This is a genomic window from Micromonospora rhizosphaerae (assembly GCF_900091465.1).
GTDB classification, from domain to species: domain Bacteria; phylum Actinomycetota; class Actinomycetes; order Mycobacteriales; family Micromonosporaceae; genus Micromonospora; species Micromonospora rhizosphaerae.
This window is the reverse complement of the sequence record NZ_FMHV01000002.1, coordinates 7,005,604-7,061,504: the sequence shown is the minus strand read 5'-3', so window position 1 is coordinate 7,061,504 and position 55,901 is coordinate 7,005,604. Positions and strand designations below refer to the sequence as shown.

Sequence of the window (55,901 nt, the reverse complement as noted above, 5' to 3'; positions counted from 1 at the left end):
TCACCTCGACCACGTCACCGTGCACCAGGTCGGCCCGGAACAGCCGTCCGGCCAGCGGGAACACCGCCACCCGGCCAGGCGCGTCCAGGGCGTACGAGCCGATGCCGGCGGCGCTGAGCCGCAGCCGCTCGCGCAGCGCCCGCTCGCCGGGGGAGAGCGCGCCGGGATCGGCGTCCCCGCCGAGCAGCACCGCCGGGTCCGCGACCAGCCGTTCCTCGCCGGCGGCGACGTCCAGCAGCCAGAGCGCGTCGGCGGGATCCTCCGGACCGGCCGAGCGCAGGAAGATCACCCGGGAGCCGTCGTCAGCGACGGAGACGGCGCGCGGCGCCCCGTGGCTGAACCGACGGGTACGGGCGGCCAGCTCGGGAAAGTCCACAGCTCGGATCGTAGAACCGCGTTCGGCGTGATGTGGCCGACCTGCGCGGACGCGTCAGACTCGGCGCGGCAGGACCGCCGGTTAGAGTGACGTTCGTGACGACCCTGCCCGACCGACGCCTTCTGCTGGTCCACGCGCACCCCGACGACGAGTCCATCGGCACCGGCTCGACGATGGCGCACTACGCCGCCACCGGCGCCCACGTCACGCTGGTGACCTGCACGGTCGGCGAGGAGGGCGAGATCCACGTGCCGCAGCTGGCCGAGCTCGCGGCGGCCAAGGCCGACCAGCTCGGCGGGTACCGGATCGGCGAGCTGGCCACCGCGTGCGCCGCGCTCGGCGTCACCGATCACCGCTTCCTCGGCGGCGCCGGCCGCTACCGCGACTCCGGGATGATGGGGCTCGCCAGCAACGAGCACCCCCGCGCCTTCTGGCAGGCCGACCTCGACGAGGCCGCCGGCTATCTGGTGGCGATCATGCAGGAGGTACGCCCGCAGGTCATGATCACGTACGACGCCAACGGCTTCTACGGGCATCCGGACCACATCCAGGCGCACCGGGTCGCGATGCGGGCCGTGGAGCTGGCCGCCGTCGAGGGGATCGCCCCGGCCAAGGTCTACTGGACGGCCATGCCGCGCAGCGTGCTGGAGGCCGGCCTGGACGCCTTCACCGAGTCGTCGGACAACCCCTTCGCCGGCATCGACAGCGTGGACGACCTGCCCTTCGGCACGCCGGACCCGGAGATCGCCGCCCGGATCGACGCCACCGAGCAGCACGCCGCCAAGGAGGCGGCGATGCGGGCGCACGCCACCCAGATCCCGGCCACCTCCTGGCTGTACTCGATCGCGGGGAACTTCGGCGCCGAGTTCATGGGCGTGGAGTACTTCACCCTGGCGCTCGGAAAGAAGGGTCCGGGCCGCGGCCCGTACGGCTGGGAGGACGACCTCTTCGCGGGCCTGGACCTGGACGGGCGGGACCGGTTCCCGGTCGCGGCGGCCGGCCTCCGGTGACCCTGCCCGCCGCGCCGATGTCGGTCGTGCCCGAGGAGGAGACTGCTCCGCCGTCACGGCGGCCGGGGCCGGCGCTCGACCTCGCCCTGCGGGTGGCCGGGGGCGTGATCGCCGTGGTCGGCGGGGCGCTCTCGGGGGTGCTCGAGTTGCTGCTGGCCACCGTCCGGGTCGGCGGGCAGCTGATCGGGGTGTCGGTGCTGGTGGCGATCGGCGCGGGGATCGCGCTGAGCTGGTTCGCCCGCGAGGCGGTGGGTCGGCGGTGGGCGGTGGTGCTGCCCGCCCTGCCGTGGTTCGTGCTGATGGCGGTGGCCTCGGTCCGGACCAGCGAGGGGGACCTGCTCATCTCCGGCGACAACTGGGTCGGCCTGGCGATGATCGTGGCGGGCGCGATGACCTTCGCGGTGATGGGCTTCCGGCAGATCCTCGCGCCGCCAACCGGACGCGAAGGGTGATGACGGCACACAGCTTCCGGTGGTAGATATTCGTGCCAGGAGTCCCGCCGCTAGGGCGGGCGGTACGGCGGGAGACGTGCGATGAGGGAGCGGTGGCGCGCGATCGGCGTGCTCGCGGGGGCACTGTTCGCGGTCAACGTGGCGGCCCGGCTGGTCATCGAGTTCGGCTTCGACGGTGACGACACCGCCGCCGATCGGGTCTCGCTGGTGATGTTCCTGGCGATCGGGGTGATCCTTGCGGTGGTGGCGTTCCGCTGGGGCCGGGGCCGGCCGCTGGGTCGTTTGGCGGCCGACATGGGCGCCGCGGTGGCGGTGGCGTTGCTGCTGACCGTGTTCGTCGCCCCGCTGCTGGTCGGCAACAACCCGTTCGCCGGTGGCGCCGGCCTCTTCTTCGCCCAGATCTGGCTCTACCTGGCCGCCACCGCCGCGGGCGTGCTGGTCGGCTACCTCATCCTCACCGCGCTCGGCCTCGACCACCGCTCCCAGCAGCTCAAGCGGTACGCCCAGCTCAAGGCGGCCAAGCCCCGCCGGGTCGTCCGCCGCTGACTTCCGATCCGCTCCGCGGCGGCGGCGCACGGGGAGGGCCCACTCCTGCTCGCCGACGGTGGCCGCCCTGCTGGTGGGCAGCGGGGGAGCCGCACTCCTGCTCGGCGACGGCCGCACTGCTGGTCGGCTCCTGCTCGGCGACGGCCGCATTGCTGGCGGCTGTCGCACTGCTGCTCGGCGACGGCCGCACTGCTGGTCGGCGACGGGGCTCCTCCGGCGGCACCCGCCGGACCGCCGGCGCTCTTGGCGGCGGGTCGCGCTCCTGGTCGGCGGCGCGGTGGCAGTCCTGGTCGGCGGGGCGTGTAGCCGGCGTTGATGCCTGGGCCGGTCCGGATGCAGGTGCCTGTCCTTCGCTGACTTCCTTTGGAGCTGCCCCGTCGGTGCGCCCGCCTGCTTCGGCACGTGCCCCGTTTGTGCGGGCAGCTCCAAAGCACGTGCCGGCCTGTCCCATGCCCGCCAGAGGTCGACTGAAGGTCGCCGACGTGGCGGTATCGGAGCCGGTTTGATGCCGCCATGTGGGCGACCAGGGGTGGATCACACTGCCGGCCAATGCGCGGGCCGGGCCGATGCGCGGCGGCGGGGCACTGGCCGGGCGACACGGCGGGGGACAGTGGCCGGGCGGCGCGCCGGGGCAGCGGTCGGACGGCGGGGCGCCCCCGGCTTAGGTGGGCGGGGCGACCCCGGGTCAGGTGGGCGGGGCGACCCGGGTCAGGTAGGTGTGGTGGGTGGTGAAGCCGAGGCCCTGGTAGAGGGCCACGGCGGGGGTGTTGCGCTGCTCGACCTGGAGGAAGGCATGCGTGGCCCCGGTCGCCGCGCCCCAGTCGATCAGTGACCGGATCACCCGGCTGGCCAGGCCCTGCCGGCGGGCCTCGGGGAGCACCTCGATCAGGGTGAGGCCGAGCCAGCGCCCCTGCCCGGTGACGGTGCCCCGGCCCACGGCGACCAGCGTGCCGCCGGCGTACACCTCGGCGAAGCGGACCTGGTCCACGGCGGTGAGCACGTGCCGGACGGCGTCCGGCAGGCCGCCCTTGCGGCCGGCGGCGACGGCCAGCCAGGCGTCCGACGGGGCGGCCGTCAGCTCGACCGGCGGCAGGTCGGCGCGGCCGGACGCGGCCGGGGGCAGCGCGGCGAGCGCGACGGTCTGCACCAGCACCGGCGGCCGGGCGGCCCAGCCGCGCGCGTCCAGCTCGGCGCCGACCGGCGTGGCCAGCGGCAGCGGCGTGTTGACCATGGCCGGCTGCCCGTGGTCGGCGTACCAACGCTCGACGGCGTCCACGGCGGCGGGCAGCGGGCGGTCCGGGTCGCCGACCGGCAGCGCCGAGTTGGCCCGGCCGGTCCAGCCGGCGGCGCTGCGCAGGCGCCAGTCACCGAGCCGGCCGCGGACCGGCGCGGGCCAGGCCTCGTCGGCGGCCAGCTCCAGGGCGACCACCGCGGCGGCGGTCGGGCGGCGAGCCGCCGGGACCCGCTTGGCCCGGTGCACCTCCGTGACCGGGACCTGCAACCGGCCCTGCCTGGTGGCCAGAGTGATGTGGGTCTCGCTCAGCTCGACCAGCTCGCCGAGAGCGTCGGAGAAGAGCGGCCGGCCCTCGCGAATCCCCACAATCCGGCGTACCACGATCCGGTGTCCCACGTCCTGCTGTCGGAGCACGATTCACCCCCTCCCCGGCGAGATACTAGGCTCTAACCGTCGCGGGTGATCGTGACGAGTCTTGCGGAGGAGAAGACCGGTGACCTACATCATCGCCGAGCCGTGCGTGGATGTGCTCGACAAGGCATGCATCGAGGAGTGCCCGGTCGACTGCATCTACGAGGGCAATCGGATGCTCTACATCCACCCCGACGAGTGCGTCGACTGTGGTGCCTGTGAGCCGGTCTGCCCGGTTGAAGCGATCTTCTACGAGGACGACGTCCCGGAGCAGTGGAAGGACTACACCGGGGCCAACTACGAGTTCTTCGAGGACCTGGGCTCGCCCGGCGGCGCCTCCAAGGTCGGCAAGGTGGACAAGGACGCGACGTTCGTCGCGGCCCAGCCGCCGCGCGGAGAGGGCCACTGAACCGGCCCGCGCCGGTTTCGTCGCGGCTGCCCGATTTCACCTGGGACACCCTGGACGCCGCGGCCGAGACGGCTGCGGCGCACCCGGACGGTCTGATCAACCTCTCGATGGGCACGCCGGTCGACCCGGTGCCCCCGGTGATCCGGCAGGCGCTCGCCGACGCGTCGAACGCCCCCGGCTACCCGCTGACCGCCGGCACCCCCGTGCTGCGGGAGGCCATCGCCGCCTGGGTCGCCCGGGCCTGCGGCGCGGGCGTCAACGGCCTCGGCGTGCTGCCGACGATCGGTTCCAAGGAGCTGGTCGCCTGGCTGCCCACCCTGCTCGGCATCGGCCCAGGTGACGTGGTGGTGGTGCCGTCGGTCGCCTACCCCACCTACGAGGACGGGGCCCGGCTGGTCGGCGCCACCACCGTCCGCACCGACTCGCTGACCGCGGTCGGCCCCACCTCCCGGGTACGCCTGGTCTGGGTGAACTCGCCCGGCAATCCGACCGGCCGGGTGCTGCCCGCCACGCACCTGCGCAAGGTGGTGGACTGGGCCCGCGAGCGCGGCGCGGTGGTCGCCAGTGACGAGTGCTACCTGCCGCTGGGCTGGGAGGCCGAGCCGGTCTCGGTGCTCTCGCCGGAGGTCTGCGGCGGGTCGTACGACTCGGTGCTGGCGGTGCACTCGCTCTCCAAGCGCTCCAACCTGGCCGGCTACCGGGCCGGCTTCGTCGCGGGCGACCCGGCGCTGGTGGCCGAGCTGCTCAAGATCCGCAAGCACGCCGGCATGATCGTGCCGGCCCCGGTCCAGGCGGCGATGGTGGCCGCGCTGGGCGACCAGGCGCACGCCGACGCCCAGCGGGAGCGCTACCGGGCCCGCCGTGAGCAGTTGCACGCGGCCTTCACCGGGGCGGGCTTCACCGTCGAGCACTCCGAGGCCGGGCTCTACCTCTGGATGACCCGCGACGAGGACTGCTGGGAGACCGTTGACTGGCTGGCCCGCCGGGGCATCCTGGTTGCCGCCGGGGTCTTCTACGGCCCGGCCGGCTCCCGGCACGTCCGGGTGGCGCTGACCGAGTCCGACGAGCAGGTAGCCGCCGTCGCTGCCCGGCTCGCCCAGCCCTGACGGGGCTGCGGCGGCCCAGACCCGATCGGGTCGGCGGACCAGGCCTGATCGGGGGCGGCGGACCAGGCCTGACCAAGCGAGGGCGGCCGGCGGCCCGACGCCGACCGCGCCGAGCGCGACGATCAGCGGCAGCAGCAGCTTGCCGGTGACCACCCCGCTGGTGTGGCTGAACAGCCAGGCGCCGAGCGCCCCTTCCGTCGCCACGGGTCCGCCCAGGGGTGACCCGGGCCGGGCGATATCCTCGGCCCGGACCGGGTTGGGGGCGGATCGCCCCGTACCGAACAACAAACGCCGAGGTGGGCCGATGGTGGGCAGGGCCGGCGGGCAGGCGCGGGCGGCGGTGGTCGGCACGGGCCTGATCGGCGGCTCGGTGCTGCTCCGGCTGCGCGACGCCGGGCTCGACGTCGCCGGCTGGGACCCGGATCCGACGACCCGGCGGTACGCCCGCGAACAGGGCGTGGCCTGCCCGGACGCCGTCGAGGAGGCGGTCGCGGGCCGGGACGTGGTCTTCCTCTGCGGCCCACTGCCCACCCTCCCGGAGACGCTGTCAAGGGTCGCCGGCGCCACTGACGATGGGTGCGTGCTCACCGACGTGGGCAGCACGAAGGCGGAGGTGGCCGCGTCGGCCGCCGCCCAGGGGCTCGGACACCGGTTCGTCCCCGGCCATCCGATGGCCGGCGCCGACCGGGCCGGCGTCGCGTCGGCCACCCCGGCGCTGCTCGACGGGGCCGCCTGGGTGCTCTGTCCGGGCCCGACGGGGATGATGGCGTTCCGCCGGCTCGCCGCGCTGATCATCGACGTCTTCCGCGCCCGGGTGGTGCCCATGTCGGCGCCGGAGCACGACGCGGTGGCGGCGCTCAGCTCACACGTGCCGCACCTGCTGGCCGGCGCGCTCGCCGGGGCGGTGCAGCGGGCCGCGCTGCGCGACGCGGTGCTCGCCCTCGCCGCCGGTAGCTTCTCCGACGGCACCCGAGTGGCCGGCGGCCCGCCCGAGCGGACCGCGAACATGCTGCTCGGCAACCGGGGACAGGTGCTGTCCGAGCTGGCCGCGGTCCGCTCCTTCCTCGACGGGCTGACCGACGCGCTGCGGGACGGTGACGCCACGACGCTCACCGCCCACCTCGGCGAGGCGCGGACGGCCCGCCTCGCGTTGCACGGTCGCGCGTTCAGCACCCATCACCGGCAGTTCCCCGCCACCGTCGACCACGAGGGGGAGCTGGCGTACCTGCGGGAGCTGGGAGCGGCGGGCGGTCACCTGACGGGCTGCCGAGTCGACGGCGGCGGGGTCACCTACACCGGACACCTGCCGATGGTCGCCGAGGCTGCCTGACCGGTGGCCCGGGCGGCACCGTCGCCGTCCGGATCGGCGCACTACTAGGGTGAGGGGCATGGCGGACGGTCCGATCGTGGCGGTTCTCGGCTGATGCCCGCGGCGCAGGTCCTCCCCTTCGACGAACTGGCCGACCGGGCGCGGGCCCTGGCCGTCGCAGGCCCACGCCAGCTGCTCGGCATCGCCGGCGCCCCCGGGGCGGGCAAATCCACCCTGGCCGAGCGGATCGTCGCCGCGGTCGGCCCGGCCGCCCGGCTGGTGCCGATGGACGGCTTCCACCTCGCCCAGTCCGAGCTGGTGCGGCTCGGCCGGGACGGGCGGAAGGGCGCCCCGGACACCTTCGACGCCAACGGCTTCGTCTCGACGCTGCGGCGACTGCGCCGGCTGGAACCGACCTCGGTCTGGGCGCCGGCGTTCCGCCGGGATCTGGAGGAGCCGATCGCCGGGGCGATCGAGGTGCCGCCCGAGGTCCGGCTGGTGGTGACCGAGGGCAACTACCTCCTGCTGCGGAACGATCCGTGGGAGGAGGTGCGCACCCTGCTGCACGAGGTCTGGTTCCTCGACCTCGACGCCGAGCTGCGGGTGCGCCGGCTGACCGCCCGGCACGAGGCGTTCGGGAAGCCGCCGGAGCAGGCGCGAGCCTGGGCGCTGGGCAGCGACGAGGTCAACGCCACGCTGGTCTCCGGCACCGCCGCCCACGCCGACCTGGTGGTACGCCTGGTCGAGCCTCCGCCGGCCTGACGGGTCGGGCCGGCTCGCGTACGGGTTTGCTCGACCCGACCCTCAGTCGTTGACGTGCAGGGCGACGTTCAGCTCGATGCCCTTGCCGGTGCGCGGCCTCGCCTCCAGCGCGCCGGTCACCGAGTTGCGCCAGAAGAGCAGGCCCTTCACGCCGGAGAGCTCGCGGGCCTTGACCACCCGGCCGTCCGGCAGGGTGATCTTCGAGGCGGCGGTGACGTAGCAGCCCGCCTCGACCACGCAGTCGTCGCCGAGCGAGATGCCCACCCCGGCGTTCGCGCCGATCAGGCTCCGCTCGCCGATGCTGATCTTCTCGGTGCCGCCACCGGAGAGGGTGCCCATGATGGAGGCGCCGCCGCCGATGTCGGAGCCGTCACCGACCAGCACGCCCTGGACGATCCGCCCCTCGACCATCGAGGTGCCGAGCGTGCCCGCGTTGAAGTTCACGAAGCCCTCGTGCATCACGGTGGTACCGGGGGCCAGGTGCGCGCCGAGCCGGACGCGGTCCGCGTCGGCGATCCGCACGCCGGAGGGGACCACGTAGTCGGTCATCCGGGGGAACTTGTCCACCCCGTACACCGCGAGGTAGCGGCCGGCCGCCCGCTCGATGACCCGCAGCTCGTCCACCCGCTCCGGTGGGCACGGGCCGGCGGAGGTCCAGGCCACGTTGGCCAGCTTGCCGAAGATGCCGTCGAGGTTGAGCTCGTTGGGTCGCGCCAGGCGGTGGGAGAGCAGGTGCAACCGGAGGTACGCGTCGGCGGCGTCCTTGATCGGGTCGTCCAGCGAGCCGATCACGGTGGTCACCTCGACCGTACGCAACCCGGGTAGCGCCCGCTCGCCGATCGCGCCGGGCGGCAGGTCGAGCACGTCGGCCTGGTCCTCGCCGGGGACCAGCGGCAGCTCGCCGAGTCCGAGCTTGCCGGTCGGGTACCAGGTGTCGAGCACCTGATCGTCAGCGGTAACGGTGGCCAGGCCGATGCCCCAGGCGGAGACTGCGGACGTCACTGATTCACCTTTCGTTCGCGACTGCGGGGCTCGCAAGCTCACTCCTCGCGCTCACGTGACCTGACGGTACCGTGCCACCCATGGAGAACCCGCTGACCCCCGAGGTGCTGGCTGATCCGGTGGCGCTCACGCGCGCCCTGGTCGACATAGAGTCCGTCTCCCTCAACGAGAAGGCGATTGCCGACTGCGTGGAGGAGGTGCTGCGGGGCGTGCCGCACCTGACCACGTTCCGGCACGGCAACACGGTGATGGCCCGTACCGACCTGGGCCGGGCGCAGCGGGTGGTGCTCGCCGGTCACCTGGACACGGTCCCGCTGAACAACAACTTCCCGTCCACCATGCGCGGCGACCTCATGTACGGCTGCGGCACCTCCGACATGAAGTCGGGGGTGGCGTTCGCGCTGCACCTGGCGGTGACCCTGCCCGACCCGCGCTACGACGTGACGTACTTCTTCTACGAGGCCGAGGAGATCGAGTCGAAGTACAACGGGCTCACCCTGGTCGCCGAGGCGCACCCGGAGTGGCTGGCGGCGGACTTCGCGGTGCTGCTGGAGCCGACGTACGGGATCGTCGAGGCCGGCTGCCAGGGCACCATGCGAGCGGTCGTCACCACACACGGGGAGCGGGCGCACGCCGCGCGCTCCTGGCACGGGGTGAACGCCATCCACGGCGCCAGCGAGGTGCTGCGCCGCCTGACGGCGTACGAGGCACGGCGGGTCACCATTGACGGCTGCGACTACCGGGAAGGGCTGAACGCGGTCCGGATCACCGGCGGGGTGGCCGGCAACGTCATCCCCGACCGCTGCGAGATCGAGATCAACTACCGGTACGCCCCGGACCGTGACCCGGCCGCGGCCGAGGCGCACCTGCGCGAGGTCTTCGCCGGATTCGACCTTGAGGTGACGGACTCGGCCGCGGGTGCGCTCCCCGGGCTGGCCGCACCGCCGGCACAGGAGTTCCTGGCGGCGGTGGGGGCCGCGCCGATCGGCAAGCTGGGCTGGACGGACGTGGCCCGGTTCGCGGCGATGGGCATCCCGGCGCTGAACTTCGGCCCCGGCGACCCCAACCTGGCTCATCACAAGGACGAGCACGTGGAGCTCGCCAAGATCCGCGACGGTGCCGCCACCCTGCACCGCTGGCTGGCTCCCGCCTGAGCCGATCAGACGGTGGTGGTGAGGTCCGTCTCGGTCGGCTCGCCGGTGAGGTCCGTGGTGTGGGCTTCCAGCTGTCGGGCGCGGCGGCGCTCGGCCACCACGTCCCGGATCCGCCGCTGCATCTGCCGCCGGATCCGGATCCTCTCGTTGTTGCTGATCACGCTTGCTCCTCCCCCGAAGGCGCGTGCCGGGGCATACCCCGTATGCGAATAGTAAGACGTACGGGCGACCGAAATAGTTGCCCAAGATCGGCAACTATTTCTCCGGCTCGGCGGCCCGCACACCCGGTCGCCACGGCTCCACTACGGTGGCCCCATGAGCCAGAGCAACGGGCGGCCGCAGCCCGGCCGCGACCCGGGACGGGAGCGGCACCGGGGCGCCGTCACGCTGCGTCGCGGCGCGATCCCGAGCAGCACTGCCGACCAGCGGCTGCTCGACTCGCGGACGCGCGCCGACTGGAAGACCAAGGACGCCTGGCGGGCGCTGCGGATCCTGTCGGAGTTCGTCGAGGGCTTCGACACCCTGGCCGACCTGCCGCCCGCGGTCAGCGTCTTCGGCTCGGCCCGGAGTCGGCCGGATACCCCGGAGTGCCGGATGGCCGAGGAGTTGGGCGCTGCCCTGGCCCGGGCCGGGTACGCGGTGATCACCGGCGGCGGCCCGGGCGTGATGGAGGCGGCCAACCGGGGCGCCAGCGAGGCGGGCGGGCTCTCCGTCGGGCTCGGCATCGAGCTGCCGTTCGAGCAGGGGCTCAACGAGTGGGTCGACCTGGCCATCGACTTCCGCTACTTCTTCGCCCGCAAGACCATGTTCGTCAAGTACGCGCAGGCGTTCGTCGTGCTGCCCGGCGGCTTCGGCACCATGGACGAGCTCTTCGAGGCGCTCACCCTGGTGCAGACCGGCAAGGTCACCCGCTTCCCGGTCGTGCTCATGGGCACCGACTACTGGCGCGGTCTGCTCGACTGGCTGCGCGACACGATGGCGGCGGAGGGCAAGATCGGGCCGATCGACCTGGAGCTGATCTGCCTCACCGACGACGTCGACGCGGCCGTCCGGCACATCGTCGAGGCGGAGGTGCTCTCCGCCGAGCAGGAGGCGGTCCGCGAGGAGTCGGTCGCGCGTACCGAGGCGGACCAGCGGGCCGCCGCCGACGAGGGCGGGAGGGACTGAGCCGGTGGCCGCGATCTGCGTGTTCTGCGCGTCCTCCCGTACCCTCGACCGGCGCTGGCTGGACCTGGCGGCCGAGACCGGCGCGGAGCTCGCCCGGCGCGGACACACCCTGGTCAGCGGCGGCGGCTGCGTCGGGATGATGGGCGCGGTGGCGGACGGCGCGCGGTCCGCCGGTGGGTACACCCTCGGGGTGATCCCGCAGGCCCTGGTCGACCTGGAGGTCGCCGACCTGGCCTCCGACGAGTTACTGGTCACCGACGGCATGGCCAGCCGCAAGACGCTGATGATCGAAAAGTCGGACGCCTTCCTCACCCTGCCCGGCGGGCTCGGCACCCTCGACGAGCTCTTCGAGGTCTGGACCACCGCCACGCTCGCCCTGCACGCCAAGCCGATGGTGCTGGTCGACGCCGACGGGTTCTACCGCCCCCTGATCGACTGGCTGCAAACCCTCGCGGACCGCCACTTCCTCAAGCCCGCCGGCCTCGGCCTCCTCACCGTGGCCCCCACCGTCCGGTCCGCCCTGGACGCCCTCGACTCCCGCCTCACCTGAGCGCTCCGCGCGTTGATCAAGGCCGCAGGAGCTTCCGGGGGCGAACATGTCGGTTAGCCATATGCCTCTCCGGCATATTTATGACGGAGAGGCATATCACTCGTCAGGCATAGGCGCCGGGGACGCGACCCGCCCGGCGACGTCCGAGAGAACCCGCGCCAGGCTGGGCTGATCGACTTCGGAGGGCTTATCCCCCCGGTGGCGGCTTGCCCGGCGACGCCCGAGGGAAGCAACTGGAGGCGGGGTGGCGTGCGGGTGGTGTCGTAGGGGCGTGGTGGGATGTGGGGGTGCAGGGGTACCGGCTGGTGCGTCGGCCTGCCGGACCGGTCCACAGTGACATGCGGTCCGTCGCGGCGGTTCGGGGGGACCGCCGGCCCGGCGGGCCGGACCAGGGGACGGGTCGGTCGGGTCCGACCAGCGAGGGGGAGCCGCGGTCCGGGGGGTCGGCGGTCGATGGCGCGCACCCCGGGCCGGTCCACAACGGTCAGCCGTGGAGGCGGCTGGACGACCAGTTGCAGGCGGAGGTCGTCGGGCACACCGACGGGCCGATGCTGGTCGTCGGCGGTCCGGGCACCGGCAAGACCAGCACGCTGATCGAGGCGGTCGCCGCCCGGGTGGCCGACGGCGTCGACCCGGAACGCATCCTGGTGCTCACCTTCGGCCGCCGGGGCGCCACCGAGCTGCGCCACCGGATCGAGGCGCGGGTCGCCGGGGACGGGCACCGGGTGGTCCGCGAGCCGCTGGTGCGCACCTTCCCGGCGTACGCCTTCGGGCTGCTCCGCCGGGCCGCCGCCGAGCGGGGCGAGCCGTCGCCAAGGCTGCTCACCGGTCCCGAGCAGGATCTGATCATCCGCGAGTTGCTGGACGTGGTCGGCGAGGAGCCGGAGGACGACCCGGTCGGCTGGCCGGCGGACCTGCGCCCCGCGCTGCGTACCCGGGCGTTCGCCGCCCAGCTCCGGGACCTGCTGATGCGCGCCGCCGAGCGCGGCGTCGGCCCGGTCGAGCTGGCCCGGTTGGGCGAGAAGCTGGGCCGCGCCGACTGGCCGGCCGCCGCCCGCTTCCTCCGGGAGTACGTAGCCGTCCTCGCGCTGCGCGACGTCGACAACCGCGGCTCCATCGCGTACGACCCGGCCGAGCTGGTCCGGGCCGCCACCGGAATGCTGCTCGACGACCCGGAGCTGCTGGCGGCCGAGCGCCGCCGGCTGGCGTACGTCTACGTCGACGAGCTGGCCGACACCGACCCCGCCCAGCTCGACCTGCTCGCGGTGATCGCCGGTGGCGGCAAGCCCCTGGTCGCCTTCGCCGACCCCGATTCCTCCACGTACTCCTTCCGTGGCGCCGACCCGGCCGGGGTGACCACCTTCCCGCACCGGTTCCGCACCGCCTCCGGCGCACCGGCGGCGCAGGTCGTGCTCACCACCTCCTACCGGGCCGGCCCCGGGCTGCTCGCGGCGACCGCCCGGCTGGCCCGCCGGCTGCGCGGCCCGGGGGCGCACCGACGGCTGCGCCCGCTGCCCGACGCGCCACCCGGCTCGGTGGAGGTCCGCACGTTCCGCTCGGCCACCAGCGAGTCCGCCTGGCTGGCCCACGCCCTGCGCGAGGCGCACCTGCTCGACGGGGTCCCCTGGTCCCGGATGGCAGTGCTGGTCCGGTCGACCGCCCGGCAGCTCCCGTCGTTGCAGCGCGCCCTGCACACCGCCGGCGTGCCGACCGTGGTGCACGGCGAGGACCTGCCGCTGCACCTGCAACCCGGGGTGGCGCCGCTGCTGCTCCTGCTCCGCTGCGCCCTGGAGCCGGACCGGCTCGACGAGGAGGCCGCAATCGCGCTGCTGCACTCGCCACTCGGTGGCGCCGACCCGCTCGCCGAGCGGCGGCTGCGGCAGGGGCTGCGCGCGCTCGCGCTGGCCGGCGGCGACCGGCGACCCTCCGGCGAGCTGATCGTCGAGGCGCTGCGCGACCCGGCCGAGCTGGCCGCGATCGACCGGCGCTGGGTGGCGCCCGCGCAGGCGGTGGCGGCCCTGCTGGAGACCGCCCGGCGGGCGGCGGCCACCCCCGGCGCGACCGCCGAGGACGTGCTCTGGGCGGTCTGGCGGGACAGTGGCCTCGCCGAACGCTGGGCCGGGGCGATCACCCGCGGCCGGGCGGCCACCGGCGAGCACGAGACCGCGCAGCGCTGGCGGGCCGAGGCCGCCGACCGGGACCTCGACGCGGTGATGGTGCTCTTCGACGCGGCCGCCCGGTTCACCGACCGGCTGCCCGGCGCGCGCACCGAGGTCTTCCTCGACCACGTGCTCGCCCAGGACCTGCCGGCGGACACCCTGGCCGCCAGTGCCGACCGGGGCGACGCGGTCCGGCTGCTCACCGCGCACGCCGCGAAGGGCCTGGAGTGGGACCTGGTCGCCGTCGCAGGCGTCCAGGAGGGCGTCTGGCCGGACCTGCGACTGCGCGGCAGCCTGCTCGGCTCCGAGCGGCTGGTAGACGTGCTCGCCGGCCGGGCCGACGGTGCCGGCACCCGGGCCAGCCTGGTCGGGCAGACCTCGGCGCTGCTCGACGAGGAACGCCGGCTCTTCCACGTGGCGGTCAGCCGGGCCCGACACCGGGTGCTGGTCACCGCGGTCGCCTCGGCAGCCGTCGGCGGCGACGACCACGAGGAACAGCCCAGCCGATTCCTGCACGAGCTGGGGGCCACCGAGCCACCCGCAATCGGCGGCGGACGCGGCCCGAGCAGCTCCGGGCCGAGGCCGCCATCCGGCGGACCGGGCGACGGTGCGGCGCTCACCGTCGACGGCGACCCGCACGACGACGGGGATGTCGAGCCGCGCGCGCTGCCGGTCACCCGGCCACCCCGGGGGCTGACCCTGTCGGCGCTGGTGGCGGAGCTGCGTACCGCGGTCACCGACCCGACGGCGCCGTACGCCCGGCGGCGCGCCGCGGCGGCCGAGCTGGCTCGGCTGGCCGCCGCCGGGGTTCCCGGCGCCCACCCCGACGACTGGTGGGGGCTGCGCGGCCTCTCCGACGACCGGCCGCTGGTGGACGACGGCGAGCCGGTCCGGGTCACCCCGTCGGCGATGGAGAGCGCGCTGCGGTGCAGCCTGCGCTGGCTGCTGGAACGGCACGGCGGCAGCGGCCCGGCCAGCGCCGCGCAGGGCGTCGGCAACCTCGTGCACGCCGCCGCGATGCTCGCCGAGGACGCCAGCGCCGACCGCACCGCCCTGCTGGAGTACGTGGCCGCCCGCTTCGACGCGATCGAACTGGCCGCCCGCTGGATGGTCGGCCCCGAGCGGGCGCGCGCCGAGGCCATGGTGGACAAGCTGCTGCGCTGGCTCGCCGGGAACCCGCGCCGGCTGCTCGCCATCGAGCACGAGTTCGCGGTCCGCCTCGACGACCCGCACCGGCCCGTCGAGCTGACCGGCCGGGTGGACCGGCTGGAGGTCGACGCCGACGGCCGGCTCGTGGTGATCGACCTCAAGACCGGCAAGTCCACGGCCGTCGCCGAGCGGGAGGTCGCCGAGCACCCGCAGCTCGGGGCGTACCAGGCGGCGGTCGAGGCGGGGGCGTTCGCCGAGTTCGGCGAGGAGTCCGGCGGTGCCGCGCTGGTGCAGCTCGGCACCAGCGCGAAGGACGCCAAGGAGCAGACCCAGGCCGCGGTCGGGGAGGGCCCGGAGGCCGGCTGGGCGACCGCGCTGGTCCGCCGCACGGCCGATACGATGGCCGCCGCCACCTTCGCCGCGGTCGCCAACTCGAAGTGCCGGGTCTGCCCGGTCCGCACCAGCTGCCCGGTGTCCGGGCAGGGGCGCCAGGTCGTCGAGCCGCCGACTCCGGAGAAGCCGTGACCCAGCCCGCGCTCTTCAGCACCGCGACCCCGGCGCCCAGGACGGCCGACTCCGGTCCCCGCTACACCCCGGTCGAGCTGGCGAAGCTGCTCCGGCTGCCGGCACCCACCCGGGAGCAGGCGGCGATCATCGCCGCGCCGGTCGAGCCGCTGCTGGTGGTCGCGGGCGCCGGCTCCGGCAAGACCGAGACGATGGCCGCCCGGGTGGTCTGGCTGGTCGCCAACTCGTACGTCCGGCCGGAGCAGATCCTCGGCCTCACCTTCACCCGCAAGGCGACCGGCGAGCTGGCGCACCGGGTGCGTACCCGGCTCGACCAGCTCATCCGGCGGCTGGGCCGGCAGGGCCGGGACCCGCACGACGACCCGCTGGCGGGTGAGCCGACCGTCTCCACCTACCACTCGTACGCCGGCCGGATCGTCACCGAGCACGGGCTGCGCGCCGGCTACGAGCCCTCCACCCGGCTGCTCACCGAAGCGTCCCGCTGGCAGCTGGTCGACCTGCTGGTGCGCAACTACGACGGCGACATGTCCGACGTGGACCGGATGCCGAGCACCATCACCGACGCCGTGCTGGCGCTGGCCGGGGAGCTGGACGAGCACCTGGTCGACCCGGACGAGCTGGCCGCCTGGACCGGCCGGTTCTTCGCCGACGTGCAGTCCCGCCCCGGCCGGGTCTACGCCGACGTGCGCAGGGCCCTCGCCGTCCAGCAGACCCGGCTGCGGCTGCTGCCGCTGGTCCGGGCGTACGCCCGCCGCAAGGACGACTTCGAGGCGATGGACTTCGCCGATCAGCTGGCCCGGGCCGCCCGGGTGGCCCGGGACCATCCCGGGGTCGGCGTGATCGAGCGGGACCGCTACCGGGTGGTGCTGCTGGACGAATACCAGGACACCAGCCACGCCCAAGTGGTGCTGCTGAACGCGGTCTTCGGCGGCGGCCACCCGGTCACCGCCGTCGGCGACCCCTGCCAGTCCATCTACGGCTGGCGAGGCGCCAGCGCCGGCACGCTGGACCGCTTCCCTGTCGAGTTCGCCCGCGCCGACGGCTCCCCGGCCCGGGTGCTCAGCCTGACCACGAGCTGGCGCAACCGCCCGGAGATCCTGGGCGTGGCCAACGCGCTGGCGACGCCGCTGCGGGCCGCCGGCGCGCAGGTGCCTGAGCTGCGCGCCGCGCTGAGCGTGAAGGAGCCGATCCCGCATCGCAGCCCGCGCGGAGCGGCCGGCGGCACCGTGCACTGCGCCCTGCTGGAGACGCACGCCGACGAGGCCGAGTGGATCGCGGACGGCGTCGTCGCCGCCTGGCGCGGGGCGGCCCGGATGCCCGATGCGCTGCCCGAGCACATCCCGGTGCCGCAGCGTCCCACCACCGCCGTGCTCGTCCGGCTGCGCAGTCAGATCCCGGCCATCGAGTCCGCGCTGCGCGCCCGGGGTCTGCCGGTCGAGGTGGTCGGCCTGGGCGGCCTGCTGGACACCCCCGAGGTCCGGGACGTGGTCTGCACGCTGCGGGTGCTCGCCGACCCGACCGACGGGGCCGCGCTGCTGCGGCTGCTCACCGGGGCGCGCTGGCGGATCGGGCCGCGTGACCTGGTGGCCCTGCACCGGCGGGCGCGGGCCATCGCGAGGGCGCGGCGGCAGCTCGCCGGTGACGACGGGCCGGAGATCACCGTGGACGCGCTCGACGAGGCCACCCTGGTGGAGGCGCTGGCCGACCTCGGGCCGGCGCAGGCGTACTCGGCGGAGGGGTACGCGCGGCTGCGCGGGTACGGGACGGAGCTGGCCCTGCTGCGTTACCGGCTGGACCAGTCGCTGCCGGAACTGATCGCGGACATCGAGCGGACCATCGGCCTGGACGTGGAGGTGGCGGTCCGGGCCGGCCGGGACGGCACCGGCGACGCCGGGCTGGCCCGGGGCCACCTGGACGCGCTCGGCGACGTCGCCGCCCGGTTCAGCGGCGAGACGCCCGGCGCCACCCTCGCCGGCTTCCTGGCCTTCCTCGCCGCCGCCGAGGACGAGGAGCGGGGGCTCACCCCGGGCGAGGTGGAGGTGGTGGAGGGCGCGGTGCAGATCCTGACCGCGCACGCCGCCAAGGGTTTGGAGTGGGACGTCGTGTCGGTGGCCGGCCTGACCCGCGGCGTCTGGCCCGGGCCGGTGCGCAACTCCGACCACTGGCTGGGCGGCCTCGGCGTGCTGCCCTTCCCGCTGCGCGGCGACGCCGACGGGCTGCCCGAGCTGGGCCTGGCCGCCGCCGAGGATCAGCGCGGGGTGGCGCGGGCGCTGGAGGACTTCACCGACGCCTGGCGGGCGCACGACGAGCGGGAGGAGCGCCGGCTCGCGTACGTGGCGGTGACCCGGCCCCGGCGGCTGCTGCTCTGCTCCGGGTACTGGTGGGGGGAGGGGACCAAGCGGCCGCGTGGGCCGTCCGTATTCCTGCGGGAGGTGCACGACGCCTGCCTGGACGGCGCGGACGGGCACCTGGTCGACGAGTGGTCGCCGGAGCCGGCCGGGGACGCGGTCAACCCGACCACCGAGGTGGTGCTCCACGCCGAGTGGCCCGCCGATCCCCTCGGCGCGCGCCGCCCGGCGCTGACCGAGGCCGCCGCGCTGGTCCGCCGCTTCCTCGCCGACCCCGAGGCGGCCCGCCGCGAGGATGCCACCGCCGCGGCGGGCTCCAGGGGAGACGGTCCCGAGAGCGGGCGGGCGCCGGCCGGCCCCGCAGCGGTGCGGGGCGCCGACGGCGGGGCGGCCGGGATCCCGGACGATCCCGAGGTGGCACGCTGGCGGCGGGAGGCCGACCTGCTGCTCGCCGAGCGGGCCGAGCTGGCCCGCCGCGCCGAGGGGGTCGAGGTCGAGCTGCCCGGCCACCTGTCGGTGACCCAGCTGGTGGCGCTGCGCCGCGACCCGGAGGCGCTGGCCCGGACGCTGCGCCGGCCGATGCCCACCGAGCCCAACCCGTACGCGCGCCGCGGTACCGCCTTCCATGCCTGGCTGGAGCAGCGCTTCGGTGCGGATCGACTGCTCGACGTGGACGAGCTGCCCGGCGCGGCGGACGACGACGCCGCCCCGGACGAGGCGCTGACCGAGCTCCAGGAGCGCTTCCTGGCCAGCGAGTGGGCCGACCGGGTGCCGGTGGAGGTGGAGGTCCCCTTCGCCACCGTGGTCGCCGGGGTGGTGGTGCGCGGCCGGATGGATGCCGTCTTCGCCCGTCCCGGTGGTCGCTTCGACGTGGTCGACTGGAAGACCGGCCGCCAGCCCACCGGACGGGAGGCCGAGGCGGCCGCAGTGCAGCTCGCCGTCTACCGGCTGGCTTGGGCGGAGCTGGCCGGCGTGCCGGTGGAGCGGGTGGGCGCGGCGTTCCATTACGTCCGGGACGGGGTCACCGTCCGGCCGGCGGACCTGCTCGACGCCGACGGGTTGACCGAGCTGATCGCGGGGGTGCCGGAAATTTCGGCGGACGACCCGGCGTTACGTAATTCGTGATACGTTAGGCACGTTGCAGTTTTGGTTACCAGAGACTCTGTGTGCGCCTGGCGGATTGTGGCCCCAGGCGCACTTTGTTGTGTCCGGAGTTCTCCGGGCGGGGCGACCAGCAGCGACAGGCGGTCCGCGCATCAGACGCGCGGAGCGCTCCTCTTCGGCCCGCAACAGGTGCGGGTTCGAACGTTCCGTCAAGGAGACGAACAAATGGCTATTGGCACCGTCAAGTGGTTCAACGCTGACAAGGGCTTCGGCTTCATCACCCCGGACGGCGGCGGCGCCGACGTCTTCGCCCACTTCTCGGCGATCCAGTCCTCCGGCTACCGGAGCCTGGACGAGAACCAGCGGGTCGAGTTCGAGGTGACCCAGGGCCAGAAGGGCCCGCAGGCGGAGAACATCCGCCCGCTCTGATCTCCGGATCACCGCAGCACCACCACCGCGCCCTCCGGGCCCGGTGACGTGGCCGGTCCGCCCCGCCGTGACTCCCGCCGCGCCTGAGCAGCGCGAGGAGGTCGGCCCCGACCAGTCGGGGCCCACGGCGTGGGCGGACCGCCCGTATCCCCTTCGGTTCGTGCTTGTGACCACCGGTGATTCCGGTGACGCGCCGGTTCCGGCGCCCCTCCTCGACACGTGCCGCGTCGAGGAAGGCTTCCGCATGACCACCGTCGTACCCACCTTCGCCGCCACCGGGCTCGCTCCGGCGCTGCTCGCCGAGCTGTCGGCGCAGGGCATCACCGAGCCGTTCCCGATTCAGGCGGCCACCCTGCCGGATTCGCTCGCCGGAAGGGACGTGCTCGGCCGGGGTCGTACCGGCTCCGGCAAGACTCTCGCCTTCGGACTGCCGCTGCTGCACCGCACCGCCGGCCGGCGGGCCCGCCCCGGACGGCCGCTCGCGCTGGTGCTGGTGCCGACCCGTGAGCTGGCCCAGCAGGTCACCACCGCCCTCGCCCCGTACGCCCGCGCGGTCGGGCTGCGCTGCGCCACCGTCGTCGGTGGTCTTTCGCTGCAGCGGCAGGCGGACGCGCTGCGGGCCGGCGCCGAGGTGGTCGTGGCGACCCCCGGCCGGCTGCACGACCTGATCAACCGCGGCGACGCCCGGCTGGACCAGGTCGCGACCACCGCGCTGGACGAGGCCGACCGGATGGCCGACATGGGCTTCCTGCCGCAGGTCACCAAACTGCTGGAGCAGGTCGCCCCGGACGGCCAGCGGATGCTCTTCTCGGCCACCCTGGACCGCGGCGTCGACACGCTGGTCCGTCGCTTCCTGACCGACCCGGTCTCGCACTCGGTCGACCCCGGCACCGCGACGGTGACCGCGATGACCCACCACGTGCTGCACGTCGAGGCGGCGGACAAGCAAGCCGCGCTCGCCCAGATCGCCGCCCGCGACGGCCGCACCATCCTCTTCATCGGGACCAAGCACCGCGCAGACCGGCTCGCCCGCCAGCTGCTCGCCAAGGGGGTACGCGCGGCCGCGCTGCACGGCGGCAAGACCCAGCCGCAGCGCACCCGGATCCTGGAGCAGTTCCGCACCGGTCAGGTCACCGCGCTGGTGGCGACCGACGTGGCGGCCCGGGGCATCCACGTGGACGGGCTGGACCTGGTGGTCAACGCGGATCCGCCGACCGAGGCGAAGGACTACCTGCACCGGGGCGGGCGTACCGCGCGGGCGGGGGAGTCCGGCAGCGTGGTGACCCTGGTCCTGCCCGAGCAGCGCCGGGACGTCTCCCGGCTGATGAGCGTCGCCGGCATCACCCCGCAGTCGGCCCGCGTACGCCCCGGCGACGAGGCGTTGGTCCGGGTCACCGGCGCCCGCGAGCCCTCCGGCGTACCGGTGATCGTCGTCGCTCCGCAGCCGGCGCCCGCCCCCCGCTCCGGGGCACCCCGCAGCCGCCGCGTCGACGGTGGTCGTCCCGCCGGGGAGGCTGGTCGTGCCGGCGTTGGCGGTGCTCGCGCCGGCGGCGACGGCGGGGACCCGACCGGCGCCCGGGCGGCCCACCGGACCTCCGGCCGCTCCCGCCGCCCGCGCCGCCCCCGCACTGCCTGATCCTCGCCGCGGTCTGCGGGCTTGCCTGCCCGCCGCAGGCCGAGCTACGTCCAGCGTCCTTTGAAGTTGCCCGCGTGGTCGGTCGTCCGGCGCTGGCGGCGTGGGCGGTCGGTCGTTCGGCGCTGCCCGCATGGACAGGGCAGCTCCAAAGCTGGCAATGGAGCATTCCGGGCCGGCTCGAGCCAGGTCGCTCCGCCGGCGTGACAGGTGGGTGGTCCAGCCGCCACGCACGGCCGCGTCGTCAGGGTGTGGTGGCGCGGTCTGCCAGCAGGTCGGCCAGGGTGGTCCGGTCGACCACCAGGGCGATCGCGCCGTCCACCGCCAGCCAGACGTCCCGCAGCCCGGTGGCCACCCCGTGGTAGCCGGCGCTGCCCGCCGGCAGGCCGCGCACGCTGGTCAGCGTGCCGCCGACCGCCCGCAGGACGTCGCCGACGCTGATCTCGTCCGCGGGGCGGGTGAGGGCGTAGCCGCCCTCGGTGCCGCGGTGGCTGTACAGCAACCCGGCCCGACGCAGGTCGAGCAGGATGCCCTGGAGGAAGCTGAGCGGGATGTCCTGGCTCTCGGCCAGGCTCGCCGCCTTGACCAGCTCACCGTCGCCGAAGCCCCCGTCGCCGGAAACACCGGCGGCATCGGCGACGGCGAGCATGGCCCGGAGCGCGTAGTCGCTGCGCGCGGAGACGTACACGTCTCAGTTACCGGCCTGGTCCAGTACGCCCCAGCGCCGCCGGATCGCCTTGTCGGCGGCGCCGAACGCGGCGTCCGCCAGCACGCCCACCACCAGGATGACGATCATGATGGTCATCAGCCGGGGCGCCTCGCTGAGCTCCCGGGCGTAGGTGAGCTGGGCCCCGATCGAGGTCCGGCTCGCGATGACCACCAGCAGCTCGCCGGCCATCAGGCTGCGCCAGGCGAACGCCCAGCCCTGCTTGAGCCCGGCCACGATCGCGGGCAGCGCGGCCGGCGCGATGACGTACCGGTAGAGGTTCAGCCCCCGGGCGCCGATGTTGCGACCGGCGCGGACCAGCAGCGGCGGTACGTAGTCCACGCCGTGGATGACGCCGTTGGCGACCGACGGGGCCGCGCCGAGCACCACCACGAAAAAGATCGCCTGCTCGCTGAGCTCGAAGAGCAGGATCGCCAGCGGGAACCAGGCGATCGACGGCATCGTCTGCAGCGCGGTGATCATCGAGCCGAGCGCGGCCCGGAGCACCTTGACCCGGGCCACGCCCAGGCCGAGCACCAGCCCGACGGCGACGGCGGCAGCGAAACCCACGGCCGCCCGCCGGGCGGTGGTGGCCAGGCCGTCCCAGAGCGCGGCGCTGACCAGGTAGTGGCCGAAGTCCTCGAAGACGGTCACCGGACCGGGGAACGTCCACGGGTCCTTCCAGCCGGTCCAGAACACGGCCTGCCAGAGCCCGATGGCCAGGGCGAGGGCGGCCAGCTTCGGCCAGGTCGCCGACCAGATCCGGCCCAGGCGGGATGGTCCCTTCTCCCGGCCGGCGATTTCCAGCGCGTCGAGTCCCGAGATCTCCGCGTCGGTACGCGGGGCGCTGGCGAGCGTGTCACTGGCCATGACGGCCCACCTCCGTACGCAACCGGTCGGTGACCTCGGCGGCGATGGTCGCGATCTCCGGGGAGTCGATGCGTCGGGGCCGGGGCACGTCGACCCGGGTGGACCAGATGATCCGGCCGGGCCGGCTGGAGAGCAGGATGATCCGGTCGGCGAGGCGGGCTGCTTCCCGGACGTTGTGGGTCACGAAGAGCACGGTGAGCCTCCGCTCGGACCAGATCCGTTCCAGCTCGTCGTGCAGGATGTCCCGGGTCATCGCGTCGAGCGCGCCGAACGGTTCGTCCATCAGCAGCACCGGGGTGTCCAGCGCGAGGGTGCGGGCCAGCGCGACCCGCTGCCGCATGCCGCCGGAGAGCTGGTGCGGCCGCTTGCGGCCGAAGTCGGCCAGGTGCACCGTGCGCAGCAGCTCGGCGACCCTGGCCCGGCGCTCGGCCCTGGGCAGCCCGCGCAACTTCAGCGGCATGTCGACGTTGCCCTCAACGGTGAGCCACGGGAAGAGGGCCGGCTCCTGGAACATCAGGCCCGGGTTGACCCCGTCTTCCAGCTCGATCCGCCCGCCGCTGGCCCGGTCCAGCCCGGCGACCAGGTTGAGCAGTGTGCTCTTGCCGCAGCCGGAGGCGCCGACCAGGCAGACGAACTCGCCGGGGGCGACGTCCAGCGACACCCCGTCCAGGGCCAGGACCGCGCTCTCGCCCTGGCCGTACACCTTGGTCACGCCCCGCAGCGCGACCGAGCCGGTCGCGCTGCGGGCCGTCGTCGTGGTCGACGTCATGGTTGGGTGACCTCGGGCTTGCCCTGGGTCTTGAGCACCTCGTTGAGGTACTTCAGGTCGTAGAGGCCGTTCAGGTCCACGGGCTGGGTGAGCTCGACGGCGACCGCGTGGTCGAGGCCGGTCTTCAGCGAGGACGCGATCGGGTCGTTGGTGAACTCCAGGGTCGGCCAGGCCTGCTTGATCAGCTTGATGTCCAGCGGCTTGCCGGTGATCTTGCCGATGTGGTCCGAGATGGCCTGCTGGGCCTCGTCCGGCTTGGTGTTGACGAACTCGTTCGCCGCGACCTGCCCCTCGACCAGCTTCTTCACCACGTCGGGGTGGGCCTTGAGGAACTTGGTGCTGACGATCAGGTTGGTGATGACGAACTTCTTGTCCGGCCAGAGGTCGCGCTCGTCGACGAGGACCTTGCCGCCGGCGTTGATCAGCCGGGAGACGAACGGCTCCGGCACCCACGCGCCGTCAATGGCGCCGCTGCCGAAGGTCTCCACCGTCTGCGCGTTCTCCTGCGGCACGACCTTGACGTCGCCGCCGCCCTCCTTGGTGGTGGTGAGGCCCTTCTCCTTGAGCCAGTAGCGCAGCGCGACGTCCTGGGTGTTGCCCAGCTGCGGGGTGGCGATCTTCTTGCCGCGCAGCTGCTCCACCGAGGTGATCTCCGGCTTCACCACCAGCGCCACGCCGCCCGAGGCGGCGCCGGAGATGACCCGGACCGCCTCGCCCTTGGACTTCGAGAACGCGTTCACCGTCGGGTTCGGACCGATGTATGTCGCGTCGAGCGCGCCGGAGAAGACCGCCTCGATGGCGGCCGGGCCGGCGTTGAAGGTCTTGGTCTCCAGCGTGACGTCCGAGCCGAGCTTCTCCTTGAAGATGCCCTTCTCGACGCCGACCACCGCGGGGGCGTGGGTGATGTTCGGGAAGTAGCCCAGGCGCAGCGTCACCGGGCCGCCGCTGCCGGCCGCTTCGTCGGAGCCGTCGCCGCAGGCCGCGATGGCGCCCAGGGTGGCCGCGCCGACGACGGCGAGGGTGGCTAGGGAGACCAACCGACGGAAGGGGAGCCGTCTCATCGTTCGTCCAATCCACAGTATTCCTACTTGATTGATAGGAAGAGTGGGCTACGGCGTGGCCGGTGTCAAGGCCGATCCACCATTCGGGCAGCGGACGCTGACAGGAGGTCGCCGGTGCGGGAGGTGCCGACGGGTTAGGGTCGATCACGTGGCGGCGCGGAGAGCGAAAATTCCAGCGACGAAGTACCCGGTCGAGCGGTTCACCCTCGACAACGGCCTGCGGGTGGTGCTCACCCCCGACCGCAGCGCCCCCGTCATCGGCGTGGCGGTGGTCTACGACGTCGGCATCCGCTCCGAGCCCGAGGGGCGCACCGGCTTCGCCCACCTCTTCGAGCACCTGATGTTCCAGGGCTCGGAGAACCTGGAGAAGCTGGCCCATTTCCGGCACGTGCAGGGCGCGGGCGGCACCTTCAACGGCTCCACCCACCTGGACTACACCGACTACTTCGAGACGCTGCCGAGCAACGCGCTGGAGCGGGCGCTCTTCCTGGAGGCCGACCGGATGCGCGGCCCCCGGCTGACCGAGGAGAACCTGCGCAACCAGGTCGACGTGGTCAAGGAGGAGATCCGGGTCAACGTGCTCAACCGGCCGTACGGCGGGTTCCCCTGGTTGACCCTGCCGCCGGTGATGTTCGACACCTTCCCCAACGCGCACGACGGCTACGGCTCCTTCGGTGACCTGGAGTCGGCCACCGTCGCCGACGCGGCCGACTTCTTCCGCCGCTACTACGCGAGCGGCAATGCCGTGCTGGCCGTCAGCGGGGACATCGACGTGGCCGAGGCGACCGAGCTGATCGAGCGGCACTTCGGGGACGTTCCGGCCCGGCCCGCGCCGGAGCGCCCCGACTTCGCCGAGCCCGACCTGGTCGCCGAGCGGCGCGCGTCGTACACCGACAAGCTGGCCCCGCTGCCGGCGGTGGCCGGGGCCTGGCGGGTGCCCGACCCGGTGACCGACTTCGTCGGCTACCTGCCGTACGTGGTGCTGGCCGAGGTGCTCACCGACGGCGATGCCTCCCGCCTCGTGGAGCGGCTGGTCCAGCGGGACCGGTCGGTCACCAGCCTCGGTGGCTACCTCGGCTTCATGGGTGATCCGTTCGACGTGCGTGACCCCACCGCGCTGCTGCTCCAGGCACACCTGCCCCCCGGCGGCGACGTGGACAAGGTGCTGCGCACCATCGACGAGGAGCTGGACCGGCTGGCCACCGACGGGCTGACCGAGGGCGAGCTGGCCCGCACCCAGGCCCGGATGGCCACCCACCTGCTGCGGGACACCGACGCGGTGCTCGGCCGCGCCCTGCGGATGGCCGTGCTGGAGCAGCAGCGCGGCGAGCCGGGCCTGCTCAACGAGCTGCCCCGGCTGGTCGGTGAGGTCACCGAGGAGCAGGTTCGGGCGGCCGCCGCCACCCTGCGGCCGGAGCGCCGCGCGTCCATCGAGGTCATCGCCGGAGGTGCCAGGTGAGCGCGAGGAGTGAGCCGGGTTTGCGAGCCCCGCAGTCGCGAACGAAGAAGGGCCAGGTGACGGCAACCGTGGAGACCGGTACGCGGCCGCTGCCGGCGCTCGGCCCCACCCGCAGGCTCAAGCTGCCGAAGCAGGCCGAGCGGACGCTCGGCAACGGGCTCACCGTGATCGCCGTACGCCGGCCGGCCGTCCCGCTGGTCGAGCTGCGCCTCTGGATGCCGTTCGGGCGGACCCACCTGGCCCGCGGCGCGATGCTCGCGCAGACCGTGCTCTCCGGCACCGAGACCATGACCGCCAACCAGATCGCGGCCGAGCTGCAGAAGGTCGGCGGTGGGCTCTCCGCGGGGATCGACCCGGACCGGCTGATGATCTCCGGCGCCGGCCTGGTCACCGGGCTGGACCGGATGCTGCAGATCCTCGCCGAGGTGCTGACCGGCGCGACCTACCCGAAGGACTGGGTCGGCACCGAACGGGACCGGCTGATCGACCGGATCCAGGTCGCCCAGAGCCAGCCCGCGCACCTGGCCCGCACCGCGCTGCTCAAGCGGATCTACGGCAAGCACCCGTACGCGGTGCAGACCCCCGAGCCGGCGCAGGTCCGCGCGGTCCGGCCGCCCACGCTGCGGAGACTGCATGCCGAGCGGGTGCACCCGGCCGGCGCGGTGCTGGTGCTGGTCGGGGACGTGCAGCCGGAACGCGTGGTGGACGCGGCCGAGAAGGCGCTCGCGGCCTGGAACGGCGACGGGCACGTGGCCGAACTGCCGCCCACGCCGCCGCTGGAGCCCGGTCCGCTGCTGCTGGCCGACCGGCCCGGCTCGGTGCAGTCCTCGCTGCGGATCGCGCTGCCGGCGGTGCCGCGCACCCACCCCGACCATGCGGCGCTGCAACTGGCCAACCTGGTCTTCGGGGGCTACTTCTCCTCCCGCTGGGTGGAGAACATCCGCGAGGACAAGGGCTACACCTACGGCCCGCACTCGCTGATCGAGCACTCGGTCGCCGGGTCGGTGCTGGTCGCGGCCGCCGAGGTGGCGACCGAGGTGACCGGTCCGGCGCTGCTGGAGACCCTGTATGAGCTGGGCCGGCTGGCCTCCCTGCCGCCCAGGCCGGACGAGCTGGAGCAGGCCCGCCAGTACGCCCTCGGCACGCTCCAGCTCGGCATGTCGACCCAGGCCGGCCTGGCCTCGCTGACCAGCGCGTACGCCGGCAGTGGGCTGCGCCTGGACTTCCTCGCCGAGCACGCCGCCCGGCTGGCGAAGGCGACCGTCGATGACGTCGCGGCGGCCGCGGCCCGCTACCTCGCCCCGGCTAAGGCGGTCACCGTGGTGCTCGGCGACGCCGAACGGATCGCGGCGCAGTTGGCCGCCCTGACCCCGGTCCACACGGAGTCGGCGTGAGCGAGCGGAGCGAGCGAACCATTTGGCTCAGCAGCGTGGCGCCTCGCGCCGCCGGCGAGCGGAGCGAGGCGGCGGCGTGAGCGGCGAGGCCGCCCCACCGCTGGCCCGGTCCACCCTGGACCGGGCGGCGCACCGGCGTACCGACTCCGGCTGGCTCGCCGAGGCCTGGGAGCGGGCCCGGGTGCTGGTGCTGGACTCGGCCAACGACGGCCGGGCCCTGGTACGCGGCGAGACGGCACCGCCGATGCTGGTGCTGCTGGGCTCCGACGAACTGCCCGAGGTGCCCCGGTCGGTGCCGATGTTCCTCGGGGTGGACCCGGACGGTGTACCGGTCTTCGCGGTGGACGCGCCGCTGCCGGACCTGCCGGATGCCCGGGCGGTCACCCTGCGCGAGGTGGGCCACCTGCTCGTCGACCGGGACGCCGGTATCTTCACCACCGCTCTGGCCCTGCTGAACTGGCACGTCCGGCACGGCTACTCCTCGGTGACCGGGCACCCGACCCAGGTGGACGAGGCCGGCTGGTCCCGGATCGACCCGGACGGCGACCGGGTCTGGCCGCGTACCGACCCGGCGATCATCGTGCTGGTGCACGACGGGGTGGCCGGCCAGGAGGGGCGCTGCCTGCTCGGCAACAACGCCACCTGGCCGAGCACCCCCGGCCAGCGCCGCTTCTCCTGCCTCGCCGGCTACGTCGAGCCGGGGGAGTCGGCCGAGGCGGCCGTGCTGCGCGAGGTCCGCGAGGAGGTGGGCGTCGGGGTCGAGGAGATCGCGTACGCCGGCAGCCAGTCCTGGCCCTTCCCCGGCTCGCTGATGCTGGGTTACATGGCCCGGGCGGACGCCGACGAGCCGGTCCGGGTCGACCCGGCCGAGATCGCCCACGCCCGCTGGTTCACCCGGCGCGAGATCGGTGACGCGCTGGCCGGACGGCCCGTCGACGTCGGCGCGGGCGCCCGCCTGGTGCTGCCCCCGCCCTCCTCGATCGCCCTCTTCCTGATCCACCGCTGGCTCGACGGCCACTGCTGAACCGCCGCGGCGACTGCTGAGGCGCGGCCCGGACGCGGTCCCGGCCCGTGACCGTCGTTGCCGCGGCGGTCACGGGCCGGGAACACGGGCCGTCGTGGGCGGTGGGGCAAGGAACGCGGCGGGGGAGCCGGTCCGACCACGACGGACGGCAGGTGGCGGTCAGGTGCCGTCCCAGCGGTACGCGTACCCGGGGTCCGGGTCCGCGATCGGGAGCACCTTCACCCGTTGCTTTCCGGAGCGGACGGCGCCCACCGTGGCGAGGGCGCGGGCCAGCAGCAGCGCGGCGTCGCGGTCCTCGGCGTGCACGACCTGGCGGCGCGGTTCCGGCGTCCTGGTCTCGTCCCGCAGCCGGCCACCGCCGGCCCACGCGGCCGCGATCTCGGTGTCGGCGGCGGCGCGGATGTCGGTGCGGACGATCAGGAACCGCATGGGTGTCCCCCGGACGGATCGCGACGGACGAGTACGCGCTGGAACTTCCACGTCACTCTTTCGTCATGTTACGCCCGGTACTCGTCACAGCAAGTGAAACTCGACTATCGATCCGAGGCGTCGACCGATCGGGGGATCCTTGGTCAGCACGGTTGTCGGGGGTGGACACGCGACGGGGCCGCCGACCCGACGCCGACGGCCCCGCAGCAGTCGTCGGATCAGTTCAGATCGAACTGTCCGTTCTTCGCGCCGGCGATGAAGCGCAGCCAGCCGGCCCGGTCGAACAGCAGCACCGGGCCGCCCCGGTCCTTGCTGTCCCGCAGCGCGACCGCGGCCGGCCCGGTACCCAGCGGGGCGACCTCGACGCAGTTGGAGGTCTGGCTGCGCGTGCTGGTGCGCCACGGGGCGTCGGCGAGCTGCTGTGCGAGCGCCGCCCAGCTGTTGCTGATCTCGTCCATGGTTCTGCTCCTGCTCTGGACTGCTCGGATGGAAGGAGTGACGCCGCAGGCCGGACGGCCCGGTGGATCACCGGTCCGTCGTCAGGCGCCCCGAGCCGCGGCGGCGCTGGACGGGTGCCGTTGCCGGTCCGCACGCCACCGTGGACTCGGCCGCCGCGCCGGTCAGCCGTCCCGTCGCCTCGATGAGCCAGGAGAGGGTGTCCGATGCGGAGAGCGCCGCCGAGCATAGCCACTCGAACGCCACTTTATAGCTATTTAGGGCTTTTGCCTCGGTCGACATGACGTCGGTGAAGCCACCTTCGATCGCCAGCGTCTCCGGATCGAGCGGATCGGCGAACCGGTAGATCGAGAAGGCGGTCGGCGGGAGGTACCAGTCGGCGATCCGGGTGTCCCGCAGCAGCAGGCGCAGCGTGACGTTCGGCAGCCTGGCCAGCTCGCAGAGCTGGACCAGCTGCTCGCGCAGCACCCCGGGCGGGCCGGCCCGCCGGCCGAGGACCCCCTCCTCGAGTACCGCGGTGTAGCGGGGCGCGTCGGGGGAGCGGGTGAGCAGGGACTGCCGCGCCTGCCGGGCCCGTACCTCGGTCTCCGGGTCCTCGCCGGGGTCGCCGGCCTGCACGGCCACCTGGTACGCCGAGACGATCCGGTACCGGGCGTACCCGGGGGTCTGCAGCAGCCCGGGGATCAGGACGGGGTTGTACTCGGAGATCTCGGCGCAGCCCGCCTCCAGCTCGGCGAAGCCGCGCTGCTGCTGGGTCATCACCGGGAAGTTGCGCAGCCAGCCGCGCATGTCCCCGGCCTCCCGGGTGATGCTCAGCAGCTCCTCACGCAGCTCGTCGTCGGCCCCGTAGAGCGCCAGCAGGTCGCGGACGTCCACCGGGTCGGGACGGCTGCGGCCGTTCTCCAGGCGGGACAGCTTGGACGCGGAGGCCCAGCCGATCCGCTCGATGACCTGGTCCCCGGTGAGACCAGCCAGCTCACGCAGCCGGCGCAGCTCGGTGCCCAGCCGGCGACGGCGCAGGATCGGGCTCGGTACGGCAGGACGCACGGGTGCTCTCTTCTCCGTCGAGGGCCGCGGAACGCGGCGGTAACTGTACGAAATCCATCCCCCACGGTCAGTATGGCCGCCCCGACCCCTGCCAAAGGGTCCCGACATGGGCGTGTCTCGGGACAAAAAGGGCGCCGATGCGAAGAGCGGCCAGCCCCCGGGTGGGGGTGGCCGCTCTTCGCGGAGGAGGTCGGTCAGCCGGCGATGCCGGCGAGGTGCTGCTTGACCTGGGTGATCGAGGGGTTGGTGAGGGCGCTGCCGTCGGTGAAGCGCAGCGTCGGGACCGTCTGGTTGCCGCCGTTGACGCTCATCACGAACTCGGCGGCCTTCGTGTCCTGCTCGATGTCGACCACCTCGTACCCGATGCCCTCCCGGTCGAGCTGCGACTTCAGCCGGTGGCAGTAGCCGCACCACGAGGTGGAATACATCGTCAACATGAAGATCCTCCAACTGCTCCGCCCGGCGGCTTGCCGATCAAGCCGAGGCTAACCGCTGTAACGTCGGGGCAAGCTGAGATGATTCCTGGCTGTGGTGGTTCACTCAGCGGCGGAACGCGTGCTGGCCGGGCTGGACCCGGAGCAGCGGTCCGCGGTGACCGCCCCGGCCGGTCCGGTCTGCATCCTGGCCGGCGCCGGCACCGGCAAGACCCGCGCGGTGACCTCCCGGATCGCTCACCGCGCGCTCGCCGGCGACATCTCCGCCCGGCACGTGCTCGCGGTCACCTTCACCGCCCGGGCCGCCGCCGAGATGCGGAGCCGGCTCGCCGGGCTCGGGGTGCCGGGGGTGCAGGCGCGTACCTTCCACGCGGCGGCGCTGCGCCAGGTGCGCTACTTCGCCCCCCGGCTGCTGGAGGGGCGGGCCATGCCGGAGCTGCTGGAGAGCAAGGTGCGCCTGGTCACCCTCGCCGCCGCCAAGGTCGGCCTGCGCGCCGACCGGGCCGCCGCCCGCGACCTCGCCGGCGAGATCGAATGGGCCAAGTCCTCCCTGGTCGAGCCCGCCGAGTACGTGGTCGCCGCGGCCAAGGCGCTGCGCGACACCCCACACGAGCCGGCCAAGGTGGCCGAGGTCTTCGCCGCGTACGAGAAGATCAAGCGCGGCAACGGCGTGATCGACTTCGAGGACATGCTGCGCGCCGCCGTCTGGGGGATCGAGGAGCATCCCGACGTCGCCGAGCAGGTACGCGGCCAGTACCGGCACTTCGTCGTCGACGAGTACCAGGACGTCAACCCGCTCCAGCAGCGGCTGCTGGAGGCGTGGCTGGGCGGGCGGGACGACCTCACCGTGGTCGGCGACGCCAGCCAGACGATCTACTCGTTCACCGGGGCCACCTCGTCTTACCTGGTCGACTTCCCGCGCCGGCATCGGGGCGCGACGGTGGTCCGGCTGGTCCGCGACTACCGCTCCACCCCCCAGGTGGTCGGGCTGGCCAACGCGGTGATCTCGCAGGCCCGGGGCGCCGAGGCCCGGCTCCGGCTGGAACTGGTCGGGCAGCGTCCGCCCGGTCCCGAGCCGGAGCTGCGGATCTTCACCGACGAGCCGGCCGAGGCGTCGGCGGTCGCCGCCCGCTGCCGGGCGCTGGTCGACGGCGGCACCCCGGCCCGGGAGATCGCCGTGCTGTTCCGCACCAACGCCCAGTCCGAGGCGTACGAGAAGGCGCTCACCGAGGCCGAGGTGCCGTACCTGGTGCAGGGCGCGGAGCGCTTCTTCGAGCGGCCCGAGGTGCGCCAGGCGATGGTGGCGCTGCGCGCCGCCACCCGCTCGATCGACGGCTCCAGGTCGGGGCGCGGCGCCAGACGCGCCGAGCTGGAGTTGTCGCAGGGGGAGACCCCGTTGCGGGCCGCCGTGGTCGAGGCGCTCTCCGCCGTCGGCTGGGCGCCGGACGCCGCCCCGGCCGGCGGTGCCGCCCGGGAGCGGTGGGAGGCGCTCGCCGCCCTGGTCCAGCTCGCCGAGGAGTACGCGGCGACGCCACCGGCGAGCGCGAGGAGTGAGCTTGCGAGCCCGGCAGTCGCGAGCGAAGGACCGGCCCTGCCGCTGCCGATCGGCTCGGCGGCCGCGGTGGAGCGGCTGGTGACGCTCACCGACTTCAACGACGAGCTGGCCCGGCGGGCCGTCCAGCAGCACGTGCCCACGGTGGACGGGGTGACGCTCGCCTCGCTGCACTCCGCGAAGGGCCTGGAGTGGGACGCGGTCTTCCTGGTCGGCCTCGCCGAGGGCACCCTCCCCACCTCGTACGCGAAGACCCCCGAGCAGGTCGAGGAGGAGCGGCGGCTGCTCTACGTCGGCGTCACCCGGGCCCGGGAATGGCTCTGGTTGTCGTACGCGGCGGCCCGCTCGCCCGGAGGACGGGCCCGGCGGCCGTCGCGGTTCCTGCCCCAGCTCGATCGCTCGGGCGGCACCGAGCGGGCCGGCGCGGCGCGGCGGACCGAGCGCCGGCGAACCCAGGTGGTCTCCTGCCGGATCTGTGGCGCGACCCTGCTCGCCGGGGCGGACCGCAAGCTGGGCCGCTGCCCGACCTGCCCGTCCGACATCGACCTGGAGCTCTACGAGCGGCTGCGCGAGTGGCGGCAGCGGGTGGCCGGTGCCCAGAAGGTCCCGGCCTACGTGATCTTCACCGACGCCACGCTGACCGCGCTGGCCGAGCGGAAGCCTGGGCGCCCCGAGGAGCTGATCGCGATCGCTGGGATCGGCCCCCGCAAACTGGGTCTTTACGGCGATACCGTGTTGGCCCTGGTGGGGGGCGCGGCGGTGGACGCCGTCTGCCCGGAGAAAACTTTCGAAATCGAGCCGTAAATTCGTTTGCCCTCGCCCCCGGGCGAGGCATAGCCTCAGGGCACACCTCGCGAGCGGCGCAATTTCGCCTGCTCACGGGGGTTGAGACCGAGTCGGCACGAGGAACGTGAGGGAGGTGGCACCCGTGGAGATCTTCACCTATGAGCGTCCGGCGGCGATGCCAGCTGCCTGCGCTCCGCTGTCGGCTGTCCGGGTGGCCCTTGCCGCCACGCGACCGTCGGTCCCGCAGGTGCACCAGGTCCAGGTTCAGGCCGAGCTGAACCTGACTGTCGCGCCGATTGCGGGAGTCGAGGGGACCAGTGGCTTCACGGGCATGGGCATCGGTGTCGCCAAGAAGCGCATGGATGTCCGCGGCGTTCCACCTCGAGGTAGACCGGTCTGATCCAACAGACCACCGGCTCACCTCGAGGCCGCGGAACCCGCACACCGGGATCCGCGGCCTCAGTTTTTTTGCCCGCCAAAGTACGTCGGAAATGCGATCCACGAGATCGAAGTGAGAGAGAGGTGACCGGGCGATGAGTCTGGCGTTGGCCCCGCTCGACGTGAGCGTCGAGGTGGAGGCGAACCTGCCCTGCCGGAAGTTCGACCCCGACCTGTGGTTCTCCGACTCGCCCACCGAGCTCGAGCTGGCCAAGTCGCTCTGCGGGGACTGCCCGCTGCGCGTCGAGTGCCTCGCCGGTGCGGTGGAGCGGGCCGAGCCCTGGGGCGTCTGGGGTGGCGAGATCTTCGAGCGTGGCGCGGTCGTCCCGCGCAAGCGGCCCCGTGGCCGTCCGCGCAAGGAGGACGTCGCCCGTGACGCCGCGCTCCGGGTCGAGGCCGAGGCGCGGCTGGCGGCCAGCGGGCTGTCCAAGTCGCGGAACGCGGTCCGGCTGGTGGCCTGACGATGCACCCGATCCGTACCCAGGCCGGCCGCGAGCCGGTTGTCAGAGAGATGAACGAGATGCTGTACGTCCCCAATGGAGCTGCCGAGATGCAACTACTTCACGAAGCGTTGTCCCGGGCCCGAATGCGCCGGCCTCAGGCCGGTCGTACCACCACGAGCACTGAGGCAACCCGATCCGCCCGTACCGTCGCCATGCTGAGCCGCAGCCGGTCGGCCCGCGACCTGGGCGCTCTCTAGATCCCTACTGATAGGCGGGGGCGGTGGCCGGTTCCGGCCACCGCCCCCGCGGCGTCTTTCGGGTCGGTCAGGCGACCGGGGCGAAGCCGGGCAGCCACCGCTCCAGGATCGCCCGGTACGGCGCCTTCGCCTCAAGCTGGCAGAGCACCCCGATCGAGCCCAGCGTCACCCGGTGGATGAGCAGGTACGACGGGGGCAGGTTGAGCTGACGGCCGAGCTGGTGCGCCGGCGAGCGGGGGTTGGCCAGCCGGGCCGCCTCGGACCGCAGCCAGGCCCGGGTGAACCGGAACTCCTCGGCGGCGATCGGCTCCAGCATCGGACGGAGGAAGTCGAGCACCGCCTCGGCGTCGATCGGCTCGGTGGAATTGATGAAGCCCTCCTCCCGCAGACCCGCCACCACCTCGTCCGCGTCGCCGCGCAGGGCGAGCGCGGCGATGCGGCCGATCGGCTCGGGCGTGCCCTCCGGCATCCGGGCGACGGCCCCGAAGTCGATCACGCCGAGCCGGCCGTCCGGGAGCAGCCGGAAGTTGCCGGGGTGCGGGTCGGCGTGCAGCAGTCCGGCCCGCATCGGAGCCGAGAGGTGCAGGACGGCCATCAGCCGGCCCGCCTCGTCCCGCTGCTCCTCGGTGCCCTCGCGGATGATCTCGGCCAGCGGCGTTCCCCCGATCCACTCGGTGACCAGGACGCGGGGCGAGGCGGAGAGCACCGCCGGGATGAAGATCTCCGGATCGTCCGCGTACGCCGCCGCGAAGGCCCGCTGCGACTCGGCCTCCAGCTCGTAGTCGAGCTCCTCGCTGATCCGCTGCCGGAGCTCCGCCAGCAGCGGCTTCACGTCCAGCCCGGGCTGGATCGCGCGGAACATCCCGCCCAGCCGGGAGAGCTGCTTGAGATCGGCGAGCAGGGCGTCCCCGGCGCCCGGGTACTGGATCTTCACGGCCACGTCCCGGTGCTTCGGGGCGCCGGCCGGGCCGTACCCCGGGTCCCGCCAGACCGCGCGGTGGACCTGCCCGATGCTGGCCGCGGCGGCCGGGGTGTCGTTGAATTCGACGAAGCGGTCCCGCCAGTCCGGGCCGAGCTGCTCGGCGAGCACCTTGTGCACGGTCGCCGCGGGCAGCGGCGGGGCGGCCTCCTGGAGCTTGGTGAGCGCTTGGCGGTAGGGGGCGGCGATCTCCTCCGGCAGGGCCGCCTCGAAGACCGACAAGGCCTGACCGAACTTCATCGCCCCGCCCTTGAGCTGCCCCAGGACGCTGAACAGCTGCTCCGCGGTGCGCTGCTGGATCTCGGCCGAGATGACGTCGGACGCGAGGCCGGTGACGCGCTTGCCCATCCCGAGGACGGTCCGACCGGCGAAGCCGAGCGGCAGAGCGGCGAGCTTGGCGGTCCGGGACACGGCCCGGCGTGGGATGTCGGTCACCCGGTCATTGTTACCGACTCGAGGGGTCCGCTGTTGCTCCGAAGCCGGGAGCGGGTGGGCTCGGCCTGCAACGGGCGATTTCCGGAGCACCCGCAGGACGGGTGCGGCGGCCAGACCCGGCGCCGGAAACGGCCCGCCCCGCCGACCTCGACCGCGCAGCCGAGGGTCTCCGGGGTGCCCCCGTCCAGGTGGGCCAGCACCTCCGCGGCCGCGTACGCCACCGCCGCGAGCAGCGTGGTGGTGGCACAGGCCTGGTCCGCCTCGTCCGCCGCGAGCTGCGCGGCGAGCGCCGGCCAGTCCGGGTCGCGGTCGACCCGGTGCAGGTCGAGGCAGTTCAGGCAGGGTCCGACCGGCGGTCGGACAAGTGGGCCGACCACCGGTACACCGCCGCGCAGGCCGACCAGCAGGTGCGGCTGGCGCCGCTGGGCGTGCCGGGCGGCGAGCAGGCCGGCCGGCCGGTCCGTGCCGAGTTGGACGGCCAGGTCGACGCGACCGCGGCGCAGCGGCCGGGTCTCCGTCCCCGGCGCGGACCGCCCGATCAGGTCACGGACTGCGGCGGCGAGCGGCCGGCCGACCTCCGCGGCGGCCAGGCCGGTGCCTACCAGGTCACCGGGGCGGACCGGGCCGGTCAGATCCGGGTCCAGGTGCCCGACGCCGGCCTGCGCCAGCGCGACGACGAGCGGCCCGCCCAGCCGGCCGGCGCCGGTGACCAGCACCCGGGCGGTCCGGCGTCGGCGCAGCACCTGGGCGGGCGTGCCGGGCAGCCCGGGCGCGGCCAGCGCGAGCGCGCCGGCCTCCCCCGTGAGCCGGGCCCGGACCGGCCCGGCGAGGTCGCGGGGGAGCAGCGTGTGCGCGGGTACCACCAGCCCGGCGGCGTGCAGCGTGTCCAGCAGGACGCGAGCCTCGTCGGGCGCCACGTCCGCGGTCGAGGCGTAGGCGAGGACGCTGCGCTCGCTGCGGGTGCCGTCCAGCAGGTCGAGCAGCCGGGCGGCCCGGGGGTTGGCCACCTCCAGCAGGACCGCCCGGCCCGGCTCGACCCCGAGCTGGAGGGTGTGCCGGTCCCGCCAGAGGCGGGTCAGCCCGGGGAGCAGGGTGGGGCGGGTCAGCGGTGCGGCACGGGTCATGGCACGAATCGTGACCACATCGGTGCTGTCCGTCGATCGTTGTCCACAGGTGCGCCCGGCTCTGCCCGGGGTTGTCCACAGGAAAAGGCGACATATCCACAACCGGCCGGTAGGTCTGTCATCGACCCGACAGCGCGGTCCCGCCTCCGGAAACGAATCGGGGGAGGGATGGCCACGGCGGGCCACCCCTCCCCGGATCCGTACGGGTCAGACTTTCGCCTTGCCGAGAATCCGGTTCACTGTTGTCCCGCAGACCGGGCACTTGCCCTTGGCCATGTTCATGCCGGTCTTCGAGACCTCGATGCGGCCCTCGAAGTCCCGCTTCTCCTTGCACTTGACGCAGTAACCGTTGTAGGTCTGGGCCTGGTCGGCCACGATGAGCCTCCTCGTCTCGTCCGCCGGACACGCCCGGCGGTATTCCCGGCGGCGGGCCACGCGGGGCGCCGGCGCCGGGTCGTTCTCGGCGGCCACGCTCGTGACCGCTGGTTGGCGGACCCTACCCAGGTCAGGGCAGTTCCATGTCAGCTGTGCATCGACACTGTGAGGAAGTCGACGTCGAGAGTGTGCATGCCGGATTACGTCGGATAAGTCAGTTTGGCGGGAACACGCCGGGTGAATGGGCCCAGATCCCCCTTCAGGCGGCCCCCGGGCGGCGGCCGGCGGGATGATCACCTAACGTGGGCGGGGGCGGCAGGTGACGCAGATTGTCCCGCCTGGTCGCCACGCAGGGTGACCAAGGGGCGCGGAAACCTCCCCGGCAACGATTTTTTTCGGGACTCCTCGCGACCAACCACCATTTTCCGGGCGCGTGTCAGCGGGTTGACCCTTGGGAACCCTGGTCACTACGCAGTAGCTTTCCCTCGTGACAGTCATCCGAGGCTGCGCGGACCACTGATGGCCGGGACGCGGAAGCCGGTCGTCGAGGTACGGCGCAGCCAGCGCCGGCGACGCACGGTGTCCGCGTACCGCGACGGTGAGCGGGTCGTCGTCCTCATCCCCGACCAGTTCTCCCGGGCCGAGGAGAGCGAGTGGGTCGACCGGATGCTGGCCCGGCTCGCCGCCCGGGAGGACCGGCTCGCCCGGTCCGACGCGGAGCTGCTCGCCCGCGCCACCCGCCTGATCAACCTCTACCTTCCCGACCACCGGCTCGCGGCCGTGCCGGCCAGCGTCCGCTGGGTCACCAACCAGAACGGCCGCTGGGGCTCCTGCACCCCGGCCGACCGGACCATCCGCATCTCCCACCGGATCCAGGACATGCCGGACTGGGTGGTCGACTACGTGCTCCTGCACGAGCTGGCGCACCTGATCGTGCCCTACCACAACGCCCAGTTCTGGGGGCTCGTCGGGCGGTATCCGAAGACCGAACGGGCCCGCGGCTACCTGGAGGGCGTGGCGGCCGCCGCCGGCCTGCCCCTCTCCGACTGACCCCTGGTCCGCTCCGCCGCGCTTGATCCACTCCGGGTGCCGCAAGCCGCGGTCTCTGGGCAACCGGATGCCGCGATGTCCCGCACCTGGAGTGGATCTAGCGGGTGAGGTGGGTGGCCTGGGCGGGGTTAGGGTCGGGGGGTGGCCCGATGTGTGGTGGTGGCGTTGCTGGGACCGGTGGGCTGGACGCCGCCGGGGATCGACCCGACGCGGTGGCGTGTCGCCCTCGCCGAGGACGTGGTGGACCTGCTCGCCACGCTCAACGAGGTGGACACCGCGGTCGCGGTGACCGCCGAGGACCGCTGGCTGGCCGACGCGGTGGTATGGCCGGGCACGGCCGTCCACGAGGTGCCGGAACCCACCGTCAACGCGGTTTTCGCCGCGCTGGCCAGCGACCAGCAGCCCGCCCGGCCTGCCGCCGGCGGCCGGGCCACCGCGTCGTTCGGCGAGGATCGGGCCCCCGCGCTCAACGGCTACGACCAGGCGGCCGTGGTGGCCGCCGACGCACCCGACGTGCCCGGGCTGACCCTCGGCAAGCTGCTCCGCCCACTCGCCAGCCGACCGGTCGCGGTCGCCCCGGTCGAGGGCGCCGGCCCGGGACTGCTCGGCGTCGCGGCCCGGCTGCCCGTACCGGAGTGGCTACCACCGCTGGACCTGGACACGGCCGTGCCCGCCGACGTGCGCGCCGGTGCCCCGCGCCCCGGCGACGTGGCGGTCACCGCGGGCTGGCGTCGGCTCCGCGGCCCCGCGGACCTGGCCACGCTGGACCCGGCCTTCGAGGGCTGGGAGGCGACCCGCGCCCTGCTCTCCGGCTCCGGCCACCCCGGCTGACCAGCAAACCGCCGGGGCGGGCGCGGCGTCAGGACTTGTCGGTGTCGTCGGGACGGTCGGTCGGCCCACCCGGCGCCTGCTCCTCCGGGCCGCCCGGCGCGGTGAAGTCGAAGCTGTCCAGTTCCGAGAGGTCGAGCTGGGCCGCGGCGAAGGCCTCGGGGTCGGCAAAGTCCTCGTCCGAGGGGAGCAGGTCCGGGTGGCCCCAGACCGCGTCGCGGCCGGCGATGCCGCGGTGCTCGGTCAGCGCCGCCCAGAGCACCGACGCCTCGCGCAACCGGCGCGGCCGCAGCTCGAGGCCGACCAGGGCGGCGAAGGTCTGCTCGGCCGGCCCACCGGCGGCCCGACGACGGCGGAACGCCTCGCCGAGGCGTACGACGTTGGGCAGGCGGTCACCCGCGGCGGTGTCGACCACGTGGCAGACCCAGCCCTCGACCAGCGCGAGCACGGTCTCCAGCCGGGCCAGCGAGGCCTTCTGCGCCGGGGTGTCCTCCGGCGTGAAGATGCCCTCCAGGGCGATCGCCTGCATCGACTCCGGGTCGGTCGGGTCGACCCGGCCCATCGCCTCCTCGATCGCCTCCCGGTTGACCCGGATGCCGGCGGCGTAGTTCTCCACCGCGGTGAGCACGTGCCCGCGCAGCCACGGCACGTGCTGGAAGAGCCGCTGGTGTGCGGCCTCGCGCAGGGCGACGTAGAGGCGTACCTCGTCCTCGGGCAGCTCCAGGCCCTCGCCGTACTCCCGGATGTTGGCCGGGATGAGCGCGGCCGTGCCGGCCGGGCCGAGCGGCAGGCCGATGTCGCCGGCGGAGAGCACCTCGGCGGCGAGCGAGCCGAGCGCCTGGCCGAGCTGGCCGCCGAAGAGGGCGCCGCCCAGCGTGGCCACCATCGACTGCATCGGGCCGAGCTGGGCCCGCGCCTCCGGCGGCACCAGGTCGCCCATCGCGCCGACCATCCGGCTGGCCACGGGGTCGCAGAGCTTGCGCCATACGTCGAGGGTCTTGTAGATCCACTCGTTGCGGTTCCAGGCGACCGACGTCCGGATGCCGGAGGGCCACGAGGTGGCCGGCTCCAGCCAGAGGTCCGCGATCCGCAGCGCCTCCTCCACCGCGTTGCGTTCGAACGGCGAGACCGCCGGGTCGCCGGCGGCGGCGAGCTGGCTGGCGGCCACCTGCCGGGCGAGGTCCCAGTTGACCGGCCCGCTGCCCGGCGCGGAGAGCAGGTGCTGCAACTGCGACATGAACTGCTGCATCTGCGCGGGATCGTTGGGGTCTGGTGGTTGCCCACCCGGGAGCGCGAATCCGAACGGAATATCAGGCACGAGGTCTACGGTACGCGTGCCCCGCCCCAGGTCGCCGCCGCTGGCGTTGCGCTGAGGGCGAAGTCCGTCGGTCGTCGAGCCGGCCGCCGCCGCGGTGATCGGTACGCTCTGCCGCATGAGACGTCGCGGCGTGACCGTCCTGCTCGGTGCACTGCTCACCGCCCTGCTCAGCATCGGCGTGTTGAGCGTGCCCATCCCGTACGTGGTGCTCGGCCCCGGCCCGACGGTCAACACGCTCGGCGCCTCCGACGGCAAGGAGGTCATCCAGGTGACCGGGCGGCCGACGTCCACCTCCGCGGGGCAGCTGCGGCTGACCACGGTCGGGGTGCAGCCCACCGTCAAGCTGCGCTCGGCGCTCGCCGGCTGGTTCTCCCCCGATGAGGCGGTGGTGCCCCGCGAGCTGGTCTACCCGCCCGGCGAGTCGCAGGAGGAGGTGGAGAAGCGCAACGCCGAGGACTTCCAGAACTCGCAGACCAGCGCGGAGACCGCCGCGCTGCGCGAGCTGGGCTACCCGGTCCAGGTCCTGGTCAAGGCGGTCACCCCGGGCGGCCCGTCGGCCGGGGTGCTCAAGCCCGGGGACGTGCTCACCTCCGTCGACGGCCAGTCGGTGACCAGCGCCGCCCGGCTGACCGAGCTGATCCGGGCCAAGCCGGCCGGCACCCCGCTGAAGATCGGGTACCTCCGGGAGGGCGCCGCCGCCACCGCCACCGTGACCAGCCGCGAGCAGGACGGCCGGCCGCGGATCGGGATCGAGATCGACCAGCAGCAGCCGCACCCGTTCACCCTGAAGATCGACCTGGGCGACATCGGCGGGCCGAGCGCCGGGCTGATGTTCGCCCTCGGCATCGTGGACAAGCTGGAGCCGGCGGATCTCACCGGCGGGAAGGTCATCGCCGGCACCGGCACCATCGACGACGAGGGCCGGGTCGGTCCGATCGGCGGCATCGCGCAGAAGCTGGTCGGCGCGAAGGACGCCGGCGCCAAGGTCTTCCTGGTGCCGGCGGACAACTGCGCCGAGGCGGTCCGCAACCCCCAGCCGGACCTGCCACTGCTCAAGATCGCCACGCTCGACGACGCGCTCAAGGCACTCGAGACACTGCGCGCCGGAGGGCAGCCGACGCGCTGTTGAGCTCGAGCTCCGCCGGCCGGCCGGGATCGTGACGTGACCTTGACCCGACGTATTCAGGAACACCCCGTACTCTGGGTGCCTGATCGGAGCCGATCACATCGAGCGTGCGGAGCCAACAGTGGTCATGCGTAGCAGCCCCCTGCCGAGGATGAGCCGGCGCGGACGGGTCACCATCGGGGTCCTGATCGGGGTGTTCGTGCTCTTCACCCTGCTCGGGTGGGGAGTCAACGCGTGGACCGACTGGCTCTGGTTCGACGAGGTCCGCTACACCCAGGTCTTCACCGGGGTGCTCGCCACCCGGCTGCTGCTCTTCCTGGTGGTCGGGCTCGGCATGGCCGTGATCATCGGCGGCAACCTCTGGCTGGCCCACCGGCTGCGCCCGATGATGCGCCCGCACTCCGTCGAGCAGGCCACGCTGGAGCGCTACCGGATCCTGCTGACCCCCCGGCTCGGCACCTGGATCGCCCTCGTCTCGGCCGTCATCGGGCTCTTCGCCGGGCTGTCCGCGCAGAGCCGGTGGGCTCAGTGGCTGCTCTTTCGCAACGGTGGCAACTTCGGCGTGAAGGACCCGGAGTTCGGGATCGACATCGGGTTCTACGTCTTCCAGTTGCCCTTCTGGCGTTACCTGCTCGGCGTCGGGTTCACCGCGGTGGTGCTGGCGCTGCTCGGCGCGCTCGCCGTGCACTACATCTTCGGCGGGGTCCGGCTCCAGGGCGTGGGCGACCGGATGACCACCGGCGCGCGCGCCCACCTGAGCACGCTGGTCGCCGTCTTCGTCCTGCTCAAGGCCATCGCGTACGTGCTGGACCGGCGGGCGATGCTGCTTGAGTACAACGAGGGCGCCAAGCTCTACGGCGCCGGGTACGCCGACGTCAACGCGCTGCTGCCGGCCAAGGAGATCCTCGCGTGGATCTCCATCGTGGTGGCGATCGCGATCATCGTCTTCTCCAACGCGGTGATGCGGAACCTGGTCTGGCCGGGCATCGCGCTCGCCCTGCTGGGCGTCTCCGCCGTCGCCATCGGCGGCATCTACCCGTGGGCGGTGCAGACCTTCGAGGTCAAGCCGAGCGCCCGCGACAAGGAAGCGCCGTACATCCAGCGGAGCATCGAGGCGACCCGGGCGGCGTACGGGCTGACCGGGACGAAGGCCAGTGGGTACGCGGCGAGCAACCTCACCCCGCCGGCCAGCCTGGCCACCGACACCTCGGTGGTGCCCAACGTCCGGCTGCTCGACCCGCAACTGGTCTCCGAGACGTACACCCAGCTCCAGCAGGTGCGGGGCTTCTACGACTTCGGCCCGAAGCTGGACATCGACCGGTACACCGTGGGCGGCAAGACCTCCGACTACGTGGTCGGCGTCCGGGAGATCAACTACGGCGAGCTGACCAGCCAGCAGAACAACTGGATCAACCGGCACACCGTCTACACCCACGGGTACGGGCTGGTGGCGGCCCCGGCCAACCAGGTGGTCTGCGGCGGTCAGCCGTACTTCGTCTCCGGCTTCCTCGGCGAGAAGGCGCAGGAGGCGTGCTCCTCGCAGACCGAGCAGATCCCGGCGCAGCAGCCGCGGATCTACTACGGCGAGCGGATGGAGGCCGACGACTACGCGATCGTCGGGCAGACCGACGAGGGGCGGAACGTCGAGTTCGATCGCCCGACCCCGTCCACCGGGGGCGAGCAGTACTACACCTACACGGGCGAGGGTGGCGTCAAGATCGACTCGTTCACCCGCCGGCTGCTCTACGCCATCAAGGAGCAGGAGTCGAACTTCCTGCTCTCCGAGGCGGTCAACGACAATTCCCGGCTGCTCTACGTGCGCAACCCGCGCGATCGGGTGGAGAAGGTCGCCCCGTTCCTCACCCTGGACGGCGACCCGTACCCGGCGGTGGTGAACGGCCGGGTCCAGTGGATCGTGGACGGCTACACCACTGCGGCGAGCTACCCGTACGCCGAGCGGATCAACCTGCAGGCCGAGACCACCGACGAGCTGACCAACCGGGGCACCTTCCAGCTGGCCCGGGAGAACGTCAACTACATGCGCAACTCGGTGAAGGCGACGGTCGACGCGTACGACGGCACGGTCCGGCTCTACCAGTTCGACGACACCGACCCGGTGCTCAAGGCGTGGAACAAGGCGTTCGGCGGCGACCTGGTGCTGCCGAAGTCGGCCATCCCGCCGGAGCTGGCCGAGCACTTCCGCTACCCGGCCGACCTGTTCAAGGTGCAGCGCAACCTGCTCACCAAGTTCCACGTCACCGACCCGGGCGACTTCTACTCCGGCCAGGACTTCTGGCAGGTGCCGAACGTGCCGGACGCCCCGGACAGCGGGCAGAAGCAGCCGCCGTACTACCTGTTCACCCAGTTCCCGGGGCAGCAGGCGCCGCGCTTCCAGCTCACCTCGGCGGTCACCCCGAACGGTCGGCAGAACCTCGCCGCGCTGATCTCCGGGTCGTACGTGGACGGGCAGCCGAAGCTGGAGGTGCTGGAGCTGCCGGACCAGACCCGGATCTCCGGGCCGGTCCAGGTGCACCAACAGATGACCAACAACGGCGACATCCGGCAGCAGCTCAACCTGCTCTCCTCCGGTCAGGCGCAGGTGCAGTACGGCAACCTGCTCTCCCTGCCGTTCGGTGACGGGATGCTCTACGTCGAGCCGGTCTACGTGAAGAGCAACAACCAGGACGCGTACCCGTTGTTGCAGAAGGTGCTGCTCTCCTACGGCGACGGCGGCTCGTACGTGGTGCTGGCGAACAACCTCACCGACGGCATCAAACAGCTCGTGGAGCAGGGCAAGCGGGCGGGCCAGGGCAACCCGCCGCCGGCCGGCGGCAACCCGCCGAACACCGGGGTCACCCCGCCCGCGCTCACCGGTGCGCTGGCCGAGGCGGCCGGCCGGGTGCAGAGCGCCATCACGGAGGTCAAGGCCGCGCAGGCGTCCGGCGACTTCGAGCGGTACGGCCGGGCGCTGAAGGCGCTGGACGAGGCGATGACGGCGTTCCAGGAGGCGCAGGCGGCGGCCGGGGCGCCGGCCACGCCGGCGCCGAGCGGCAGCCCGTCCGCGTCCCCCGCGCCCTCGCCGAACGGCTGACCCCGCCGCTGTTCCGGCACGGAGCCCGTGGCCCCGAGGACCCGCAGCGGTCCGGGCCACGGGCTCTGTCGCTTTTCGGACCGGACGCCCGCAACCCACCACCCCGTTCCCCCGTCATCTGAGCAGATGGGCCAGAGGGGAGCGGTGATCGTGAGATGAGGGACGCGCGGAGTTTCGACGACTTCTACCGGAGCACCTCGGCACGAACGCTGCGGTACAGCTACGCGGTGGCGGGCGACCCCGGCGAGGCCCAGGACCTCGTCCAGGAGGCGTACGCACGGGCCTGGCGGCAGTGGGGGAAGCTGGCCGCCCACCCGGCGCCGGAGGCGTGGCTGCGCCTGGTGGTCAGCCGGCTGGCCACGGATCGGTGGCGCCGGCTGCTCGGTTGGCGGGCGGCGATCAGTCGCACCGGGCCACCGGAAGACGTACGACCGCCCGGCGAGGAGACCGTGCTGCTGGTCGGCGCGCTCCGGCAGCTTCCGCCGAACCAGCGGCAGGCGCTGGCCCTGCACTACCTGTTCGACATGTCCGTGGAGGACATCGCCCGGGAGACGCGAGTGCCCACCGGCACCGTGAAGTCCTGGCTGTCCCGTGGCCGGTCGAGGCTGGCCGAGCTGCTGCCCGGGGTCTCCGCCGCGGAACTGGAGGTGGAAGATGTCGCGTGAACTGAGCCGTCTCTACCGCGTCCTGGCGGAGGATACCGACGGGCAGGCCCTGATGGCCCCCGAGCAGCTGCGCCGGCGGGCCGACCGGCGGGCGCGGAATCGGGCCGCGGTGGGCGCGCTGGCCGCGGTGGCGCTGCTCGCCGGGGCCGCGGTCGGCACACAGATCGTCCTCGCCGCAGGTCCGGACAGCCGGCCCGGACCGCCCGCGGGCACCCCCACCCCGCCGTCGGTCCCGCCGACGCAGAACACCCCGGCGGCGCCCTCGCCGACCGAAACCGGCCCGACCCTCTCCCGTACGCCCGGTACGTCGCCCTCGACTGGCCGGCCGACCGCCGGCACCCCGACCAGCATTCCCGACCGAGCCTTCTTCACCCTGGCCGCGGCGAACGACACGGGCCTGCCGCCGCAGTTCCGTCCGGGTCCCGTGCTGCCGGCGCTCTGCGGGGCGGAACCCGGCGAGTCGAACATCGTCCAGCGACGGGCGCGCGTGCTGGCGTACCGACTGGCGAGCACTCCGAAGGGATACGTTCCGGACGGCAGCTACCGGCACAGCATCACCATCTACCGGACGGGCCGAGCGGACGATGCGCTGCGGGAGCTGCGCCAGGCGGTCCGGAACTGCCCCGAGCAGGAGGTGACCGGGGGCGTGACGTTCAGGCTGCGGTTGCTGGACGGCGGCGGGTACGGCGACGAGTCGGTGCTGTTCGAGATGCGCACGCCGTACCGGGACATCAACGGCGATCCCACGGGTGGCGACGAGGTCCGGCTGATCCGGGCGGTGCGGATCGGGGACGTGGTCACAGTGCTCTGGGAGCAGGGCTGGGAGAACACCTCCAGCGACCGGTCGCAGGTCGACGCGGACAGTCGCCGGGCGGTCACCGCGATCCGGAAATGGTTGATGTGACGTCCAGGATCCGTTTTGCAGGCCCGGGGGTCTGTGCGCTACGGTGGATGGACCGACGCGGGGTGGAGCAGCTCGGTAGCTCGCTGGGCTCATAACCCAGAGGTCGCAGGTTCAAATCCTGTCCCCGCTACCACGTCCGGAACGGCCCCGAGGATCACCTCCTCGGGGCCGTTCCGTTTCCCTGGGTGCCGCACTTCGCCGAGAATCCCGGATGCGATCGGGGACCCGGCTGATCTCCGTGCCGGGGATGCGATAAGCTGGGTGAGCCGACGCGGGGTGGAGCAGCTCGGTAGCTCGCTGGGCTCATAACCCAGAGGTCGCAGGTTCAAATCCTGTCCCCGCTACTCGTGACGAAGGGCCCCGGAGACACCTCCGGGGCCCTTCGCCAGCTCTGTGACCTGTCGTCCCGCCCGTCCGGCCTGCCCCGGTTGCGCTTCTCGGCGAGGATGAGGGCATGTCTGGATGGAGCAAGTGGTGGGGCCGGCTCGGCGCGGTCCTCGGTGCGGTCGTGCTCTCGGTGTTCGTGCCGGTCGCGGCCTGGGCGTCCACGGGTACTGGCGAGCTGGTGGTGGAGGCCGCCCGGCGGAGGCGGGGCGGCGGCTTCGGCGTCCTCGGCCTGCTCTGCTGCCTGGTGGTGGTCGGGGCGATCGTGCTCTTGGTGCTGCTGCTGATGCGCAGGCGGCGGGGCGGCCCGCCGCGCTGAACCGGCCGGGCGGGCCCCGGGGCGGCGCAGCGCGGCCCCGGGTCCGCGTCCCGGGCCGCCAGGCCCGCTCGCACGCGGCGGCCGGTCACTCGGCCAGGGCGGCGTTCGCCTGGGCCATGAAGCGGGAGGCGGCCGCGTGGGCGCCGGTCCGCCCGGAGCGGACGTTCTCGGCCGCGTCGATGAGCAGGGTACGCACCTTCGCGTGCCCTTTCGGCGGCGGCGCCGGGGCCGGCCCCAGCAGGTCGTTCACAGCGGTGCCGAGCGCGGTGACCTGCTTCTCGACCTGATCGGTGATGCCGTCCGCGACGACCTGCCGCACCGGCAGGCTCGCGTTCAGGCCGCGCTCGATACCGAGGATCCGGCCGGCCGCCACGTTGGTGGTCAGGAAGTTGATCACGTCGACCGCCACGTCCGGGTGCCGGGTGCCCCGAAAGACAGCCCAGTACATCGACGCGCGGGCCCACTCCGCGGCCGTGCTGCCGGGAAAGCTGGCCAGCCCCAGCTCGTCGCCGGTCTGGCGCTGGAGTTCCGGCAGCTGGTGCGCCCAGGCGAAGGACGCCGCGCCGTGCCCGGTGACCACGAGCTGGTGGCTGAGGTCGCCGGTGTCCGCCTGCTCCATCAGGGGGGCGTTCGGGGTGGCCCGCCCGGACCGGGCCACCTGCCAGAACTCGAACCAGTCGAGCAGTTCGGCGGAGCCGAAGCCGAGCTGGCGCCCCTGGTACAGCTCGGCGCCCTGGCCCCGGAGCCAGAGCCACAGCGCCCGGTAGTCCCCGGAGGGGTCCGTCGTCCCGGCCGCCCGGCCGCCGGACGCCCCGGTCACCCGCCCGGCCCACTCCACGTACTCCCGCCACGGCATGCCGCTGCGCGGCTCGGGCATCCGGAGCCGGCGCAGCAGGTCCCGGTTGTAGACCAGCGCCGCGGTGGTCTGCGCGGCGGCGACGGCCATGGTCCGCTCGGCCACCTGGCCGTACCGGGCCAGACTCTGCGGCACGCCGCGCAGGTCGAGCCGGTTGTCCGCGACGTACCTGCTGAGGTCCAACACGATCTCGCGCTGCGCGTACTCGGTGAGGACGGTGTCGTCGATCTGGAACAGGTCTGGCACATTGCCGCTGGCGGCCTGGGTGGCCAGCCGGTCGTAGTAGCCGGTGAGGCCCTGCCAGGTGACGCGGAAGCGGACGCGGGGATTCTGCTGGGAGTAGAGCCCGAGCGCCTGTTCGGTGGCCTCCGCCCGCTTGGGTCCGCCCCACCAGAAGACCGACAGCTCGATCGGCCCGTCGTCGACCCGGGTCTCCTCCTCCTCGCCGCACCCGGCGAGGCCGCCGGTGGCGAGCAGCGGCAGTCCGCTCAGCGCGCCGAGGAACCGCCGGCGGCCCGGATCGGCACCGGGGCGGGCGGACGGGGGACGGGCAGCGGGCACCGGGGCTCCTGGGGCGGACGGGAACGGCGGCGGTCGGACCATTTACACAGGCGGCGCGGGCGGGTGTCAATGTCCGTCCGGTCGGCCGGGGGCGTACGGCCGGGCGGCATCTGGCGGCGGGCGGACGACGTCCGCGTGGTGTACTAGGCGCCGTGGAACTTCTGCACTCGGGCAAGGTCCGGGACGTCTACGCCGACGGCGAGGACCTGATCCTGGTCGCCTCCGACCGCATCTCCGTCTACGACGTGGCGCTGCCCACCCCGATCCCGGACAAGGGCCGACTGCTCACCGCGCTGTCGCTCTGGTGGTTCGAGCAGGTGGCTGACCTGGTGCCCAACCACGTCATCTCCGCCACCGACGTGCCCGCCGAGTTCGCCGGCCGGGCGATCCGCTGTCGGCGGCTGGAGATGGTCCCGGTCGAGTGCGTCGCGCGCGGCTACCTGACCGGCGGCGGTTTCGCCGAGTACCAGCGCACCGGCGCGATCTCCGGGGTCGAGCTGCCCCGAGGCCTGGTGGAGGCGTCGATCCTGCCCGAGCCGATCTTCACCCCATCGACCAAGGCCCCGATGGGCGAGCACGACGAGCCGATCACGTACGCCGAGGTGGTGGACAAGGTCGGCGCCGAGACCGCCGAGCAGCTGCGCCGCATCACGCTCGACGTCTACCGGCGCGGCGCGGAGATCGCGGCCGACCGGGGGATCCTGGTCGCCGACACCAAGATCGAGCTGGGCTGGGCGCCGGACGGCACCCTGGTCCTCGGTGACGAGCTGCTCACCTCGGACTCGTCCCGCTTCTGGCCGGCCGAGTCCTACCAGCCGGGCCGCGCGCAGTTCTCCTACGACAAGCAGTACGTGCGGGACTGGGCGACCAGCAGCGGCTGGGACAAGCAGGCCCCGGCGCCGGAGCTGCCCGCCGAGGTGGTCGAGGCGACCCGGGTTCGCTACGTCGAGGTCTACGAGAAGCTGACCGGCAACCGCTGGGACTGATCCCGGACCGGCTCCACGTCCTGCTCGTCGGCGTCGGCGCGTCCCGCTGAGCCTGCCCGTACGATTGGCAGGCGTGCGTGACATTGCCGTGTTCGGCGGAACCGCCCATCCCGAACTCGCCGCCGAGATCTGCGCCCACCTGGGCGTCCCGCTGCACCCCGTGCGGGTGTCCCGGTTCGCCAACGACTGCCTCGAGGTGCAGTTGCAGGCGAACTGCCGGGAACGCGACGTCTTCCTGATCCAGCCGCTGGTGCCGCCGGTGCAGGAGCACCTGGTCGAGCTGCTGCTCATGATCGACGCGGCCCGGGGCGCCTCGGCCGGCCGGATCACGGTGGTGCTGCCGCACTACGCGTACGCCCGGTCGGACAAGAAGGACGCGCCGCGCATCTCCATCGGCGGGCGGCTGGTCGCCGACCTGCTCACTTCGGCGGGCGCCGACCGGGTGCTCGCGATGACCCTGCACTCGCCGCAGGTGCACGGCTTCTTCAGCGTCCCCGTCGACCACCTGCACGCGCTGCGCGCGCTGGCCGACCACTTCAAGCGGTACGACCTGAGCAACACGGTGGTGGTCTCGCCGGACCTGGGCAACGCCAAGCAGGCGGCGGCCTTCGCCCGGCGGCTCGGCACGCCGGTCGCGGCGGGCGCGAAGCAGCGGTTCAGCGACGACCTCGTCCAGATCAGCACGGTGATCGGCGACGTGGCGGAGCGGGACGTGATCGTGCTGGACGACGAGATCGCCAAGGGCAGCACGATGATCGAGCTGATGGCGCACCTGCGCGAGCTGAACGTCTGCTCGATCCGACTCGCCTGCACCCACGGCCTCTTCTCCAGCGGCGCGCTGGACCGGCTCAGCGAGCAGGAAGGGGTGCTGGAGATCGTCTGCACCAACACGGTGCCGATCCCGGCCGAGAAGCGGGTGCCGAAGCTGCAGGTGCTCTCGGTGGCGCCGGTGCTGGCCGAGGCGATGCGGCGGATACACAACGGCGAGTCGGTCAGCGCCCTCTTCGACTGACCGGCCGGGCTAGTCGGCGCGGTGCCGGCCGATGCGCTCGTGGGTGGCCAGGGCGGCGCTGATGCGTACCGTCGTGCCGGTCTCGCCGGTCTCGACCTCCATGCTGTCGCTGAGCTCCCGGGCCAGCCAGAGGCCCCAACCGCCGGCGGTGTCCGGGGCCGGGCGGCTGTGGTGGACGAGCCGGTGGGGGCTGATCCCCCGTCCGTGGTCGGCGACCTCGCAGACCATCTGCGCGGGGAGGCGCCACAGCCGCAGCCAGCCCCGGCCCCCGCCGTGCCGGACGGCGTTCGTGATCAGCTCGTTGACCGCCAGCACGAAGTCGTCCAGCCGCTGGCCGCTGAGCCCCGCCGCGTGCGCGGAGGAGGCGACCGAGTGTCGCAGCCCGGTCACCTGTGCCTGTTCGAAGGCCTCGGCGATGAGGAGGGAGGGTTCGATGGGCACAACCGTACGCGGTGCTCGGGGTTCTGCATTCGTCATGGCCCCCGTCCCGGCAGTGGATCTCATAGTCTTTCGCGGCATTTCCACCGTACGTCAGGGTTTCCTGAGCCGCAGCCACCGCCCCCCGGGGTAGCGCCGGACTGTGGGATCGTGTCGCCCATGCCGTCGTCCCCGGGAGGCCTCGAGGTCCCGCTCTGGCGGGCCATCGCCGTGTTCCGGTTCGCCTCCCTCGCGTACGTCTGCGTGCTGGTGCTCCGCGACGCCGACCGGTACGCGCACCCGCTGGCCGCCGGCGGCGTACTCCTGGCGATGCTGGCCTGGACCGGGGCGACGGCGGCCGGCTACGCGCGCCCGGCCGGACGGCGCTGGCCGCTGCTCCTGGCCGACCTCGGCGTGGTGCTCGCGATCATGCTGGCCACCCCGTGGGTGGTCGGCCGCGCGGCGCTCGCCGCCGGCCTGCCCACCCTGACCGTGGCCTGGCTGGCCGGGCCGGTGCTGGCCTGGGCGGTCTCCGGCGGTCGGCGGCGGGGCGCGATCGCGGCGCTGGTCCTCGGCGGTGCCGACCTGGCGACCCGGGAGCGGATCAGCCAGTCCTCGCTCACCGGGGTGATCCTGATGCTGCTCACCGGGGTGGTGGTCGGGCACGTCGCCCGGCTCGCGGTGACCGCCGAGGAACGGCTGCAACGGGCGGTGGAGTTGGAGGCGGCGACCCGGGAACGGGAACGGCTGGCCCGGGACATCCACGACTCGGTGCTCCAGGTGCTGGCGCTGGTGCAGCGGCGCGGCGCCCACCTCGACGGCGAGGCCGGGGAGCTGGCCCGGCTGGCAGGCGAGCAGGAGGCCGCCCTGCGGGCGTTGATCGGCCGGGCCGGCGGGGCGCCGGACGACGGCGGGGGCACGCTGGATCTGCGGGCCCTGGTCGACCGGTACGCCTCGGCGACGGTCGCGCTCTCCGCACCGGCCACCCCGGTCCCGCTGCCCGCGCGGGTCGCCCGGGACCTGGCCGCCGCCACCGGTGCGGCGCTGGACAACGTGGCCCGGCACGCCGGCGGGCGGGCCTGGGTGCTGATCGAGGACGAGGGGGCGACGGTGACCGTCTCGATACGCGACGAGGGGCCGGGGATTCCGGAGGGCCGGCTGGCCGAGGCCGTGGCGCAGGGACGGCTCGGGGTGGCGCAGTCCGTCCGGGGGCGGGTGGCCGACCTGGGCGGCGAGGTTCGGATCGACTCCGCCTCCGGGGAAGGCACCGAGGTCGAGCTGATTGTCCCGAGGAGCGAACGGTGAGCGGCGCCGGGGAACCCGAGGGCGGCGTCCGGGTGATGGTGGTCGACGACCACCCGATGTGGCGCGAGGGGGTGGCGCGCGATCTCACCGAGGCCGGTCACCTGGTGGTGGCCACCACCGGGGAGGGCCGGCAGGCGGTGCGGGTGGCCGCCGCGGCGCGCCCCGACGTGGTGGTGCTCGACCTGCAACTGCCGGACGTCTCCGGGGTCGAGGTCATCCGGGGGCTGCGCGCCGCGCTGCCCGAGGTGCGGGTGCTGATGCTGTCGGCCAGCGGCGAGCCGCAGCGCGTGCTGGACGCGGTGAAGGCCGGCGCCACCGGCTACCTGGTCAAGTCGGCCGCCCCGGCCGAGTTCCTCGACGCGGTGCGTCGCATCGCCGTCGGCGAGCCGGTCTTCACCCCTGGGCTGGCCGGGCTGGTGCTGGGGGAGTACCGCCGACTGGCCGCCGGGCCGACGAGGGGCTCCGCACCCGACGCGGCACCCCGGCTCACCGAACGCGAGACCGAGGTGCTGCGCTTGGTCGCGAAGGGGCTGTCCTACAAGCAGATCGCGCAGCGGCTCGGGCTCTCCCACCGGACGGTGCAGAACCACGTGCAGAACACGCTGGGCAAGCTCCAGCTGCACAACCGGGTCGAGCTGACCCGCTACGCGATCGAGCGCGGCCTGGACAACTGAGTCAGGTGTGCGACTCCGGTGGGTTGGTCTCGTGGATGGCCAGCTCCTCGGCGGTCGCGCCGCCACCGGCCGAGCCGGCGTCGTACCCGATGGAGTCGGTCTCCTGGTCGGTGTGCGCTCCCTCGTCCGGTTCGACCAGCCGACCCACCTCGTGGTCGGCGACGGCGCCGAGCCGCCCGTGGTCGTAGAGGGAGACCGACGAGCGCGGGTCCGAGGTCGGGCCCGGGTTCATCACGTCGGCGTCGAGCTGGGCCTGCGCGGCGGCCTCCTCGCTGTCCGCCTCGGCGGCGATGCCCGGGTCGACCGTTCCGGCCAGCGGGTCGTCGGCGGGACGCTCGTACACCTCGCGCTGCAGCTTGTAGTCCAGCGACTCGCCGTCGCGCTGCTCCTCAGCGGTGGTCCCGAACCGGTCCACGGCCACCGGGGTCCGGTCGCTGGGCAGCTGGGCCGGCTCCGGGCCGTCCGCCTCGCGGCCGGTCAGGATTTCGTCGTTGGCGCTCGAGTCGTCGTCGGCGGTGTGGGGCAGCCCTTCCGCCTCTGGGTCGGACACGGGGGTCGGGTACTCGTCGTCGCGCATGGCTGATCACTACCCACTGCGCTCCCCGCATTAACCGGGTCCGGCGGTGGCGATCGGGATAAAAGCGGCGAAAGGGTGCGCTCGGCTCGTCGGTCGGGGGACGCGTCCGCCGGCGAGGGTGAGCGGTCAGCCGCGGAACGCGGCCTCGTCCTCCGGATCCAGCACGCACCAGACGACCTTGCCGTCCGGCACCGGGGTGCTGCCCCAGCGTCGGGAGACCGTGTCGATCAGCAGCAGGCCGCGGCCGCCGGCCGAGGTCAGCGGAGCGAGCCCGGCGAACGCCGGCTGCCGGGGGGAGCGGTCCCGCACAGCCAGGTGCAGCGAGCTGTCCCCCGGGGCCACCCGGACGGTCATCGGCGTCTGCGCGTGCGCCACCACGTTGTTGACCATCTCGGTGACCGCGATGCAGGCCGGCTCGGCCAGTTCGGGCACCTCCCAGCGGGTGCAGCCGTCGGTGATCAGCGCCCGGGCCTCCCGGGCGGCGCCCACGGCGGGGGTGAGCTCGGCGTTCAGCACGGCGGCCAGCGGCGCGGCGACCAGCGCCGCCTGGGCCTCGTCCAGGCTCGCGCAGACAGGCGTCCCGGTGGCCTCCCAGGCTCCGGCCGGGTCCAGGACCAGCAGGTCCGAGGCGGGCCAGTCGGACACCTCGCGGTGCACCTCGTCGAAGACGGCACGGGCGGCGGGCTCGGCCACCCGCAGCCGGGAGAGATCGGCGATCACCGGGCCGGGCCGCGCCCAGAGCCGGGCCAGCAGCGCGTCGCGGACGGCGCCGACGCCGGCCAGGTCGAGCACGCCGGTCAGCCTGACCATCGCGGACGATTCGTCCGTCTCCACCAGGCAGCGCACGTCCGTCGGCATGATCGTCCCATTGTGCATGCCGGCCTCGGGCCGCGCATCCGACCGCTCGGTTCGGTTCATCGGCGCTCCGTCCGCGATCGTCTCGTCATGGCCGCCGCGGTGCCGACGGCGGTGCCGACCGCGGCCAGCCCGAAGGCGGCGGTCATCCGGACGAGCTGACGGCGCCGGCCGTGCCAGCCGCCGACGGGCTCGGCCTCGGCGTTGGCCCGGAAGACGTTGCCGCTGCTGGCCAGGCGTACGCCCGGGCCGAACTGGGTCCGGCGGGTGTACCAGGCGAGCAGCCGCTCGACCAGCGCTGGCGCCAGCCGCCACTGGAGGGCGATCAGCCGGCCGACGCCGCCCGCGTACGCCTCCCGGCGCGGCCGGCGCAGCAGCCGGACGATCGTCTCGGCGACCACCTCGGGAGGGTAGACCGGCGGGGCCGGGGTCATCTCCCGACCGGTGTGGTTGGCGACGTGCCGGAAGAAGGGCGTGTCGATGCTGGCCGGCAGCACCGTGCAGATGGAGATGTTGCCCCGGCCGGTGACTCGCAGCTCCTGCCGGACCGTGTCGGCCAGCCCGCGGATGCCGTGTTTGGTCGCGTTGTACGCCGACTGGTACGGCATCGCCACCTCGGCCAGCACCGAGGCGTTGTTGACCAGCACCCCGCCGCCGGCGGCGCCGAGCCAGGGCAGCGCCGCCTTCGTCCCGTAGACCGTGCCGAGCAGGTTCACCTCCACCACCCGGCGGAACTCCTCGACCGGGATCTCGTCGAAGAGTCCGACGGCGCTCACCGCGGCGTTGTTGACCCAGGCGTCGATCCGGCCGAACTGCGCCGCCGCCCGCGCCGCTAGCCGCACCACCGCCTCCGGATCGGTCACGTCGGTGGGGACCACCAGCGCCCGCCCGCCCAGCTCCCGGCAGCGCTCCGCGACCCGCTGGAGCGCGTCCTGGCTCCGGGCCGCCAGCACCACGTCGGCGCCCTGCCGGGCCAGCGCGTACGCGGTCGCGGTCCCGATCCCGCTGGAGGCGCCGGTGATCACCACCGTGGCGTCGTCGAGACTGCGGGAAAGCGGCATTCTTCGCCGGTACCCCCGGTCATGGTGGGTCATGCGGGCGCGGTCGCCCGGATCACGGTCGCGAAGCGGGTGTTTCCGGGCGGTTGTCAGGATGTCGACAGAAGGTCGGGTCCCGCCGGGGTGCGCCCCGCCGGCACCGCCGCGCCGGTCCGGTCCCGATCTGCCAGGTTTCGGCGCACCGGGCCCGGGTTAATGGGACCCTCTGACCGGAGGACCACCGCACGTACATCGCATGGAGGTGCACCATGCGCGTCGGCCTTGTGTGCGCGCACGCCGGCCCGTCCAGGCAGGTCGACGGTCCGACCGTCGGCACGCACCAGCACATCGCGCGGGTCGCCGCCGAACTCGCCGAACGGGGCCACGACGTGCAGGTCTACGAGCGCCGCGACGAGCCGGGGCAGCCGGAGTGCGTCGAGGTCGACGGCTACCGGCTGGAACGGGTCCCGGTCGGCCCGCCCACCCCGATGCCCACGGCCGAGCTGGTGCCGTACGTCGCCGAGTTCGGCCGCTGGCTGTCCGAGCGGTGGTCCGGCGACTGGGCGCCGGAGGTGGTGCACGGGCACTACTGGGTCGGCGGCCTGGCCGCCGCGCACGCGGTACGCGAGACCGACATACCGGTCGTACAGACCTTCCACTCGCTCGGCGTGGAGCAGCTGCGTCACCTCGGTCAGCAGTACGACGGGCCGGGCCAGCGGATCCCGCTGGAGCGGGCGCTGACCCGCGCGGTCGACATCGCGGTCGCGCAGTGCAACGACGAGGTCGACGAGCTGACCCGGATGGGGCTGCAGCGCACCTCGGTGGCGATGGTGCCGACCGGGGTCGACACCGAGCAGTTCCATCCGGACGGCGAGGCGGCGCCCCGGGACCGGCGGGCCCGGATCCTCTCCGTCGGCGGGCTCTCGCCCGGGCACGGCCAGGAGGACCTGATCCGGGCGATGCGGCTGGTCGGCGACGCCGAGCTGGTGATCGCCGGCGGTCCACCGGCCGACCAGTTGGCCAACCATGCCGAGGCGCGCCGGCTGAGCGAGCTGGCCGAGCG

The 55,901-nt window shown here is 73.6% G+C and carries 53 protein-coding genes and 2 tRNA genes (2 of these 55 only partly in view); 34 read left to right on the top strand and 21 right to left on the bottom strand.

The window, feature by feature from the left end; translation table 11 throughout:
- A protein-coding gene (locus tag GA0070624_RS33210; RefSeq protein WP_091347604.1) for a S9 family peptidase crosses the window boundary here: on the bottom strand, positions 1–376 show its 5' portion. Its footprint begins 1,766 nt before the window's first position; the window shows 376 of its 2,142 coding nt (coding positions 1–376); its start codon is at positions 374–376; its stop codon lies beyond the left edge, outside the window.
- Between the two features lie 86 nt (positions 377–462).
- On the opposite strand from GA0070624_RS33210, the gene mshB reads away from it, so the two are divergent.
- The 3 genes from mshB (at position 463) to GA0070624_RS33195 (ending at position 2,384) form a co-directional block, all read left to right on the top strand.
- A complete protein-coding gene (gene mshB / locus GA0070624_RS33205; protein WP_176731962.1) occupies positions 463–1,386 on the top strand; it encodes an N-acetyl-1-D-myo-inositol-2-amino-2-deoxy-alpha-D-glucopyranoside deacetylase in 924 nt (307 codons plus the stop codon).
- Between the two features lie 17 nt (positions 1,387–1,403).
- On the top strand, positions 1,404–1,838 hold the full coding sequence (locus tag GA0070624_RS33200; RefSeq protein ID WP_091350374.1) for a hypothetical protein: 435 nt from the start codon (positions 1,404–1,406) through the stop codon (positions 1,836–1,838).
- A gap of 81 nt (positions 1,839–1,919) precedes the next feature.
- The gene (locus GA0070624_RS33195) at positions 1,920–2,384 is read left to right on the top strand and encodes a hypothetical protein (protein ID WP_091347597.1); all 465 of its coding nucleotides are present in this window, start codon (positions 1,920–1,922) and stop codon (positions 2,382–2,384) included.
- Between the two features lie 685 nt (positions 2,385–3,069).
- On the opposite strand, the gene GA0070624_RS33190 is transcribed toward GA0070624_RS33195, so the two are convergent.
- Positions 3,070–4,032: a GNAT family N-acetyltransferase gene (locus GA0070624_RS33190; protein WP_091347594.1), complete on the bottom strand. Its 963-nt coding sequence runs from the start codon at positions 4,030–4,032 to the stop codon at positions 3,070–3,072.
- A 79-nt stretch (positions 4,033–4,111) separates the two neighbouring features.
- Between GA0070624_RS33190 and fdxA the strand changes: the two genes are divergently transcribed.
- From fdxA to GA0070624_RS33170, 4 genes are all read left to right on the top strand, one after another.
- Positions 4,112–4,438, top strand: a complete 327-nt coding sequence (gene fdxA, locus GA0070624_RS33185; RefSeq protein WP_091347592.1) for a ferredoxin — start codon at positions 4,112–4,114, stop codon at positions 4,436–4,438.
- Positions 4,435–5,544: a succinyldiaminopimelate transaminase gene (dapC, locus tag GA0070624_RS33180; protein WP_091350370.1), complete on the top strand. Its 1,110-nt coding sequence runs from the start codon at positions 4,435–4,437 to the stop codon at positions 5,542–5,544. Before fdxA ends, dapC begins: the two co-directional genes overlap by 4 nt.
- Before the next feature lie 304 nt (positions 5,545–5,848).
- Positions 5,849–6,874, top strand: a complete 1,026-nt coding sequence (locus tag GA0070624_RS33175) for a prephenate dehydrogenase (protein ID WP_091347589.1) — start codon at positions 5,849–5,851, stop codon at positions 6,872–6,874.
- 93 nt (positions 6,875–6,967) lie between these two features.
- Positions 6,968–7,615 (top strand): nucleoside/nucleotide kinase family protein, encoded by a 648-nt coding sequence (locus GA0070624_RS33170; RefSeq protein ID WP_091347586.1) that lies wholly within the window; start codon positions 6,968–6,970, stop codon positions 7,613–7,615.
- 42 nt (positions 7,616–7,657) lie between these two features.
- Here GA0070624_RS33170 and dapD read toward each other — a convergent pair whose 3' ends face one another.
- Positions 7,658–8,617, bottom strand: coding sequence for a 2,3,4,5-tetrahydropyridine-2,6-dicarboxylate N-succinyltransferase (gene dapD / locus GA0070624_RS33165; protein WP_091347582.1), 960 nt, complete (start codon positions 8,615–8,617; stop codon positions 7,658–7,660).
- Between the two features lie 80 nt (positions 8,618–8,697).
- On the opposite strand from dapD, the gene dapE reads away from it, so the two are divergent.
- Positions 8,698–9,771 carry a succinyl-diaminopimelate desuccinylase gene (gene dapE, locus GA0070624_RS33160; RefSeq protein ID WP_091347578.1) on the top strand — a complete coding sequence of 358 codons (1,074 nt, stop codon included), beginning with the start codon at positions 8,698–8,700 and terminating at the stop codon, positions 9,769–9,771.
- A 5-nt stretch (positions 9,772–9,776) separates the two neighbouring features.
- Here the strand turns inward: dapE and GA0070624_RS35160 are convergent, their stop codons facing one another.
- Complete coding sequence (locus tag GA0070624_RS35160) at positions 9,777–9,932, bottom strand: hypothetical protein (RefSeq protein WP_176731961.1); 156 nt, start codon at positions 9,930–9,932, stop codon at positions 9,777–9,779.
- A gap of 154 nt (positions 9,933–10,086) precedes the next feature.
- Here GA0070624_RS35160 and GA0070624_RS33155 point away from each other — a divergent pair, with 154 nt between their 5' ends.
- From GA0070624_RS33155 to GA0070624_RS33130, 6 genes are all read left to right on the top strand, one after another.
- Positions 10,087–10,938: an LOG family protein gene (locus GA0070624_RS33155; RefSeq protein WP_091347574.1), complete on the top strand. Its 852-nt coding sequence runs from the start codon at positions 10,087–10,089 to the stop codon at positions 10,936–10,938.
- A 4-nt stretch (positions 10,939–10,942) separates the two neighbouring features.
- A complete protein-coding gene (locus GA0070624_RS33150; RefSeq protein ID WP_091347571.1) occupies positions 10,943–11,488 on the top strand; it encodes an LOG family protein in 546 nt (181 codons plus the stop codon).
- A 548-nt stretch (positions 11,489–12,036) separates the two neighbouring features.
- A complete protein-coding gene (locus tag GA0070624_RS33145; protein WP_245719221.1) occupies positions 12,037–15,321 on the top strand; it encodes an ATP-dependent helicase in 3,285 nt (1,094 codons plus the stop codon).
- On the top strand, positions 15,318–18,794 hold the full coding sequence (locus GA0070624_RS33140) for an ATP-dependent helicase (protein ID WP_091347567.1): 3,477 nt from the start codon (positions 15,318–15,320) through the stop codon (positions 18,792–18,794). The genes GA0070624_RS33145 and GA0070624_RS33140 overlap by 4 nt, the downstream gene beginning before the upstream one ends.
- A gap of 204 nt (positions 18,795–18,998) precedes the next feature.
- Positions 18,999–19,202 carry a transcription antiterminator/RNA stability regulator CspE gene (gene cspE, locus GA0070624_RS33135; RefSeq protein ID WP_007464836.1) on the top strand — a complete coding sequence of 68 codons (204 nt, stop codon included), beginning with the start codon at positions 18,999–19,001 and terminating at the stop codon, positions 19,200–19,202.
- A 244-nt stretch (positions 19,203–19,446) separates the two neighbouring features.
- On the top strand, positions 19,447–20,838 hold the full coding sequence (locus tag GA0070624_RS33130; RefSeq protein WP_091350366.1) for a DEAD/DEAH box helicase: 1,392 nt from the start codon (positions 19,447–19,449) through the stop codon (positions 20,836–20,838).
- Between the two features lie 241 nt (positions 20,839–21,079).
- Here GA0070624_RS33130 and GA0070624_RS33125 read toward each other — a convergent pair whose 3' ends face one another.
- From GA0070624_RS33125 to GA0070624_RS33110, 4 genes are read right to left on the bottom strand one after another with little or no spacing between them, the layout of a single operon-like run.
- On the bottom strand, positions 21,080–21,523 hold the full coding sequence (locus GA0070624_RS33125; RefSeq protein ID WP_091347563.1) for an RrF2 family transcriptional regulator: 444 nt from the start codon (positions 21,521–21,523) through the stop codon (positions 21,080–21,082).
- A gap of 3 nt (positions 21,524–21,526) precedes the next feature.
- The gene (locus GA0070624_RS33120; protein WP_091347559.1) at positions 21,527–22,411 is read right to left on the bottom strand and encodes an ABC transporter permease; all 885 of its coding nucleotides are present in this window, start codon (positions 22,409–22,411) and stop codon (positions 21,527–21,529) included.
- Positions 22,401–23,180, bottom strand: coding sequence for an ABC transporter ATP-binding protein (locus GA0070624_RS33115; protein WP_091347556.1), 780 nt, complete (start codon positions 23,178–23,180; stop codon positions 22,401–22,403). Before GA0070624_RS33115 ends, GA0070624_RS33120 begins: the two co-directional genes overlap by 11 nt.
- Complete coding sequence (locus GA0070624_RS33110; RefSeq protein WP_091347553.1) at positions 23,177–24,241, bottom strand: ABC transporter substrate-binding protein; 1,065 nt, start codon at positions 24,239–24,241, stop codon at positions 23,177–23,179. Before GA0070624_RS33110 ends, GA0070624_RS33115 begins: the two co-directional genes overlap by 4 nt.
- 148 nt (positions 24,242–24,389) lie before the next feature.
- Here GA0070624_RS33110 and GA0070624_RS33105 point away from each other — a divergent pair, with 148 nt between their 5' ends.
- From GA0070624_RS33105 to nudC, 3 genes are all read left to right on the top strand, one after another.
- On the top strand, positions 24,390–25,700 hold the full coding sequence (locus tag GA0070624_RS33105) for a M16 family metallopeptidase (RefSeq protein WP_091347549.1): 1,311 nt from the start codon (positions 24,390–24,392) through the stop codon (positions 25,698–25,700).
- A gap of 56 nt (positions 25,701–25,756) precedes the next feature.
- Complete coding sequence (locus tag GA0070624_RS33100) at positions 25,757–27,094, top strand: M16 family metallopeptidase (RefSeq protein WP_091347546.1); 1,338 nt, start codon at positions 25,757–25,759, stop codon at positions 27,092–27,094.
- A 76-nt stretch (positions 27,095–27,170) separates the two neighbouring features.
- Positions 27,171–28,118, top strand: coding sequence for an NAD(+) diphosphatase (nudC, locus tag GA0070624_RS33095; protein ID WP_091347543.1), 948 nt, complete (start codon positions 27,171–27,173; stop codon positions 28,116–28,118).
- A gap of 159 nt (positions 28,119–28,277) precedes the next feature.
- Here nudC and GA0070624_RS33090 read toward each other — a convergent pair whose 3' ends face one another.
- From GA0070624_RS33090 to GA0070624_RS33075, 4 genes are all read right to left on the bottom strand, one after another.
- Complete coding sequence (locus GA0070624_RS33090; RefSeq protein WP_091347541.1) at positions 28,278–28,547, bottom strand: hypothetical protein; 270 nt, start codon at positions 28,545–28,547, stop codon at positions 28,278–28,280.
- Positions 28,548–28,765: 218 nt separating this feature from the next.
- Entirely contained in the window at positions 28,766–29,005 is a 240-nt protein-coding gene (locus tag GA0070624_RS33085) for a DUF397 domain-containing protein (protein WP_091347539.1), read from the bottom strand.
- A 67-nt stretch (positions 29,006–29,072) separates the two neighbouring features.
- The gene (locus GA0070624_RS33080) at positions 29,073–30,050 is read right to left on the bottom strand and encodes a helix-turn-helix domain-containing protein (RefSeq protein WP_091347537.1); all 978 of its coding nucleotides are present in this window, start codon (positions 30,048–30,050) and stop codon (positions 29,073–29,075) included.
- 194 nt (positions 30,051–30,244) lie between these two features.
- Complete coding sequence (locus GA0070624_RS33075) at positions 30,245–30,487, bottom strand: mycoredoxin (RefSeq protein ID WP_091347536.1); 243 nt, start codon at positions 30,485–30,487, stop codon at positions 30,245–30,247.
- A 91-nt stretch (positions 30,488–30,578) separates the two neighbouring features.
- Here GA0070624_RS33075 and GA0070624_RS33070 point away from each other — a divergent pair, with 91 nt between their 5' ends.
- The 3 genes from GA0070624_RS33070 to GA0070624_RS33060 all read left to right on the top strand — a co-directional run bounded on the left by GA0070624_RS33070 (position 30,579) and on the right by GA0070624_RS33060 (position 33,721).
- Complete coding sequence (locus GA0070624_RS33070) at positions 30,579–32,840, top strand: ATP-dependent DNA helicase UvrD2 (RefSeq protein ID WP_091347535.1); 2,262 nt, start codon at positions 30,579–30,581, stop codon at positions 32,838–32,840.
- Between the two features lie 124 nt (positions 32,841–32,964).
- The gene (locus GA0070624_RS33065; protein WP_091350362.1) at positions 32,965–33,222 is read left to right on the top strand and encodes a hypothetical protein; all 258 of its coding nucleotides are present in this window, start codon (positions 32,965–32,967) and stop codon (positions 33,220–33,222) included.
- A gap of 133 nt (positions 33,223–33,355) precedes the next feature.
- Entirely contained in the window at positions 33,356–33,721 is a 366-nt protein-coding gene (locus GA0070624_RS33060) for a WhiB family transcriptional regulator (RefSeq protein WP_091347533.1), read from the top strand.
- A gap of 306 nt (positions 33,722–34,027) precedes the next feature.
- Here the strand turns inward: GA0070624_RS33060 and GA0070624_RS33050 are convergent, their stop codons facing one another.
- The 3 genes from GA0070624_RS33050 to GA0070624_RS36240 all read right to left on the bottom strand — a co-directional run bounded on the left by GA0070624_RS33050 (position 34,028) and on the right by GA0070624_RS36240 (position 36,873).
- On the bottom strand, positions 34,028–35,374 hold the full coding sequence (locus tag GA0070624_RS33050) for an ABC1 kinase family protein (RefSeq protein WP_091347530.1): 1,347 nt from the start codon (positions 35,372–35,374) through the stop codon (positions 34,028–34,030).
- Positions 35,371–36,498: a TOMM precursor leader peptide-binding protein gene (locus GA0070624_RS33045; RefSeq protein WP_091347528.1), complete on the bottom strand. Its 1,128-nt coding sequence runs from the start codon at positions 36,496–36,498 to the stop codon at positions 35,371–35,373. The genes GA0070624_RS33050 and GA0070624_RS33045 overlap by 4 nt, the downstream gene beginning before the upstream one ends.
- 207 nt (positions 36,499–36,705) lie before the next feature.
- Positions 36,706–36,873, bottom strand: a complete 168-nt coding sequence (locus GA0070624_RS36240) for a DUF5679 domain-containing protein (protein ID WP_165945332.1) — start codon at positions 36,871–36,873, stop codon at positions 36,706–36,708.
- Positions 36,874–37,392: 519 nt separating this feature from the next.
- On the opposite strand from GA0070624_RS36240, the gene GA0070624_RS33035 reads away from it, so the two are divergent.
- Both GA0070624_RS33035 and GA0070624_RS33030 read left to right on the top strand, forming a co-directional pair.
- The gene (locus GA0070624_RS33035; RefSeq protein ID WP_091347524.1) at positions 37,393–37,923 is read left to right on the top strand and encodes a M48 metallopeptidase family protein; all 531 of its coding nucleotides are present in this window, start codon (positions 37,393–37,395) and stop codon (positions 37,921–37,923) included.
- Positions 37,924–38,064: 141 nt separating this feature from the next.
- Positions 38,065–38,754, top strand: a complete 690-nt coding sequence (locus GA0070624_RS33030) for a hypothetical protein (protein WP_091347522.1) — start codon at positions 38,065–38,067, stop codon at positions 38,752–38,754.
- Positions 38,755–38,782: 28 nt separating this feature from the next.
- Here GA0070624_RS33030 and GA0070624_RS33025 read toward each other — a convergent pair whose 3' ends face one another.
- Entirely contained in the window at positions 38,783–40,069 is a 1,287-nt protein-coding gene (locus tag GA0070624_RS33025; RefSeq protein ID WP_091350358.1) for a zinc-dependent metalloprotease, read from the bottom strand.
- Positions 40,070–40,184: 115 nt separating this feature from the next.
- Here GA0070624_RS33025 and GA0070624_RS33020 point away from each other — a divergent pair, with 115 nt between their 5' ends.
- The 7 genes from GA0070624_RS33020 to GA0070624_RS32990 all read left to right on the top strand — a co-directional run bounded on the left by GA0070624_RS33020 (position 40,185) and on the right by GA0070624_RS32990 (position 46,558).
- A complete protein-coding gene (locus GA0070624_RS33020; RefSeq protein WP_176731960.1) occupies positions 40,185–41,198 on the top strand; it encodes a YlbL family protein in 1,014 nt (337 codons plus the stop codon).
- Positions 41,199–41,322: 124 nt separating this feature from the next.
- Positions 41,323–44,286, top strand: coding sequence for a UPF0182 family membrane protein (locus GA0070624_RS33015; protein WP_176731959.1), 2,964 nt, complete (start codon positions 41,323–41,325; stop codon positions 44,284–44,286).
- A gap of 155 nt (positions 44,287–44,441) precedes the next feature.
- Positions 44,442–44,951 carry a SigE family RNA polymerase sigma factor gene (locus GA0070624_RS33010; RefSeq protein WP_091347515.1) on the top strand — a complete coding sequence of 170 codons (510 nt, stop codon included), beginning with the start codon at positions 44,442–44,444 and terminating at the stop codon, positions 44,949–44,951.
- Positions 44,941–45,855 carry a hypothetical protein gene (locus tag GA0070624_RS33005; protein ID WP_091347513.1) on the top strand — a complete coding sequence of 305 codons (915 nt, stop codon included), beginning with the start codon at positions 44,941–44,943 and terminating at the stop codon, positions 45,853–45,855. The genes GA0070624_RS33010 and GA0070624_RS33005 overlap by 11 nt, the downstream gene beginning before the upstream one ends.
- Positions 45,856–45,911: 56 nt before the next feature.
- A tRNA-Met gene (locus GA0070624_RS33000) sits at positions 45,912–45,988 on the top strand.
- A 137-nt stretch (positions 45,989–46,125) separates the two neighbouring features.
- Positions 46,126–46,199 (top strand) — tRNA-Met (locus GA0070624_RS32995).
- 110 nt (positions 46,200–46,309) lie between these two features.
- Positions 46,310–46,558 carry a hypothetical protein gene (locus tag GA0070624_RS32990; protein ID WP_091347512.1) on the top strand — a complete coding sequence of 83 codons (249 nt, stop codon included), beginning with the start codon at positions 46,310–46,312 and terminating at the stop codon, positions 46,556–46,558.
- 85 nt (positions 46,559–46,643) lie between these two features.
- On the opposite strand, the gene GA0070624_RS32985 is transcribed toward GA0070624_RS32990, so the two are convergent.
- Positions 46,644–47,975, bottom strand: coding sequence for an ABC transporter substrate-binding protein (locus GA0070624_RS32985; RefSeq protein ID WP_245719096.1), 1,332 nt, complete (start codon positions 47,973–47,975; stop codon positions 46,644–46,646).
- Between the two features lie 152 nt (positions 47,976–48,127).
- Here GA0070624_RS32985 and GA0070624_RS32980 point away from each other — a divergent pair, with 152 nt between their 5' ends.
- Both GA0070624_RS32980 and GA0070624_RS32975 read left to right on the top strand, forming a co-directional pair.
- The gene (locus GA0070624_RS32980) at positions 48,128–48,961 is read left to right on the top strand and encodes a phosphoribosylaminoimidazolesuccinocarboxamide synthase (protein WP_091347508.1); all 834 of its coding nucleotides are present in this window, start codon (positions 48,128–48,130) and stop codon (positions 48,959–48,961) included.
- Between the two features lie 73 nt (positions 48,962–49,034).
- Positions 49,035–49,973, top strand: a complete 939-nt coding sequence (locus tag GA0070624_RS32975) for a ribose-phosphate diphosphokinase (protein ID WP_091347506.1) — start codon at positions 49,035–49,037, stop codon at positions 49,971–49,973.
- 9 nt (positions 49,974–49,982) lie between these two features.
- Here the strand turns inward: GA0070624_RS32975 and GA0070624_RS32970 are convergent, their stop codons facing one another.
- Positions 49,983–50,450, bottom strand: a complete 468-nt coding sequence (locus GA0070624_RS32970) for an ATP-binding protein (protein WP_091347504.1) — start codon at positions 50,448–50,450, stop codon at positions 49,983–49,985.
- Between the two features lie 120 nt (positions 50,451–50,570).
- Here GA0070624_RS32970 and macS point away from each other — a divergent pair, with 120 nt between their 5' ends.
- Complete coding sequence (macS, locus tag GA0070624_RS32965; protein WP_091347502.1) at positions 50,571–51,695, top strand: MacS family sensor histidine kinase; 1,125 nt, start codon at positions 50,571–50,573, stop codon at positions 51,693–51,695.
- A 35-nt stretch (positions 51,696–51,730) separates the two neighbouring features.
- Positions 51,731–52,369 carry a response regulator gene (locus GA0070624_RS32960; protein WP_091350353.1) on the top strand — a complete coding sequence of 213 codons (639 nt, stop codon included), beginning with the start codon at positions 51,731–51,733 and terminating at the stop codon, positions 52,367–52,369.
- A gap of 1 nt (position 52,370) precedes the next feature.
- Here GA0070624_RS32960 and GA0070624_RS32955 read toward each other — a convergent pair whose 3' ends face one another.
- The 3 genes from GA0070624_RS32955 to GA0070624_RS32945 form a co-directional block, all read right to left on the bottom strand.
- Positions 52,371–52,946: a DUF5709 domain-containing protein gene (locus GA0070624_RS32955; protein ID WP_091347500.1), complete on the bottom strand. Its 576-nt coding sequence runs from the start codon at positions 52,944–52,946 to the stop codon at positions 52,371–52,373.
- Between the two features lie 126 nt (positions 52,947–53,072).
- Positions 53,073–53,864 carry an ATP-binding protein gene (locus tag GA0070624_RS32950; RefSeq protein ID WP_245719095.1) on the bottom strand — a complete coding sequence of 264 codons (792 nt, stop codon included), beginning with the start codon at positions 53,862–53,864 and terminating at the stop codon, positions 53,073–53,075.
- Positions 53,861–54,862: an SDR family oxidoreductase gene (locus GA0070624_RS32945; protein ID WP_091347498.1), complete on the bottom strand. Its 1,002-nt coding sequence runs from the start codon at positions 54,860–54,862 to the stop codon at positions 53,861–53,863. Before GA0070624_RS32945 ends, GA0070624_RS32950 begins: the two co-directional genes overlap by 4 nt.
- Before the next feature lie 245 nt (positions 54,863–55,107).
- Here GA0070624_RS32945 and GA0070624_RS32940 point away from each other — a divergent pair, with 245 nt between their 5' ends.
- Positions 55,108–55,901: the 5' portion of a glycosyltransferase gene (locus tag GA0070624_RS32940; RefSeq protein WP_091347496.1), read on the top strand. Its footprint extends 409 nt past the window's final position; 794 of the gene's 1,203 nt are visible here — the first part of the coding sequence; it begins with the start codon at positions 55,108–55,110; its stop codon lies beyond the right edge, outside the window.

What these genes read in the sequence shown, in the direction of transcription:
- GA0070624_RS33200 (WP_091350374.1), top strand. Translation starts at nt 1,404, where the DNA reads ATGTCGGTCGTGCCCGAGGAGGAGACTGCTCCGCCGTCACGGCGGCCG.
- GA0070624_RS33195 (WP_091347597.1), top strand. Translation starts at nt 1,920, where the DNA reads ATGAGGGAGCGGTGGCGCGCGATCGGCGTGCTCGCGGGGGCACTGTTC.
- GA0070624_RS33175 (WP_091347589.1), top strand. Translation starts at nt 5,849, where the DNA reads ATGGTGGGCAGGGCCGGCGGGCAGGCGCGGGCGGCGGTGGTCGGCACG.
- GA0070624_RS33170 (WP_091347586.1), top strand. Translation starts at nt 6,968, where the DNA reads ATGCCCGCGGCGCAGGTCCTCCCCTTCGACGAACTGGCCGACCGGGCG.
- dapE (WP_091347578.1), top strand. Translation starts at nt 8,698, where the DNA reads ATGGAGAACCCGCTGACCCCCGAGGTGCTGGCTGATCCGGTGGCGCTC.
- GA0070624_RS33155 (WP_091347574.1), top strand. Translation starts at nt 10,087, where the DNA reads ATGAGCCAGAGCAACGGGCGGCCGCAGCCCGGCCGCGACCCGGGACGG.
- GA0070624_RS33145 (WP_245719221.1), top strand. Translation starts at nt 12,037, where the DNA reads ATGCTGGTCGTCGGCGGTCCGGGCACCGGCAAGACCAGCACGCTGATC.
- cspE (WP_007464836.1), top strand. Translation starts at nt 18,999, where the DNA reads ATGGCTATTGGCACCGTCAAGTGGTTCAACGCTGACAAGGGCTTCGGC.
- GA0070624_RS33130 (WP_091350366.1), top strand. Translation starts at nt 19,447, where the DNA reads ATGACCACCGTCGTACCCACCTTCGCCGCCACCGGGCTCGCTCCGGCG.
- GA0070624_RS33120 (WP_091347559.1), bottom strand. Translation starts at nt 22,411, where the DNA reads ATGGCCAGTGACACGCTCGCCAGCGCCCCGCGTACCGACGCGGAGATC.
- GA0070624_RS33115 (WP_091347556.1), bottom strand. Translation starts at nt 23,180, where the DNA reads ATGACGTCGACCACGACGACGGCCCGCAGCGCGACCGGCTCGGTCGCG.
- GA0070624_RS33110 (WP_091347553.1), bottom strand. Translation starts at nt 24,241, where the DNA reads ATGAGACGGCTCCCCTTCCGTCGGTTGGTCTCCCTAGCCACCCTCGCC.
- GA0070624_RS33090 (WP_091347541.1), bottom strand. Translation starts at nt 28,547, where the DNA reads ATGCGGTTCCTGATCGTCCGCACCGACATCCGCGCCGCCGCCGACACC.
- GA0070624_RS33085 (WP_091347539.1), bottom strand. Translation starts at nt 29,005, where the DNA reads ATGGACGAGATCAGCAACAGCTGGGCGGCGCTCGCACAGCAGCTCGCC.
- GA0070624_RS33075 (WP_091347536.1), bottom strand. Translation starts at nt 30,487, where the DNA reads ATGTTGACGATGTATTCCACCTCGTGGTGCGGCTACTGCCACCGGCTG.
- GA0070624_RS33060 (WP_091347533.1), top strand. Translation starts at nt 33,356, where the DNA reads ATGAGTCTGGCGTTGGCCCCGCTCGACGTGAGCGTCGAGGTGGAGGCG.
- GA0070624_RS33045 (WP_091347528.1), bottom strand. Translation starts at nt 36,498, where the DNA reads ATGACCCGTGCCGCACCGCTGACCCGCCCCACCCTGCTCCCCGGGCTG.
- GA0070624_RS33035 (WP_091347524.1), top strand. Translation starts at nt 37,393, where the DNA reads ATGGCCGGGACGCGGAAGCCGGTCGTCGAGGTACGGCGCAGCCAGCGC.
- GA0070624_RS33020 (WP_176731960.1), top strand. Translation starts at nt 40,185, where the DNA reads ATGAGACGTCGCGGCGTGACCGTCCTGCTCGGTGCACTGCTCACCGCC.
- GA0070624_RS33015 (WP_176731959.1), top strand. Translation starts at nt 41,323, where the DNA reads ATGCGTAGCAGCCCCCTGCCGAGGATGAGCCGGCGCGGACGGGTCACC.
- GA0070624_RS33010 (WP_091347515.1), top strand. Translation starts at nt 44,442, where the DNA reads ATGAGGGACGCGCGGAGTTTCGACGACTTCTACCGGAGCACCTCGGCA.
- GA0070624_RS33005 (WP_091347513.1), top strand. Translation starts at nt 44,941, where the DNA reads ATGTCGCGTGAACTGAGCCGTCTCTACCGCGTCCTGGCGGAGGATACC.
- GA0070624_RS32990 (WP_091347512.1), top strand. Translation starts at nt 46,310, where the DNA reads ATGTCTGGATGGAGCAAGTGGTGGGGCCGGCTCGGCGCGGTCCTCGGT.
- GA0070624_RS32970 (WP_091347504.1), bottom strand. Translation starts at nt 50,450, where the DNA reads ATGACGAATGCAGAACCCCGAGCACCGCGTACGGTTGTGCCCATCGAA.
- macS (WP_091347502.1), top strand. Translation starts at nt 50,571, where the DNA reads ATGCCGTCGTCCCCGGGAGGCCTCGAGGTCCCGCTCTGGCGGGCCATC.
- GA0070624_RS32960 (WP_091350353.1), top strand. Translation starts at nt 51,731, where the DNA reads ATGGTGGTCGACGACCACCCGATGTGGCGCGAGGGGGTGGCGCGCGAT.
- GA0070624_RS32955 (WP_091347500.1), bottom strand. Translation starts at nt 52,946, where the DNA reads ATGCGCGACGACGAGTACCCGACCCCCGTGTCCGACCCAGAGGCGGAA.
- GA0070624_RS32950 (WP_245719095.1), bottom strand. Translation starts at nt 53,864, where the DNA reads ATGAACCGAACCGAGCGGTCGGATGCGCGGCCCGAGGCCGGCATGCAC.
- GA0070624_RS32945 (WP_091347498.1), bottom strand. Translation starts at nt 54,862, where the DNA reads ATGCCGCTTTCCCGCAGTCTCGACGACGCCACGGTGGTGATCACCGGC.